Annotated in this window: 55 protein-coding genes (1 of these 55 only partly in view); 3 read left to right on the top strand and 52 right to left on the bottom strand. The window is 42.3% G+C overall.

Translation table 11 applies throughout. The features are described 5' to 3' along the window. The 51 genes from secA to H7968_RS00565 form a co-directional block, all read right to left on the bottom strand. Positions 1-740, bottom strand: partial view of a preprotein translocase subunit SecA gene (gene secA / locus H7968_RS00315; RefSeq protein WP_227394264.1) — the 5' portion only. The gene continues 1,774 nt to the left of window position 1, outside the view; 740 of the gene's 2,514 nt are visible here — the first part of the coding sequence; it begins with the start codon at positions 738-740; its stop codon lies off the left edge, out of view. Positions 741-1,622: 882 nt separating this feature from the next. After that, the gene (locus tag H7968_RS00320) at positions 1,623-2,600 is read right to left on the bottom strand and encodes a nuclease-related domain-containing protein (RefSeq protein ID WP_227394265.1); all 978 of its coding nucleotides are present in this window, start codon (positions 2,598-2,600) and stop codon (positions 1,623-1,625) included. Positions 2,601-2,648: 48 nt separating this feature from the next. Next, positions 2,649-2,861, bottom strand: coding sequence for a hypothetical protein (locus H7968_RS00325; protein WP_227394266.1), 213 nt, complete (start codon positions 2,859-2,861; stop codon positions 2,649-2,651). Positions 2,862-3,076: 215 nt separating this feature from the next. Next, complete coding sequence (locus H7968_RS00330) at positions 3,077-3,904, bottom strand: DUF1028 domain-containing protein (RefSeq protein ID WP_227394267.1); 828 nt, start codon at positions 3,902-3,904, stop codon at positions 3,077-3,079. Positions 3,905-3,937: 33 nt separating this feature from the next. Then, the gene (locus tag H7968_RS00335) at positions 3,938-4,468 is read right to left on the bottom strand and encodes a chromate transporter (RefSeq protein ID WP_134375809.1); all 531 of its coding nucleotides are present in this window, start codon (positions 4,466-4,468) and stop codon (positions 3,938-3,940) included. After that, on the bottom strand, positions 4,465-4,992 hold the full coding sequence (locus H7968_RS00340) for a chromate transporter (RefSeq protein ID WP_227395059.1): 528 nt from the start codon (positions 4,990-4,992) through the stop codon (positions 4,465-4,467). Before H7968_RS00340 ends, H7968_RS00335 begins: the two co-directional genes overlap by 4 nt. A gap of 30 nt (positions 4,993-5,022) precedes the next feature. Continuing rightward, positions 5,023-6,633, bottom strand: a complete 1,611-nt coding sequence (gene ggt / locus H7968_RS00345) for a gamma-glutamyltransferase (protein ID WP_227394268.1) — start codon at positions 6,631-6,633, stop codon at positions 5,023-5,025. 238 nt (positions 6,634-6,871) lie between these two features. After that, positions 6,872-7,903, bottom strand: a complete 1,032-nt coding sequence (locus H7968_RS00350; protein ID WP_227394269.1) for a YecA family protein — start codon at positions 7,901-7,903, stop codon at positions 6,872-6,874. 766 nt (positions 7,904-8,669) lie between these two features. After that, complete coding sequence (gene hpf, locus H7968_RS00355) at positions 8,670-9,263, bottom strand: ribosome hibernation-promoting factor, HPF/YfiA family (RefSeq protein ID WP_227394270.1); 594 nt, start codon at positions 9,261-9,263, stop codon at positions 8,670-8,672. Between the two features lie 244 nt (positions 9,264-9,507). Next, a complete protein-coding gene (locus H7968_RS00360) occupies positions 9,508-10,491 on the bottom strand; it encodes an aldo/keto reductase (RefSeq protein WP_227394271.1) in 984 nt (327 codons plus the stop codon). Positions 10,492-10,678: 187 nt separating this feature from the next. Next, positions 10,679-12,364, bottom strand: coding sequence for a methyl-accepting chemotaxis protein (locus tag H7968_RS00365; RefSeq protein ID WP_227394272.1), 1,686 nt, complete (start codon positions 12,362-12,364; stop codon positions 10,679-10,681). A 178-nt stretch (positions 12,365-12,542) separates the two neighbouring features. Continuing rightward, on the bottom strand, positions 12,543-13,616 hold the full coding sequence (locus H7968_RS00370) for a DUF2920 family protein (RefSeq protein WP_227394273.1): 1,074 nt from the start codon (positions 13,614-13,616) through the stop codon (positions 12,543-12,545). 107 nt (positions 13,617-13,723) lie between these two features. Next, on the bottom strand, positions 13,724-13,906 hold the full coding sequence (locus H7968_RS00375) for a YjfB family protein (protein WP_227394274.1): 183 nt from the start codon (positions 13,904-13,906) through the stop codon (positions 13,724-13,726). A gap of 18 nt (positions 13,907-13,924) precedes the next feature. Continuing rightward, entirely contained in the window at positions 13,925-14,272 is a 348-nt protein-coding gene (locus tag H7968_RS00380) for a hypothetical protein (protein WP_227394275.1), read from the bottom strand. Continuing rightward, a complete protein-coding gene (gene fliS, locus H7968_RS00385) occupies positions 14,273-14,677 on the bottom strand; it encodes a flagellar export chaperone FliS (RefSeq protein WP_227394276.1) in 405 nt (134 codons plus the stop codon). Positions 14,678-14,694: 17 nt separating this feature from the next. Next, positions 14,695-16,755: a flagellar filament capping protein FliD gene (gene fliD / locus H7968_RS00390; protein WP_227394277.1), complete on the bottom strand. Its 2,061-nt coding sequence runs from the start codon at positions 16,753-16,755 to the stop codon at positions 14,695-14,697. A gap of 13 nt (positions 16,756-16,768) precedes the next feature. After that, positions 16,769-17,116, bottom strand: a complete 348-nt coding sequence (gene flaG, locus H7968_RS00395; RefSeq protein ID WP_227394278.1) for a flagellar protein FlaG — start codon at positions 17,114-17,116, stop codon at positions 16,769-16,771. Between the two features lie 115 nt (positions 17,117-17,231). Beyond that, a complete protein-coding gene (locus H7968_RS00400) occupies positions 17,232-17,912 on the bottom strand; it encodes an acylneuraminate cytidylyltransferase family protein (protein ID WP_227394279.1) in 681 nt (226 codons plus the stop codon). Further along, positions 17,909-19,078 (bottom strand): UDP-N-acetylglucosamine 2-epimerase, encoded by a 1,170-nt coding sequence (gene neuC, locus H7968_RS00405; protein WP_227394280.1) that lies wholly within the window; start codon positions 19,076-19,078, stop codon positions 17,909-17,911. Before neuC ends, H7968_RS00400 begins: the two co-directional genes overlap by 4 nt. Beyond that, on the bottom strand, positions 19,072-20,067 hold the full coding sequence (neuB, locus tag H7968_RS00410; protein WP_227394281.1) for an N-acetylneuraminate synthase: 996 nt from the start codon (positions 20,065-20,067) through the stop codon (positions 19,072-19,074). Before neuB ends, neuC begins: the two co-directional genes overlap by 7 nt. Then, the gene (locus tag H7968_RS00415) at positions 20,064-20,696 is read right to left on the bottom strand and encodes an acetyltransferase (RefSeq protein WP_227394282.1); all 633 of its coding nucleotides are present in this window, start codon (positions 20,694-20,696) and stop codon (positions 20,064-20,066) included. Before H7968_RS00415 ends, neuB begins: the two co-directional genes overlap by 4 nt. Further along, positions 20,689-21,738: a sugar phosphate nucleotidyltransferase gene (locus H7968_RS00420; RefSeq protein WP_227394283.1), complete on the bottom strand. Its 1,050-nt coding sequence runs from the start codon at positions 21,736-21,738 to the stop codon at positions 20,689-20,691. The genes H7968_RS00415 and H7968_RS00420 overlap by 8 nt, the downstream gene beginning before the upstream one ends. A 4-nt stretch (positions 21,739-21,742) precedes the next feature. Next, a complete protein-coding gene (locus H7968_RS00425; RefSeq protein WP_227394284.1) occupies positions 21,743-22,936 on the bottom strand; it encodes a LegC family aminotransferase in 1,194 nt (397 codons plus the stop codon). A gap of 13 nt (positions 22,937-22,949) precedes the next feature. Then, positions 22,950-23,939: an NAD-dependent 4,6-dehydratase LegB gene (locus H7968_RS00430; protein WP_227395060.1), complete on the bottom strand. Its 990-nt coding sequence runs from the start codon at positions 23,937-23,939 to the stop codon at positions 22,950-22,952. Between the two features lie 3 nt (positions 23,940-23,942). Further along, positions 23,943-24,293 (bottom strand): hypothetical protein, encoded by a 351-nt coding sequence (locus H7968_RS00435; RefSeq protein WP_227394285.1) that lies wholly within the window; start codon positions 24,291-24,293, stop codon positions 23,943-23,945. Positions 24,294-24,339: 46 nt separating this feature from the next. Continuing rightward, the gene (locus H7968_RS00440; RefSeq protein ID WP_227394286.1) at positions 24,340-26,067 is read right to left on the bottom strand and encodes a motility associated factor glycosyltransferase family protein; all 1,728 of its coding nucleotides are present in this window, start codon (positions 26,065-26,067) and stop codon (positions 24,340-24,342) included. A 58-nt stretch (positions 26,068-26,125) separates the two neighbouring features. Further along, entirely contained in the window at positions 26,126-26,947 is an 822-nt protein-coding gene (locus H7968_RS00445; protein ID WP_227394287.1) for a flagellin N-terminal helical domain-containing protein, read from the bottom strand. 114 nt (positions 26,948-27,061) lie between these two features. Continuing rightward, the gene (locus H7968_RS18085) at positions 27,062-28,327 is read right to left on the bottom strand and encodes a motility associated factor glycosyltransferase family protein (RefSeq protein ID WP_227394288.1); all 1,266 of its coding nucleotides are present in this window, start codon (positions 28,325-28,327) and stop codon (positions 27,062-27,064) included. 42 nt (positions 28,328-28,369) lie between these two features. Further along, on the bottom strand, positions 28,370-28,585 hold the full coding sequence (gene csrA / locus H7968_RS00455) for a carbon storage regulator CsrA (RefSeq protein ID WP_227394289.1): 216 nt from the start codon (positions 28,583-28,585) through the stop codon (positions 28,370-28,372). A 4-nt stretch (positions 28,586-28,589) separates the two neighbouring features. Next, on the bottom strand, positions 28,590-29,021 hold the full coding sequence (gene fliW, locus H7968_RS00460) for a flagellar assembly protein FliW (RefSeq protein WP_227394290.1): 432 nt from the start codon (positions 29,019-29,021) through the stop codon (positions 28,590-28,592). An 18-nt stretch (positions 29,022-29,039) separates the two neighbouring features. Further along, positions 29,040-29,603: a DUF6470 family protein gene (locus H7968_RS00465; RefSeq protein ID WP_227394291.1), complete on the bottom strand. Its 564-nt coding sequence runs from the start codon at positions 29,601-29,603 to the stop codon at positions 29,040-29,042. Between the two features lie 20 nt (positions 29,604-29,623). Further along, a complete protein-coding gene (gene flgL, locus H7968_RS00470; RefSeq protein WP_227394292.1) occupies positions 29,624-30,502 on the bottom strand; it encodes a flagellar hook-associated protein FlgL in 879 nt (292 codons plus the stop codon). Between the two features lie 14 nt (positions 30,503-30,516). Beyond that, the gene (flgK, locus tag H7968_RS00475) at positions 30,517-32,163 is read right to left on the bottom strand and encodes a flagellar hook-associated protein FlgK (protein WP_227394293.1); all 1,647 of its coding nucleotides are present in this window, start codon (positions 32,161-32,163) and stop codon (positions 30,517-30,519) included. Positions 32,164-32,180: 17 nt separating this feature from the next. Continuing rightward, positions 32,181-32,591, bottom strand: coding sequence for a flagellar protein FlgN (locus H7968_RS00480; protein WP_227394294.1), 411 nt, complete (start codon positions 32,589-32,591; stop codon positions 32,181-32,183). A 67-nt stretch (positions 32,592-32,658) separates the two neighbouring features. Next, positions 32,659-33,099 (bottom strand): YaaR family protein, encoded by a 441-nt coding sequence (locus H7968_RS00485; RefSeq protein ID WP_227394295.1) that lies wholly within the window; start codon positions 33,097-33,099, stop codon positions 32,659-32,661. An 87-nt stretch (positions 33,100-33,186) separates the two neighbouring features. Next, on the bottom strand, positions 33,187-34,002 hold the full coding sequence (locus H7968_RS00490) for a flagellin N-terminal helical domain-containing protein (protein WP_227394296.1): 816 nt from the start codon (positions 34,000-34,002) through the stop codon (positions 33,187-33,189). 3 nt (positions 34,003-34,005) lie between these two features. Continuing rightward, positions 34,006-34,458 carry a flagellar export chaperone FliS gene (fliS, locus tag H7968_RS00495; protein ID WP_227394297.1) on the bottom strand — a complete coding sequence of 151 codons (453 nt, stop codon included), beginning with the start codon at positions 34,456-34,458 and terminating at the stop codon, positions 34,006-34,008. Positions 34,459-34,591: 133 nt separating this feature from the next. Beyond that, positions 34,592-34,885 carry an EscU/YscU/HrcU family type III secretion system export apparatus switch protein gene (locus H7968_RS00500; protein ID WP_227394298.1) on the bottom strand — a complete coding sequence of 98 codons (294 nt, stop codon included), beginning with the start codon at positions 34,883-34,885 and terminating at the stop codon, positions 34,592-34,594. Next, complete coding sequence (locus H7968_RS00505) at positions 34,882-37,152, bottom strand: hypothetical protein (protein WP_227394299.1); 2,271 nt, start codon at positions 37,150-37,152, stop codon at positions 34,882-34,884. Before H7968_RS00505 ends, H7968_RS00500 begins: the two co-directional genes overlap by 4 nt. Positions 37,153-37,204: 52 nt before the next feature. Further along, positions 37,205-37,471, bottom strand: a complete 267-nt coding sequence (gene flgM / locus H7968_RS00510) for a flagellar biosynthesis anti-sigma factor FlgM (protein ID WP_227394300.1) — start codon at positions 37,469-37,471, stop codon at positions 37,205-37,207. Between the two features lie 118 nt (positions 37,472-37,589). Beyond that, positions 37,590-38,003 (bottom strand): TIGR03826 family flagellar region protein, encoded by a 414-nt coding sequence (locus tag H7968_RS00515; RefSeq protein ID WP_227394301.1) that lies wholly within the window; start codon positions 38,001-38,003, stop codon positions 37,590-37,592. A gap of 94 nt (positions 38,004-38,097) precedes the next feature. After that, complete coding sequence (locus H7968_RS00520; protein ID WP_227394302.1) at positions 38,098-38,784, bottom strand: ComF family protein; 687 nt, start codon at positions 38,782-38,784, stop codon at positions 38,098-38,100. Then, complete coding sequence (locus tag H7968_RS00525; RefSeq protein WP_227394303.1) at positions 38,781-40,097, bottom strand: DEAD/DEAH box helicase; 1,317 nt, start codon at positions 40,095-40,097, stop codon at positions 38,781-38,783. The genes H7968_RS00520 and H7968_RS00525 overlap by 4 nt, the downstream gene beginning before the upstream one ends. Positions 40,098-40,268: 171 nt before the next feature. Continuing rightward, positions 40,269-41,111, bottom strand: coding sequence for a DegV family protein (locus H7968_RS00530; protein WP_227394304.1), 843 nt, complete (start codon positions 41,109-41,111; stop codon positions 40,269-40,271). 171 nt (positions 41,112-41,282) lie between these two features. Further along, the gene (locus H7968_RS00535) at positions 41,283-43,235 is read right to left on the bottom strand and encodes a sensor domain-containing protein (RefSeq protein ID WP_227394305.1); all 1,953 of its coding nucleotides are present in this window, start codon (positions 43,233-43,235) and stop codon (positions 41,283-41,285) included. Positions 43,236-43,376: 141 nt separating this feature from the next. Continuing rightward, positions 43,377-45,344, bottom strand: coding sequence for a FapA family protein (locus H7968_RS00540; protein ID WP_227394306.1), 1,968 nt, complete (start codon positions 45,342-45,344; stop codon positions 43,377-43,379). 381 nt (positions 45,345-45,725) lie between these two features. Further along, positions 45,726-46,799 (bottom strand): SpoIIE family protein phosphatase, encoded by a 1,074-nt coding sequence (locus H7968_RS00545; protein WP_227394307.1) that lies wholly within the window; start codon positions 46,797-46,799, stop codon positions 45,726-45,728. Positions 46,800-46,867: 68 nt separating this feature from the next. Beyond that, positions 46,868-47,182, bottom strand: coding sequence for an STAS domain-containing protein (locus tag H7968_RS00550; RefSeq protein WP_227394308.1), 315 nt, complete (start codon positions 47,180-47,182; stop codon positions 46,868-46,870). A 19-nt stretch (positions 47,183-47,201) separates the two neighbouring features. Beyond that, entirely contained in the window at positions 47,202-49,328 is a 2,127-nt protein-coding gene (locus H7968_RS00555; RefSeq protein WP_227394309.1) for a FapA family protein, read from the bottom strand. A 40-nt stretch (positions 49,329-49,368) separates the two neighbouring features. Beyond that, entirely contained in the window at positions 49,369-50,745 is a 1,377-nt protein-coding gene (locus tag H7968_RS00560; RefSeq protein ID WP_227394310.1) for a methyl-accepting chemotaxis protein, read from the bottom strand. Between the two features lie 18 nt (positions 50,746-50,763). Further along, entirely contained in the window at positions 50,764-51,717 is a 954-nt protein-coding gene (locus H7968_RS00565) for an ATP-binding protein (protein WP_227394311.1), read from the bottom strand. 444 nt (positions 51,718-52,161) lie between these two features. Here H7968_RS00565 and treP point away from each other — a divergent pair, with 444 nt between their 5' ends. After that, complete coding sequence (gene treP, locus H7968_RS00570; protein WP_227394312.1) at positions 52,162-53,598, top strand: PTS system trehalose-specific EIIBC component; 1,437 nt, start codon at positions 52,162-52,164, stop codon at positions 53,596-53,598. Positions 53,599-53,814: 216 nt separating this feature from the next. Next, complete coding sequence (treC, locus tag H7968_RS00575) at positions 53,815-55,500, top strand: alpha,alpha-phosphotrehalase (protein WP_227394313.1); 1,686 nt, start codon at positions 53,815-53,817, stop codon at positions 55,498-55,500. Positions 55,501-55,629: 129 nt separating this feature from the next. On the opposite strand, the gene H7968_RS00580 is transcribed toward treC, so the two are convergent. Continuing rightward, positions 55,630-56,214, bottom strand: coding sequence for a nuclear transport factor 2 family protein (locus tag H7968_RS00580; protein WP_227394314.1), 585 nt, complete (start codon positions 56,212-56,214; stop codon positions 55,630-55,632). 102 nt (positions 56,215-56,316) lie between these two features. Here H7968_RS00580 and treR point away from each other — a divergent pair, with 102 nt between their 5' ends. Then, a complete protein-coding gene (gene treR, locus H7968_RS00585) occupies positions 56,317-57,036 on the top strand; it encodes a trehalose operon repressor (protein WP_134375767.1) in 720 nt (239 codons plus the stop codon). Positions 57,037-57,671 lie beyond the last annotated feature (635 nt).

Genomic DNA, 57,671 nt, shown 5'->3' on the forward strand with positions numbered 1-57,671 from the left:
TCGATTCGAAGATTACGAACAAATGCGTTTGTCTGAATATACAATTGCGTATTTTTCTGTGCCTGACCCGAAATGATTAATGGTGTACGCGCTTCATCAATTAAAATCGAGTCAACCTCATCGATCACGGCAAAATGAAGCGGACGCTGAACGCGCTGCTCTTTATAAAGCACCATGTTATCACGAAGATAGTCAAACCCAAGCTCATTATTCGTACTATATGTGATATCAGCCAGATACGCCTCGCGCTTCTGGTCCTTATCCATACTGTTCAGGTTTAACCCAACTGTCAGTCCAAGAAACTGATACAGCTGACCCATTTCCTCAGCATCACGGCTGGCAAGATATTCGTTGACTGTGACAACATGAACACCTTTCCCAGTCAGTGCATTTAAATAAACCGGCATGGTAGAAGTCAGTGTTTTACCTTCCCCGGTTTTCATCTCAGAAATATTCCCTTCATGAAGGGCAGCCGCACCCATGATCTGCACGCGGTAAGGATCCAGTCCGAGCACACGTTTTGCTCCAACCTTCACGACCGCAAATGCTTCAACCATCAAATCATCAGTCGATTCACCTTTTTCATAACGCGCTTTAAACTCTTCCGTTTTTGCACGAAGCTGATCATCCGTCAGCTTATCCATCTCAACCGCTGCAGTCTCAACCTGCTCAGCCGTCTTCTCAAACCGTTTCACATCACGCTTATTCCCATCAAACACCTTGTTTAAAATTCCAAGCATGTTAACGCTCCTTTATTTAACGGACAGCCAGCGCCATCCTTCCTTATCAAAATCAGCGGAACATTTTATTCCCCTGCTTTGCAATCATTAAACATATGGATACACGTACTTATCTTACCATTACATAAGAAGGGATACAAGAAAAGGGGGGATGGGTGTGGGTAAAGAAGGAAGAAGATTGCGTGAAATTTGCCTTACGACAGAAAATCACCCGCGATCGACAGAAACCAGTTAAACATCAACATTCCGCCGACTCCTTCCAACAAAAAAACTCAACCTAGCGACAGTTTGAACCTGTTTGTGGAAGCCGATCAACAGAAACAACCGACTTTACAACAGAAACTTGCAAGCTAACGACAGATTGCTTTTTTGGTGTGTCGCAGGCTTATTCGAGGGACCCCTGGTTAGTCTAACGACAGAAAATCACCCGCGATCGACAGAAACCAGTTAGCTATCAACATTCCGCCGACTCCTTCCAACAAAAAAACTCACCCTAGCGACAGTTTGAACCAGCTTGAGGAAGCCGATCAACAGAAACAACCGGCTTTACAACAGAAACTTGCAAGCTAGCGACAGATTGATTTGTTGGTGTGACGCAGGCATATTCGAAGGGCCCCTGGTTAGTCTTACGACAAAAAAACACCTGCGATCGACAGAAACCAGTTAAACATCAACATTCCGCCGACTCCTTCCAACAAAAAAACTCACCCTAGCGACAGTTTGAGCCTGTTTGTGGAAGCCGATCAACAGAAACAACCGACTTTACAACAGAAACTTGCAAGCTAGCGACAGATTGCTTTGTTGGTGTGACACAGGAATAAACTTGGGAACCTGGTTTGCGGCTCCATCCAAATTAGTGCGATCAACATTAAAATATCCTGTTTAACCTTTCTTCACAAAGTGAAGTGGGCTCTGAAATATAGACGGCCGTTGATTGCCCACCTTCGTAAGCTTCAATGGCTTAATCCTCTCCCCTGTATCCCGAATCGATTTCATATCCAAAAACAGCTGAAGTTCACGCGTATTTGCATAATCTTTTAACAAAATAAAGTAGTCCATAACCGATTGTTGAAAAGCATCACCATTCCCCTCAAAACATGTCATACATTTCCAACCACCATGAACCATCAAAAGCCGCTGATGACACGATAGGCACAAAACGCCTGTTTTTATATCTTTTTCACTAATGGATAGCGATTCCAGTAGTGGTGTTCTCGTCGGTTTCACTGCTTTCCTCAACAAAAGACCTTTCAGATGATTCAATTCATTCATGTTCAACTTTTTATTTGGATAGATCTCATATAATTGCCGGATTTTTCGATTCAGCTTTTCAATACGAATGATTTTTTGATAAAGAAACAGTTCATTTTCTTTTACCGTAAACTTGACCTTACTATTCGTATAAACAACCAGTTCAATGACTGGTATGCGAACACCGATCTCTGACAACAGCTGTTCGAGTCCGTCTTTATGTCTCTCCACCTGGGTAACCGGACATGCAAAAAACTCCTCAACACCGCTGATAGAACGACTCATACCGCCTCCCTTATAGTCAAAGAACAGGGATCCTACCATATTTTTAATTTCACAGATTAATATAAAATTGGGCGTAATAAATAGAGAGTCAATTTGGATGGGTTCTGAAAAAGCAAATAGGGTGATATTTCGTAGATTTACACAATGAGGATTTAGCAGCGGCTGTGTGATTTTGTCAAAATATTGTTCACCATGCAGGCCTGCTTCATGAGGGATAATTCTTTTAACAATCTCATGTTGGGAGGGGTGGTGCTCCGGCAATCGCCTTCGCAGCGCGAGTAATTCCTGATATTTTAACGATTCATTTCGCTCTGTAAAATGCATACAACATCTCCTTTCTGAACTGATTCAATTTTATTATTAATTCCATATTTATTCAATTATTTTAACGGAAAATTCTCCAAAATATCCATCAACAAAAATTCCATACAAATCAACAGAGATCTCTAACCTATCAACAAAAACTCCCCACCTAGCGACAGCCTTTCCTCCTCTAACAACAAACTCCGCATCCGATTCACCTCTTACGACAGATCCTCGCTCTCTTACAACAGAAAAACGCCCCTTTACAACAATACCGCGCACCCACTGTTACCCAAGACTTGCTTCACTGGACGCTGCGCTTGGATTAAGAACGGTGATATCCCGCTGTAGTATAGGTAGCTTGAGGAGATGTGCTCTAATCAGACAGAATTTCCCAATCATTTTGCGGACCTCAAGCTTTATTGTGTGGACCTCACCTAATATCTTTCCACACAACAAAAAGAAAACCGAACCCCATTAAGGATTCGGCCACACTTTTAACTTCTCTCCATATACTCCACAACTTCCATATCCACGTAGCCTTCTGCCTGCTCGCGCATTTCGAAGTTTTCCGTGTGGAGGTAGTTGCGCAGCGCCTGATGGATGGACATGCCATCTTTTAAGTAGCCGTGGCGTGCTAGCTGCAGCTCAAGTTTTCGCTCGACTTCACCCTCAACTTTCGCCACGAATTCTTTCTTCGCTTTCGCAAAATAAAGCTGGTGCATGCGGTAAATGCGGATCAGTTCATCAACCGGTGTGGCGTGATCATCAACACGGAGATCAATGTAACGGTCATTATAGCCGCCATAGCCGCCTTTATCCTTCACAACTAAAAGCGCGGCGGATTGCTGACCGCGTGAATCTCCTCCAGCTGCCTGACCCGCTGCAAGAGAGGCAAGCATCCGCTCAGCCAGGCTTCCTTCCGCGTTTTCAAACGCTCTTGCCATCGCTTCCACAGTGCCTTCCACGAGAATATTCCCCTGTACCGCATAATGCTTACCCGTAACGCCGCCTGCCCAGTCGTAACATCTTGAGCCTGTAAATGTTGCTGGATTCCCCTGATTATCAATGATCCCGACCTGCCGGAAATCACGGTCTTCATCTTCATCCGTCAGCAGCTTGATCGTTTCCTCAGCCGTTTTACCAGCCATTATGTACGTCATCGCCTCTGGTCCATACGACGTATTGGCATACGACTGGGTCGCGACCGCTCCAACACCTGCCACCGCATGCGGAACGACTGCACCAACCGCCAGAAACTTTGACTGCGTCGCCACGCCCCATTCTTTTTCAACCGGATCATACGCAACAATGGAATACGTCATCATCAACACTCCCTCAACATAAACTATTTTTGTTTACCCTAAGAAAACCGCTCCATAAACCAGCGCCCCGGCAATGACAAAAGCCGGATGAACTTTAAAACGCTCCAGCAGCACAAAGCTGATCACAGCCAGCACGACCGTCTGAACCGTGCCACTCGCCTCAATCGCATCTGCGAAAAACCCCCACGTCATCACGCCCAGCAGCACCGCAATGGTCGGGCGCACAAGCGTAGACATTTTTTTCACGCGTGGCGAGTCTTTATATTTCATAATAAGTCCTAAAAGTACGACCATTAAAATGAGTGACGGCGCAACGGTTGCAAACAGCGCAACACCTGCACCCAAAATGCCGCCTTCCGCATAACCGATATATCCTGCCATCTTCGTTGCGATCGGACCCGGCAGTGAATTTCCGAGTGCCAGCACCTCTGAAAATTCCTGCGTCGTCATCCAGCCGTAACGGTCCACCACTTCATTTTCAACGAGCGGAATCGAAGCCGGACCACCGCCGTAACCTAATATTCCCGGAATAAAAAATGCTAAAAAGATTTCCCAGTAAATCATGCCTTCGCACCTCTCTTCCCACCGAAAAGAAGGGCATACAGTAAAATCGCCAGAATCACAATCGCCGGATGCACGCCAAGCACCTCAAGCAGCACAAGGCTTCCCGCGATCATCACAATCGCGAGGCCCCAGCCGAGCGCACCTTTGGATTTCTTCACAAAATCCCACGTCAAAACGGCCAGCATCACCCCGACAACCGGTACAACCGCAGCAGCCATCCCGTTTACCCAGGCAACGTCCCGGTACGCATTTAACACGGTCAGCAATAGAATCATCGCCACGACCGAAGGCATCGTTGTGGCCAGCACTGCATTGATCATCCCGACCACGCCGCCTACACGATACCCGATATAGCCTGCCATTTTCGTTGCAATCGGCCCCGGCATTGCGTTACCGAGCGCGAGTACATCTGAAAACTCTTCATCACTCATCCATTTATACTGCTCCACAACTTCCTTATGAACGAGCGGAATCGAGGAAGGGCCTCCTCCGAAACCAAAGATCCCTACCCTGAAAAACGCCATAAATAATCCACTTTGTTTACTCACTTTTCATCACCACGCTGCAATATGTCCATCTGTACGGGATTCCGTTCCCCCGCGAAGCACACCTGTTTTTGGGTCACGCCAGATAATCTGACCGCGGCCAAACGATCCGCCGTCTGTCGTTACCTGAATCGTATGTCCCTTGCGCACAAGTGCCTGCGCTAAATGATTTGGAAAATGCGGCTCAACGTGAACCGTTTTTCCATTGATCCACTGCCATCTCGGCGCATCAAGTGCCGCCTGTGGATTTAAATGAAAATCAATCGTATTGACCGCCACCTGAAAATGTCCCTGAGGCTGCATATATCCACCCATCACGCCAAACGGTCCAACCGGCTCTCCATCCTTCGTTAAAAAGCCCGGAATAATCGTATGATACGTCCGCTTACCAGGCTTCAAGGCATTCGGATGCTCAGGGTCCAGGCTGAAATCATGCCCGCGGTTCTGCAGCGCAATTCCCGTACCCGGAATCACCACACCCGATCCAAAGCCCATATAATTACTCTGAATATAGGAAATCATATTCCCCTCATCATCAGCCGCCGCTAAATAAACCGTGCCACCTTTAGGAAGCGCCATCGGCTCAGGATTCAAAGCCTCTTCACCAATCTGCGCGCGGCGTTTCTCAGCGTACCCGTCAGACAGCAGCTCCTCTGTTGAAATCGGCATATCCTCAGGCTCAGTAATAAACGCTTTTCCATCTGTAAACGCAAGCTTCATCGCTTCAATCTGCTTATGATAGCTGTCCGCGCTCTGAAATTCATTAAACTCAAAGCCCTTCGCAATATTGAGCGCCATCAGAGCAATCATTCCCTGACCGTTCGGCGGAATTTCCCACACATCATAACCGCGGTAATTTGCAGAAACCGGCTCCACCCATTCAGGTGCAAAATCCGCCAGATCCTCTTTCGCTAAATAGCCGCCATGCTCCTTCATATATGTATCAATTTTTTCAGCAAGTGCCCCGCGGTAAAAGCTCTCAGCCTTCGTTGCAGCAATTTCCTTTAACGTATCCGCATGACCTTTTGACGTGAACATCTCACCGATTTCAGGAATCTTACCATCCGGTGTAAACGTATCAAACCAAGGCTTATACACATCACCCTTAAAAATCTCCTGAAACTTCTTCGCTGCAAGCTTCCAGTACTTCCCGAGGATCGGTGAAACCGGATACCCCTCTTCAGCTAAACGAATCGCCGGCTGTAACAGCTCCTCAAATGGAAGCTTTCCATGCTTGTCAGAAAGCTCAGCCCAAGCGGCCGGAACGCCCGGAACCGTTACAGGCTCCACACCAAACACCGGCATTTTATCATGCCCTTTTTCCTTCAGTTTTTCAATGGAAATCGACTGCGGCGCCGGTCCACTGGCATTTAAACCATGCAGCTTCCCTTTCGTCCAGACCAGGGCAAACGCATCCCCGCCAATCCCATTAGACGTCGGCTCCACAACCGTCAACGCAGCAGCCGTCGCAATCGCCGCATCAATCGCATTGCCACCCTTCTGCAAAATCTCAAGCCCCGCCTGAGCAGCAAGCGGCTGAGACGTCGCCACCATCCCACGCTTCGCAAACACCGTATTCCGCTGAGACGCAAACGGATGATACAAATAATCCTGATTCATATACTCAACACTCCTTTATTTCGAATTCCGAAAAACATCACCCGTTCATTATAGTTGAAATGTTGAGAAAATTCCAGACAGTGATTGCCAGGGGGCGGGGCACTGCGCTCCGCCTGGGAGGATCATGGGGTCGGAGCGCCTGGTCCTTTTTCATAAATGAGGGACAGAGCTCAGAAAAAAGAACACCCGCTCCGTCCCCCATTAGAAAAAGCACACAGCCTCAGCCATGTGCTCTCACTTATTTCTTAAACTCACTCAATTCTTCCATAAACCAGTCTTCAATCTTTCTTACAGCTGACGACACACTTGAAGCGGTGACGTCAAAGGCTTCACCGGCTTCTTTTTGGGTCAGTGGTGTATCGGTTGCGTGCTGTGACATGAGGTAGGAAATCGCAGCCAGATAGGTTTGCGGTTTGCGGATTTTCTCTCCGTGTTCGGCAAAATAATCTGCAGCTAAGTGACACGCGAATAACGGAAGCGAGTCATCTCCCTGTCCATCCCAGTACGCCTTCATTTCATGAAGCGCGTTCTGCTGATCTTCATTGCCTTCAAGCTCTGAAAGCATTCCTGCAAGCCAGTCATCACCCTCCGCTTCGTCACGTCCAACGAGAGCCGTGATCACGGAAACTATACCTTCATCAGTAAGTAATTCATCGCGATTCGGCATTGCTTGTAAACGGTTGACGAGTGTTGATTTTTCATCCTTCGTATAAACAGACGGGAACATGAAGCCATACGGCACCCATTTATCCTCAAGCGGGAGCAGATACGTGAATAAAAAGTCGATCGATGCCCATGAATGGAATTCCGGAATGATCACATCATATACCGTTCCATCAAGCAGATCCGTCATCTGGACCTCACGTGTTGCTTCATCCATTTCACCAACGTCAGCCACAACTGAAACCGGCTGTCTCCACTCAGAAGCGAGCTCCTTCATGCGAGGTCTTTCCATTTGAGGAATACGCTCATCCAGGAAAGTTTCCCAATGAGAAGGTGTTTCTCTTAAGCCAAATAAGTAGGTTAAATAAACGGTTAAAAATTGAGGCTCGCCAAACACATCCTGCGTTTCTTCGAGAATGTACTGGTAAGAATCCTTGTTGTTCTGTGGATTTGGTGCTTTACCTTCATTTAAAAAAGCCAGCTGCAGATCCATTTGTTCGTTGACAAGGAGGGTTTGCAGATTCACGACTTTTTTTGATGCACAGCATTTTTTATATTTTTTACCGCTGCCGCACGGGCACGGTTCATTACGTCCAACTACTTGCATATCGGCACTTCCTTTATAAAATAATCACCCTTTATTGTACCATGCGGAGCAGAAAAGGCAAAAATCATGCTGATGATTTATACAAAGCCGCTCCAACAGCTGCACATCCATCTACAGAAATTATCACCCTATCAACAGAAACCACCACTACTTTAACAACAATCCAGCGGCTATCAACAAAAATCACTACACTATCAACAATTCGCTTCTGAATCACGAGCCTTACAACAGAATCACGCTCTCTTACAACAGAAACTCTGCTTCTAACAACAACTTACTCACCTTTAGTAACACAAAACCAAGCCGCTCCAACAGCAGTACATCCATCGACAGAAATTGTCACCCTATCAACAGAAACCACCACTACTTTAACAACAATCCAGCGGCTATCAACAAAAATCACTACACTATCAACAATTCGCTTCTGAATCACGAGCCTTACAACAGAATCACGCTCTCTTACAACAGAAACTCTGCTTCTAACAACAACTTACTCACCTTTAGTAACACAAAACCAAGCCGCTCCAACAGCAGTACATCCATCGACAGAAATTGTCACCCTATCAACAGAAACCACCACTACTTTAACAACAATCCAGCGGCTATCAACAGAAATCACTACCCTATCAACAATTCGCTTCTGAATCCCGAGCCTTATAACAGAATCACGCTCTCTTACAACAGAAACTATCCTCCTTTCAACATTTCCACCAGAATCAAAAAAACGCCCCCATTAAGGGACGTTTCTTTTTGTTATGTTTCAGGCTCAGGCTTCTGTTTCGATCAGCCCGTATTTGCCGTCTTTACGTTTGTAGACGATGTTTGTGCCGTTTGATTCTGCATCAGTGAAGACGTAGAAGCTGTGGCCCAGCATGTTCATTTGAAGGACGGCTTCTTCGCTGTCCATTGGTTTCAGGTTGAATGTTTTTGTACGCACGATGTCGAATTCGCTGTCGTCTCCGTCATCATCTGCGCCGACTGCTACCGGCTCAAGTTCTTCAATTCCGTTTTCCGCATCTACGCTTGTTGCGAAGAATTCAGGCTCATTGCCTTTTTCGCGGAATTTACGGTTTACTTTAGTTTTATGTTTGCGGATCTGGCGCTCTAATTTATCTAAGATCAGATCAATCGCAGCATACATTTCTTCATGACGCTCTTCAGCACGAAGGGTAAGTCGTGGCATTGGAATCGTGACTTCCACTTTCGTTTGTTTATCGTTATACACCTTTAGGTTAACATGCACGTTGGCATCAGGTGTATCGTTGAAATAGCGCTCTAGCTTGTCGATTTTCTTCTCCACGTATTCGCGGATTGCTGGAGTTACCTCGATATTTTCTCCTCTGACATTATAATTCAACATGTGAACTCCTCCTTTAAATCATAAAAGCTATACTATCTATTTCTCCTCTACCCTTGCAATCTCCTGCTTAACCGTAAATATTTTATTAATTTTTTGTCGAATTTATAGACATTTATTTGGTTTGATGTCAAGTTATTATCTGTCTTTTTGAAACGTTGGCTTCCGCTGCAGATGGCGCTTTCCGCGGCCGGGCGGTGAACCTCTTTGACGCAGGAGTCGCCATCTTCCACTTCAGCCAACTTCATTAGTAAGCACCCCTGATATGATCATGTACTTCGTTATGGTAAAAATCACGTAATTTATTCAGTTCTGCTCCGCTAAATGACGGGGTATGAAGGGCATTTAAGTTTTCTTCGATCTGGGCCTGGTTTTTAAACCCAGGGATGACGCAGCTGACTTCAGGCTGGTCGAGAATGTAACGCAGGGCAGCGCGTGCCATGTTGCCGCGGCCTTCTTCCATCCATTCCAGCTTTTTCGTCAGCTCGACACCTTTTTGAAAGCCGAGGCCTGCAAATGTTTCCCCAACGTTAAACTGTTCACCGTTTTCATTGAAACGGCGATGATCGTCTTCTTCAAACTGATGGTCACTTGTGAATTTGTTGGTCAGCAGCCCGCTCGCAAGCGGCACCCTTGAAATAATGCCGACGCCTTTTTTATGGGCTTCACCGAAAAGCTCCTCAAGCGGCTTTTGTCTGAAAACATTAAAGATCACCTGTAGACTTCTAACGTTTGGATGCTGAAGACAGATCAATCCTTCCTCTACTGTTTCGACACTAACACCGTAATACCGTATTTTCCCTTTACGCGTCAGGTCATCGAGGACGTCAAACACACTGCCATCCTCCAAAATCGCTTTTGGCGGGCAGTGAATTTGATACAAATCAACGCGTTCCCGCTCCAGCCTTTTTAAGCTTGCATCTAAATATGCCTCAACCTGCGGCATTTCATACGTTTTCGGATCATAAATATCACCTGCACGGCAAAATTTCGTCGCGACATGAATATGTTCTTCCTGACCCTTCGTTGCTTTTGCCAGCAGCTCTTCGCTGTGGCCGTCGCCATATACATCAGCCGTATCAAAAAAGTTTACGCCACGATCAATCGCGTAATGCAGGGCCCGCAGTGATTCACGGTCATCTTTTTTACCCCACGCACCACCGATCGCCCATGTTCCGAAGCTGACTTCACTCACTCTGAAATCGGTATTTCCCAGCTGCCGGTATTTCATCGATGTCACTCTCCTTCAAACACGACTTCTCCATCTAATTGTACAACGGATCACCAAAGAAGAACAAACATTTACAAAATTCAGTTTTATTAATTGTTTCCATAAATGAAAAACGGACACACCATTAAATTGACGTGTCCGTTCCTCATTTCTTAACTGTTCAAATAACATCTAAACAGAGTAGAAATTAATTCAATTTAAACTTCCCAACCTCATCCGACAGCCCTTCAGCAAGCTTCGCGAGTTCATCTGCACTTGCAGAGATCGTTTCCATTGTGCTGAGAGACTGCTGACTGGAGGCAGCTGTTTCTTCAATTCCGGCAGCCGCTTCTTCTGAAACGGAGGCAATCTCCTGGATAGAGGCATTCATCATTTGGCTGTCTTCGTTTATAGAAGTGAGGCTCACCGACACATCAGCAATCTTACCGATCATTCCTTCAATAGCACGGTGAATTTCATGAAACTTTTCACCCGTTCCGGAGATTTTTTGTGTTCCCTCATTGACTTCTTTGTAGCCCTTTTCCAAAGATTCCACAACCAATCCAGATTCATGCTGAATCCCACCAACAAATCCTGTAATTTCACTTACTGATTTGGATACCTGTTCAGCCAGCTTTCGAACCTCATCTGCCACAACAGCAAATCCTTTACCATTCTCTCCGGCACGTGCCGCCTCTATCGCCGCATTAAGTGCCAGCAGGTTTGTCTGCTCTGCCACATCACGAATCACATTCACAAGCCTCGAAATTTCATTGGTCTGCTGATCCAGGCCCTTAACCTTATCAACCGTCTCAGCCATCACCTGATCAATAATCATCATCTGATGAACCGAAGCCTCCATCATCTCTGAACCTTCTTCAGCACTTTTAATGACATATTCAGAACGCTTGGTAATATCTTGATTCTGCTGACTCATTTTCTGCACCTTCACTGCAAAACCATCCATCTTTTCAGACAGATCACCTGAATGATTTGCCTGCGCCTCAGACCCTGAAGCCAATTCCTGCATCGTCACGGCAATCTGTTCACTGCCTTCACGCACCTCATTAGCTGACTGTGTCAGTTCCTCACTCTGCATCGCCACATGAGTGGTCGCCGCATTGATTTTCTGTAACACTTCAGCCAGCTGATGCTGCATCTTATTTTCAGCTCGAATCAGACTGCCGATCTCATCCCTGCGTTTCGTCACCAGCGGTTCACCGGTCAAATCACCTTCCGCAATCTGTTCCATTCTTAAGGAAGCCAGTTTTACCGCCCGGCCAATCCGCTGCCCCATAAATGTACCCAGACCAATAGCCAAAATAAGTGCAGCGATACCCATTCCAATCACAAGATTACGATTCGCCACATAAATCTCACCATTTGTCGCATCCAGCTCTGCAGCTTTCTCCTCATTCCGGATCTTCAGCTGGAGGAGATTTCCCTGGGCCACTGCAAAGAGCGTGCCGGAACTCTGAAGTCCCTTCTCAGCCTCTTCGAATTTGCGCTCTTCAATCAACGCAATATCACTCTTTACAGCATCCGTAAACTTTGCCCACGAAGCCTCAAAATTAGCGACCATGTCCACTTCACTACCGTGCACACCCGCTGCCTTATAAGCAGCCACTAACTCCTCAATCCGTCCCATATTATTCTCTGCAGATTGCGTCAGTTCAGGATTCTCATAAAGAGCCGCACTCACCATCTGCACCCGCGTATTCTCAGCAAGACGCGTAATATCCATTAAAATCGCATTGGGCAGAACCCGCTGCTCATACATTTCATTACCATTCTGATCCACCAGCTGCAACGCATATATACTCACAGCCCCCAACATTAACATAACTAGCGCCATCACACTAAATGCCGCCACAAGTCTCGTCCTGATGTCCATCTTCCATCCTCCAGTAATTTCAATCTGTCCTTAAGTATTATCGGAAGATGTTTGATGTTTTGTAGTTCCAATTAACCAAATCACAAAAAATACACATTTTCTTTCATGAAAATGAAATTCCTCCTGATTATTTATAATGAAAAGTTTTTTATATAGAATAATCAAATGAATGAAAAACCTATTGGTCATGATTAAATTTATATTTAGGTAAACCATCTGTTTTCAAGTATATCAATGAACTGTTCCTGTACTTTTTTTGATGATCTAATGCAGGTATAACAGGCGGAGTAGCATCAGATATATGCATTGCTTTTTCAAATAATAGAATGAAATCTGCATCCAGACCATGTCCATTCGAGAAGAATATCTTGTTATCTATCTCACCTTTACCTATTTGAAAATATGTCGTGTGATCAATTGAGGCTAACCATTCCTGCTTTTTAAGATGATTAACCAGTGGATCTGAGTCTCCCTGAAAAGCGATAATCTTACAATTATTGATATGATTTAAGTACATTTTTGATAAATCATGGATTTCTTTATACCTAAAAAAATCTTGTGCCAGATATTTATATTTTATATGTATAACTGCTTGACCAAGTTGTTTATAAAGATCTCGCTCTGCTGTCAGATACCCTGGAACTAACCAAGAAGAGTTATCTACTAGTAATGAGAGTAAATCCGGTTCAATTGTATTAACTAAATGGAGTAAATACGCACCATGAGAATGTCCGTATCCAATCACTTTAGATTTGTCATAGGTAACCTTGTTATCCTCGAGAATTAACTTCACTGCTTCTATAGCGGTGATAATATCTATCGCCTGCATATAACCCATATCATTAAAATCACTTAGAGATTCATCTAATTTTGCATTTGTTCTTATTTTTATTGATTTCGTTGCAACCAATTCAAATAATTTTACCTGTCCGGTGTTAATTTGAACCAGTTCATCTTCAGTAAGAAAATCAAGTTTAATACCTTCGATCTCATGCGAGTTTTGCATGAAAGAACTTCCAAAATACTCAACTTGGAGGACGACGAGGTTATATGTGTCCGCGAATAAGTCCCTCATTTTTTTATAGACATTTGAATCTATATGAGCTCCAAATCCCGGCACTAAAATCATTATTCCTGTATTTTTATTTACAACATCAGGCGTTGAAAACTCAATTTTCAACTGTCTTTCTGATGGCCTTTCTTCATAAATACTCGGATGGCCTGCGATACTAAAATTGTAATTTTTCGTCATAACAGACTCCTATATAATTTTTTTCTCTTGTAAATCCTCTACATTCATATTTTCAATCTAAATAATAACTAAAGTCCCCCTGCAACTTTATACAGAGGGACTTTTCATCAGCCCTTTAAATCAATGCGATTTCCCAGGTCCGGATGAGGTACTTTTATTGAATTTAACATTTCAGCAAGTGCGGCCCCCTGCTGCTCTGAATGATCCATGGCTTTTTTTACAAGTTCAATACTGGCACCCTGTTTAAGTTGAGAATGGTTTAAAACCACTGACATTGCTGCAATATCCATATACTCACTCCTTATGTCTTAATTACGTTTATCGTAAAACATGCCGTCTTTAGATTCCATTTCTCCATAAGGATTTGTATATTTATTTGAGGACTTTTTCTTTTCAGCAGTTAATAATATTTTTTTCCGGACATCATTTTTTATATCTGTAAGTTTTTTCTCAATAACCTGATTCCATTTAATAATTTCGTCAGCTAACTCTCTCTCATAATCAGTTTCAGGTGCGCAAACATTTGGCAACAATTTTTCCCGTTCATCCAACAAATGATTAATCTGTGTGATCAACTTATCCCGGTCAACGGCCTCGTCAGACTGGAGTAGGATAAATAATCGATTTGTAATTTGATGGCACTCCTGAATGACCATTTATACTATTCCACCTGCACCAACCTGCTGAAGTTTTCTATTCTCTTGAATAACCTGCTTCCAAACATCCCTGAATTCAGTTACGAAACTGGATACTTCGTTTAATATATCTACACTGCTTTGTATATTTGCTTCAATCAACCGGCTAATCAGGAATTCATACAAAGAAAGCATGTTTTTAGCAATTTCATGCTCTTGTTTCAATGTAATCATTAATTCTCTTAAAATCGCCTGTGCTTTTTGAATGTTGATATTTTTTTGTTCTGCATTTCCTTTTTCAATAGCAATCTCTGCCTGTTTTATAAACTTTAAACATCCATTGTATAGCATTAATGTAAGCTCACCGGGGGAAGCTGTATTTACAGAGTTATTTGCATATGCCTGTTGAGGATTTTTCAACATCATTTCACTTCCTTATCTGTTTACTGACCCATTCCAAATTGTTGCATTAAGTACATTCCCTGAGAATTAGCTCTATTCACAGCCTGTTCCATGGCTGTAAATTGCGCCCAATATCTATTTTCAACTTGAATCAACCGGTCTTCAAAACGTTGAATTCTTTCATCAACATTAAAAATACTTTTTCCAATCGCATAATTTTGGAGTGTGGAAAATTGATTGCCGGCTTTATCTCTAAGTCGATCTAATGTTTCAGTCACAGTATCTGAAAGTCTGTGAATAATACCTTGTTCAGATTCATTTGTACTAGAAGCAGCTCCAATAAACAACGCTTCAACAGCCTCTGGATTATTATTAATTGCCTCTTTTAATTTCGCTTCATTGATTTCTAGTTTACCACCTTCTCTAAAATTCGATGTAGTTCTAATACCAATCATGGCTAGTTGATTCAACAAAGGGTCTGTTCCTTCATTTGCGACTGGATTGTAGAAATCTATTCGCATGGAAGAAAGAGCATTTGTTAAAGTAGGATCACGTCGAATTAATCCACTTTTTGCTTTATCATCCCATTGTTCTTGTTGTTTATCAGAAAGCTCTGATCGCTGTTCATCTGTAAGCGGCTTATATGAACGGTACTTCTCTTCGTTTAATTTTAAATCAATTCCACCAATTAGTGTGTTGTAATTCTCTACAAAAGATTTAATAGATTCAAACACTTGATTTCCATCATTATTAATTGAGAGTGTGGCAGGAGGACCAGAAGTAAATTCTTCTTTTAATGTGAAAGTTACACCACTCATTGTAAAAGTATTCGAATTTCTGGAAGTCTCTAGACCATTAATTGTAAAAACAGCATTTTGTCCAGAGGTTTTTGTTATGTCACCTGCTGTTAATTTTAATGAAGTAGCGAAAGACCCACCAACAATGATATCATCAGCAACCGGGGGATCTTGAGGAACAGAAGGATAAAAGTCTCCTGTTTCTTTACGCATCATTGAGACTTGGCCAGTAACATTATCCAAAAACATTGAAACTCCTGCGTTACTTGAATTTACTTTTGAAAACACCTGATTAAGGGACTGTGATGATTCAATCAAAAAGTTCTCCTCATTAGGCTGGCCACCAGACGTTGATGTATAAGAGCCAACAGATAAATGAGTATACTCCTGCTTATAGCTGACACTGATGGCCGTTTCAGCAGCCCTTGGCTCGTTAAATGTTATTTTTCCAGTTTCGACGTTAATTTTACCAATAGACCCCAGCAGTGCTTCATTCGTATCCGGATCTACTGCTCCCATTGTTACCGGTGGACCACCATCCAAAGAAAGAGAAAAACCATCTGTGATAATTCCTTTTTTGACCAATTGATAGCTGTCTGCACCTACCGCCAACGTGCCTTCCTGCACCTTTTTATCCGTAATATAATCAACTTTTACGGTAGCTCCTGCTGTCACATTTTCACTGAATGTGACCTCGCCATTCGCAGCTACTTTAACTTGATTCGTTCCTGTAAACGCTGCTCCCTGATCGATCACTTCGTATCCTTTGCCATTTACTTTCACTGACATTTGAAGTGGCTTGTTTAGAACCTGTTCATCCCCTGTCAACTGCACTTGAAGAACTGCAGTTCCATCACCCGTCACAGTTTGTGAACCAATTGCTCCTGTCTCCCAGGTCAAGCCACTGACAAAATCTCCACTTTGACTTTTCAGGGATTTTGTAGGATCAACCTTAGACACTCCATCATCGATACTAGAAGTTACCCAGGTTTCTGCTGCAGCGAGTTGTTTAACTTCTGTAATAGAATATGTTCCCTGATTCGCAGCACTGGATGCCGTTGCTGTTACCCGGGAGTCATCTGAGCTTGTAACCGTTCTTGCTCTATAATTCGTTGTAAATTTCATGTTGTTGAGCTTTGTTCTAAAATCCAACAACAAAGCATTCATTGAACGATAATCATCCCTTTGCCATTCCAGTGTCTGTTTGTTTTGTTTTAAACGATCCAGAGGCATTTTTTCAACTCTCATTAAATCTCTGACAATTGAATCTATATCCATTCCACTAGCTAATCCGCCTATTCGCATTACTCTTCACTCCTTACACTTTTTGGTCCATTAACATTCCAAGAAAATCAGTCATTGCGGCATAAGAATCAAGCAGCTTTTTTGAAGGAATTTCTTTGATGACTTCTTTCGATACTTCATCGACAATTGTGACGTAATATTCTTCCAAGTCTTCATGGAATTCAAACTTTAAATGGGCAGATGTGGGCCGAAGGAAATCATTTATTCCCTTCACAGCTTTTTCCATTTGCTCTTTTGTAGGTTTTACAGTTTGTTCCGCTACTCCTATTGATACCTGTGCTGTATGATCCGTAATTTTTTTTGATTGTAATGGCTGTCCCACATTTGCAACTTTGTTTACTGACTCTCCTATCCTGTTCATATTTCCATCCCCTTGAGTTTTATATTATTGATATCGGCATTTCAACAAAATTTTTAACCTTTTATCTAAATAACAAAAAGCCACAAAAACATTTTGTGGCTTTGAATCATTGTCATTAATTCAATAACATTTCAGCTATCTTAAAATCCATCTCATCATCTATATCAATAGAATGTCGTTTGTCCATGACATACGCGTAGCTGCGATCGTGATAGAGGTCTACCCTGTCAGAAAGATGACTCGTTTTCACAAGATAAATCGCACCGTTCAGCCGATAATAGACAGGCAGCTGCTGTCTCGGTGTGCTCAATATGTCATCAGAAATGAACCCTGATAAGGAAAGATCCAAAGGAAGCGTATTCGACCACAACGGAGAGTGATCGGTCTCACAAACAGAGACCACCGAATCCGCCTCCTTTTCTTTCATTAGGTTATACGCACCGACGATATCCTCTCTCGTCCTAAGTGGAGAAGTCGGCTGAAGCAGGCACACCGTTTCAAACGTTTTTCCTCTTTGCTCATAATACCCCAGCACGTCTTCCACCACGTCCCAGGAAGAAGCCTGATCAGATGAAAGCGACGCATCACGAAGGTAAGGAACCTGTGCGCCATACTGTTCGGCAATCCTGGCATATTCTAGGGAATCTGTTGACACGATCACATGACCAAAACAGCCACTATTAAGCGCTGCCTCAATCGTATAGGCCATCATCGGCTTTCTATTTAAAGGTTTAACATTTTTATCCTTCAGCCCTTTAGATCCACTTCGTGCCGGAATAATCGCGAGATGACTCATCCCTTCACCTCCAGATCATAAAACGTCTTTTTCAAGTCCATCTCCCCATCAAAAACCTGTTGAAGAATCGTCCGGATCTTGTCTGATGTCTTTCCGTCTCCATAGGGATTAACCGCTTTTTTAGCCTGTTCCTGAAACGCCGGAGACTGCGCCTGACGGATCGCGTCCCTAATGGCGTGCTCTTTTGGTTCACAATTAATCACACTCTCTGCCTGCATCCGTCCCTTTTGACGATCCCCGATATTAATCGTCGGCACACCGAAGCTTGGCGCTTCGATTAATCCGCTTGAAGAGTTCCCGATGACCATCTGACAGCCTTTCATAGCACTTAAATAGCGTGTAAGACCCAGAGAAGTAAAGGCTACGGCGTGTTCATGTTGAACACAATACGCATCAATTTTCCGGTTGATTACACGGCCTTCTGCATCGGCATTGGCTTTCGTAAAGAGAAAGGTCATATCTGGAAAACTTGCACATGCCGCAAGCAGTTCCTCAATTTGGGCTTCTGCCTGATACTGTTCCAGGGTCACGGGATGGAACGTGACGAGGGCATAAGGTTTTTCCAACGAGAAATCAAGCGATTTTTCCAGTTCTTCCTTTGTCAGTAAGGGTTCTTGTAATACATTCTCAATCCCGAGTGCCCCAACGGTATGAACACGATCAGGGTGTTCTCCCAACTGGATCACCCGTTTGCGGTACGCTTCCGTACTCGTCAAATGGAGGTAGCTGATTTTCGTGATCGCATGACGGACCGATTCATCCACGGCCCCTTCTGTGGTTTCGCCTCCGTAAAGGTGGGCAATCGGGATCCGCTGATTCATCGCAACGAGACTGACCGCGAGCGTTTCATAGCGGTCCCCAAGGACAAGAAGCAAATCCGGTTGTATGCGGGCAAAATAATCCGCAAAGCTGATCATCGCAAGGCCCATGGATTTCGAAATGGCAGCCGGCGTATCCGCACTGATCAACATTTCGATTTTCTCATCAATCTCGATCCCGTCGTGTTCAATGTCCCGATAGGTTAAGCCAAACTCCGGTGAGAGGTGTGCCCCCGTGACCACCACTTTCACATCCAAAGTCTCCACTTCCCGAAGCGCCTGAATGACCGGCTTTAACAAGCCATACTCCGCCCGGGTTGCCGTTAAAATACTCATCGTTTTTACCATTCGATCAACTCATCCTCTTGAAAATCACGGGAGGCTTTTTCCCCGATCACCTCAAACCATTTCATCGGGCTGATACCGGATCCGGGTCTTTTCACGGTCAGGTTCTCTTCGGTAAACACAGTCCCTTTTGAAATGGGACGAGCCGCCACAATGCTTTTTCGCGCGATGACTTTATTTTTTTCTTCCGATGCCGCCGGTTTCTTTTCGCCCTGTCCGATCGCAACCTCGACATGGCGGATTGCGGTGATCATCGCTTTTAATTCATCCGGTTCCAGACTCGCCTGATGATCCGGACCTTCCATCGTCTGATCTAGTGTAAAATGCTTTTCAATCACAGTTGCGCCGAGTGCGACGGCCGCAATCGGCACTTCGATGCCTTTCGTATGATCGGAATAGCCAACTGGCAACTGAAAGTGTGTTTCCATCGTTTTCATCGCAGAAAGATGGACGTCCTCAAAAGGCGCAGGGTATTCCGTGGTACAATGAAGCACCGTAATCGGACCGGCTCCGTATTTTTTTAGGACGTCAATGGCTTCCTGTACTTCCTGCATGGTGCCCATACCCGTTGAGACAATGACTGGCTCCTGAAGGCGGGCAATTTTGATTAGATACGGAAGATTGGTTAGATCCCCGGAGGGGATTTTCCACGTTTTCATCCCCAGCCCAGCTAAGAAATCGATACTGTCTGCGTCAAAACCGGTGGAGAGAAACTCAATCTCCTGTTCCTGACAATAATCATACAGCTCCTGAAAGTCCTCAAACGATAACTCCAGCTTTTTTAACATCTCATACTGGCTTTCTTTTCGCCCTGTATTTTTTTCCTGATAAGCAGCCTGTACAGCGGTTTTCGTCGTCAGATGTTTGGCAACAAACGTCTGAAATTTAATACAATCTGCGCCTGCTTTTTTCGCTTCATCTACCAGTTGTTTAGCCAAATCAAGCCGGCCGTTATGATTGACACCGGCTTCAGCGATAATATATGTACTCATTCTTTTTTACGCTCCTTACATGGATGTCCATAAGCAAAGGAATGGGAAGGAAAAGAAGTCGTGACCACACTGCCCATCCCAATCATCACCTTGTCTCCGATTTCCAGTTGTTCACGAATTACGCTGCCCGCCCCAATATGGGAAAGGGAGCCGATCTTCACACCGCCGCATAATACCGTACCCGGCGCAACATGACTATACGCACCAACTTGGCAATCGTGTTCAAGAACAGAAGACGTATTGATGATCGCGCCTTCTTCAATCCGCACATTGGCGTTGACCACCGCCCGTTTCCCAATATAAACACCTTCTCCCACCTCAGCGTATGGGCTGACAATGGCTGACGGATCCACAATGTTTGGAAGCTGAAAGTTCATCCTTATCAGCTTCTCTGAGATTTGTGCACGTAACTTATGATCCCCTAATGCGACAAATGCCTTTGAATACCCTTGTTCAAAAAGTCCAGGGAGGTCTTCATCTGTTCCTACAATCGGACAGGATAGAAGGGTTTGTCCTACTTTTTCCTGACGATCCACCACAACGATGTGTTCATACGCTTTGGTGGCTAAAAGAGAATCCAATACTGATCGGCTGTGGCCTCCGCCACCCACCATCACGAGTTTATTCATGGGATCCTTCCAGACGCTTTCTCATGTTTTCCATTTCATCGAGCTGTCCCATATCCATCCATGCCTGTTCACTGATGGGATACACGCCGATTCGCTCGCCTTTGGCTTTATAGCGCTCAATAATATCCGGAAATCCGATCGCCTGATGATCTTCCATCTCTTCAATCACGGATGGTTCGACGATATACATGCCGGTATTCGTAAAAAAGCGGAGCTCCGGTTTTTCCTTCATGGCTTCAATTTCTCCAGATTCATTGATTTCAATGACACCATACGGAATTTTCACATTTTTTAATGAACAAACCATTGTAATAAGATTTCGTTCTGAATGATGATAATTCACCATCTTTTCATAATCCTCTTCAATCAGAATGTCACAATTCGTCAGTATAAAAGTCGAATCAATTTTCCCTTTTAATAAACTGATGCCACCTCCTGTGCCCAATGGTTGATCTTCATCCGCATAAGACACCTCGTACGGCTTATCAATTTCATTAAAATACGCTTTAATCATGTTTTTCTTATGATTCACAATCAAATGAAACTGTGTGCTCCCAAACTGGTGAAAACGATTGACGATATGTTCAATAATCGGGATTTCTCCAATGGGAATGAGCGGTTTCGGTAAAATCTTTGTATACGGATACAACCGGGTCCCCAATCCGCCAGCCATCACGACAACAGGGACTTGTAAATTCTTTTTCACCTTGACTTTCTCTTCATTCCATAATGACACGGCGATAATTTCATGATCCTCATTCACAATCGGCAGGGCCTCAATGGCATATTGCTTCATGAACGCTCGCGCATTTTTTTCTTCATGGTCAGGGAGAAACTTCGGCTCATAATTGGCAATATCCTCGACTTTTGCTTCCAGATTTCCTTTTTTTAAGATCCACCTTCTGATGTCTCCATCGGTGATCGCCCCAACAAACCGGTCGTCTCTTGTGACAAACAACACTTTTTTGGCAACGGCATCAAGCTGCGCCATCGCGTCTAACATGGTCGCTTTTTCATCAATTAAAAACGCCTGTACATCCATTTTTTCACCCTCCCCTTACTGAAGACTTCACATTGATACACCCAGCCAGGGCTTGAATGACCCGGTCTACATCTTCCCTAGTTAAATTGGAACTGCACGGAATATTGATGATCCGATTTAAATAGTAAGGGGCTTTTTCAATGTCATAGCTTTGACTCCCCTTGTACGGAGGCTGTTCATGAATCAGATCCCAAATGGGACGCGCCTGAATCCTTTCCTGATGGAGGAACTGAATCAATTCATGCCGACTGATACCCGCTTGATCATCGATCATCAACGCGTAAAACCAATAATTCGACCGGATGGACGGATCAAATTCAAGCAAAGAGAACGCATCACTCGTGTTCAAGGCTTGTTGATAACGCTTAAAGTTTTCTGTCTTTGTTTTAATAAAGGTTTCCAGCTGTTCCAGCTGGGCAAGACCCAAGGCAGCCTGGAGATTGGTCATCCGGTAATTGTAGCCGATTTCATCATGCGTATAATATAACTCATCACTTTTCGCCTGAGTGGTGAGATGCTTGGTCCGTTTCAATCGCGCTTCATTCTGGGAGACGATCATTCCTCCGCCACCCGTTGTCATGATTTTATTCCCGTTAAAGGAATACACGCCCATCGACCCGATGGTACCGGCATATTGACCTTGAAAACGTCCCTTTATGTAATAGGATCCAATCGCCTCTGTCGCATCTTCAATGACAGGAAGATTATAATCTTCTGAAAGCGCCATGATCTTGTCCATATCGGCCATATTGCCAAATACATGGACCACGACAATGGCTTTAATTTGTCGCCCTGTCTCGTTATTGATCAGTTTACCATTGGTAAACGTACATTCATCTTCAAAGAAGCGTTTCATTTTCACCGGGTCGAGGCAAAGCGAATCATCACAATCCATAAAGATTGGGTCCGCGCCCAGGTACTTCACTGGATTGACCGCGGCAATAAACGTCAACGTCGGCACGATCACCTCATCCTGAGCCGTCACACCACATACCTGAAGGGCAATATGTAAGCCCGCAGTCCCGCTCTGACAGGACACCGCACCGGTTGACTTCACATAGTCAGCGATTTTCTGTTCAAATTCATCAATATAGGGTCCACCTGTAGAAACCCACTCCGTCTGGACGGCGTGGGTCACATAAGCTAATTCATTTCCTTTTAAATTCGGGACAGATAATGGAATAAATGGTTTGGTCATAATCTGAGCCCCCTTAGATGTTGTAGATATCCGCTTTATATTTAGACAGATTGTCTTTAAAAAACGCAATCGTTTCCGCAAGTCCTTCTTCAAAAGTGTACCGCGGAGTCCAGTTCGTTAACCGCTTGATCTTTTCGTTCGATCCAAGCAGACGGTTCACTTCACTATTCTCAGGTCGTAAACGCTGCTCATCACAGATGATGCTGGCAGCCGGATTAATCTGGCGAATCAGCTCCTCTGCCAGTTCTCCGATCGAGATTTCCTGTTGGGTAGCGATATTGATTTCTTCCCCAATGGTGTTGGAAGATTTGGCAATCTCAATAAAGCCATTGGCTGTATCTTTCACAAAGTTGAAATCACGGGTAGGCGTTAAAGAACCGAGTTCAATGTCTGTTTTACCCGCTAATAGCTGGGTAATGATCGTCGGGATCACTGCGCGGGCAGATTGCCTTGGACCATATGTATTAAAGGGGCGTACAATGGTAATTGGCATATTGAAACTGCGATAGAAAGATTCCGCCAATCGGTCCGCACCGATTTTGGTCGCTGAATAAGGAGACTGCCCCTGATATGGATGGGCCTCATCAATCGGGACATATTGGGCCGTGCCATATACTTCTGATGTAGACGTAATCAAGAGCCTGGAAGTATCAAGCTCACGTGCAGCCTGAAGCACATTTAACGTCCCTTTAATATTCGTATCAACGTAGGTATCCGGTGAATGATAGCTGAATGGAATCGCAATCAGCGCAGCCAGATGATACACCTCATCCATGCCCTTCATCGCTTCTTTAACACCATTCGGATCTCTCACGTCTCCTGTAAAAACCTCGATCTCATTCAGGACGTCTTTTGGCAAATCATCCAGCCACCCCCAGTTATTAAAGGAGTTATAATAGGCAAATGCTTTCACCTGATGCCCTTCTTTGACTAACTGTTCAACTACATGGCTGCCGATAAAACCGTCGGCGCCTGTGATTAAAATTTTTTTATTCAAATTTATTACCTACTTTTGTTTGACTTTTATTTGACTTAACCAGTTTTCTAAAATGGGCTTGATTTCATATGTCAGAATATCAGATATCAATATCGTGTCTGCATTCTTTAATCCATTTTCAATTTCTATAAGGAAAGGATCAAGCACAGAAATATCTATTTTTACCACTAAATTCAAATTATTTAAGTTGTGGATGACATCAGTAGTCCACTCCACACCTTTCAAAAAATCAGCCAATAATAATGCAGCTTCCTCTGTTTTGTTTTGATAATAAAAGTTGGAAATATCATCAGAAGCAATAATCAGCTTACCCAGGTAATCATGTAGCGTAGCGTATATATCTTGAATATCATAACTCATTTTCTCACACCTCAATCACTAAAATAAATTACTGTTTATAGATATATTACGAGATTTCATCAATCCACGTAAGGGCTTTTTCAGAAGAATGAGCAATTCTCTCATATAGCTCTACGGACAATTTTTTTAAATCTTCCTCACGATTTTTATTGTCATCAAAATTTTGAATAGTACGTAAAACCCTTTCAACTACTGGCTGAAACAAATAATACATCAAATCATTTTTTAAAAGTTCTTTCAGCTTTTCATCGATTTCCTCTAACTTCTTCAATTCACTCTTAGTCCAGTCTTCCTGATTAGTTATCGTTTGTTTTAAATGAGTTAATGCTTCCTCTGCCAGTTCTTTTATTCTATTAACATTATATTTTTCTCTTTTAACTAGCTTATTAAATGTGTCTTCCTGATATCCAATTTTATCAATCTGGTCTAAATAAGCCTTTAAATTCGGTTTTTTAAATTGCTCGGGATAATTATTCAAAAAATCTTCGAAGGAGATATTTTTTGCACCCTCTATATATACTCCACCTTCTGTTGCATTAAAAACCCTACTGTTGGGATTGAAAATAGAAAGGTAGTGTTCAAACTGATTTTTCATTGATAAAAAAGGATAGTCTGTTTTTACTTCTCCCCCATAATAACCTTTTACAGGGATTAATTTTTTCTGTTGCGGCTCAATTTTTTTGCTAAGTCTGTTGCCATCCGCATGGCTTTTTTCAGCAGTATAAGCTAAATCCTGACCAATCAGGCAAACTGGTCCACTTGTTAATTTCATTGCGATGTCAAGGCTGAAGTTGGCTACGGAACCGCCGCCCATTATTTTAGTAACCTCGCATTCAAATAATTCATTAATAATTTCAGATGTATTTCCATATAGATCAAAGATCACTTTCATGCCTTTATGATGTTCAAGAACTTTGTGATTTAAAATTAGCGGATAAAATAATGGAATGTCATCAAAATTAACATCTTTATAATGTTCATAATTTATTGGTGCTCCATCTATATTTACCAGAATATCAGGCTTTATACCATTCGTTAGAAGAGAGTTAAGTGTTGATCCTGCACAAATAATAAAAACCGTATGCTGAATTTCTTTTAGTCTTGATAAATGTTTATTTAGCGATGGTCCCCCCGAAACAATAATAATTGGAAATTCAAAACAATTTAAAAGGTTGTTTATGGGGATGGAATGTTTGGAAGAGGCTAGATTAAGAAAAAAGTTTTTTTGCCAGTATTCAGAAAAAAAATTAGTTGTATTTTTATTGACGAGAGCGCTATAAAGCTGCTCTTTTATAACATCTATGATTTGAGTATAATATTCCTTAAAAACCTCACAGTATGCCTGGTGCTCCATAAAATTCAGTTGATGAAGAAATTTGGAAGCATGCTGCTGAATCAATTTTTTAACTTCTTTAATATCCTGACCGACAAATAGTATACATTTATCAGGATTATCGATAATCAGTTTTAAATTTATATGTTCCTTAAGTTTATTAAATACTGTTTCGTCCGGTTCAATAATTAATAGAAAGGTATCATCTGTCATAGAATTAAGAATTTCCTCTACTTTATAACCAAGTCCCACTCCGAATAGAATGTTAAAATGCTTTCTTTTAAAGTGATTCTTCACATATAACTGAGCTTCGCGTAGAGGGTCATACTTGCTATGTACGTAGAAATCATTTAATTTTACCGTTAACTGCTCTGCCCGTCTGCAATTCTCAAATCTAACCTCTACATCCGTTTCAGGATTAAGAAATATATTGTGCATCATCTGTAAAACCCCTTATTTAAAAAGACAACCTGAAAGGTTGTCTTTTTAATCTATAATATTATCGAAGTAACTGAAGAACTGCCTGAGGCTGCTGGTTAGCTTGAGCTAACATAGCCTGAGAAGCCTGGTTAAGAATGTTAGACTTAGTAAAGTTCATCATTTCTTTGGCCATATCAACGTCACGAATACGTGATTCAGCAGCTTGTAGATTCTCAGCACCAGTCTGAAGGTTTTTGATCGTGTGCTCAAGACGATTCTGAACAGATCCAAGGTTTGAACGCTCTTCAGATACCTTTTCCAAAGCATCGTTAATTGTTGTAATTGCAGCAGTAGCAGCTCCAAATGAACCTACACTATTTGCAATACTAGCCACATCAAGCCCGTTTGCACCAGCCGTCATGATGTTAATGCTTAATTTAATATTCTGACCGGAGTTAGCTCCAACCTGGAAATTGTAACTACCCGCACTCTGAATCAGCTTCTGCGTATTGAATTCAGTTTCTGTACCAATACGAGTAATTTCTTCTGTTAACTGAGTTAGCTCAGCCTTAATTGCATCACGGTCAGCAGTTACGTTAGTATCATTTGATGCCTGAACAGCTAGTTCTCTCATACGCTGTAGAATTGCATGAGTTTCGTTAAGAGCTCCTTCAGCAGTCTGGATTAAAGAAATACCATCCTGTGAGTTACGGGAAGCCTGTTCAAGTCCGCGAATCTGACCTCTCATTTTTTCAGAAATTGAAAGACCAGCTGCGTCATCTCCAGCACGGTTAATGCGAAGACCAGAAGATAGTTTCTCCATTGATTTTCCAGCTGCGTTAGTGTTCATACCCAGCTGACGGTGAGAGTTCATTGCATTTAAATTGTGATTAATAATCATGTATAGTTCCTCCTTGAGTGTGTCCATTCACTTCCTTGTGAATGGTTGTATTTTTAGCTGTCCGTGCAGGTCGGCCGCCCTGCATTTCCCGCTTACATAGTTAATATCGTCTGCTTATGATAAACCTTTAATACTTTTTTTCAATTCGGCAAATTTTTTTAACGGTGTATTTTCCCACCCATTGATATATGCTCCACCCTCAGTGCAGTTAAATAAGTATAAGTTTTTATATGTGTCGGCATATTTCTCAAACCATGCCCTGTAGATCGATAAGTTTCGTGAAGTTGGAACCATTCCGTTTTGATCATAATTTTTCACCATCATCGACCAGCTTTGTGTAACATACTCAATTACAGCAGGGCTTTCACTCGCATGAGTTTTGTTGTTTGTATAGGCAAGATCCTGTCCGACAAGCGCTATTTTTTCCCCACCCATAAATACCATTAAATCAAGAAGAGCGGTTGCAACTGACCCACCCGTCTGTATCAAAGGCTCTTTTTCAGCACTGGCGGCAGCTTCGGCTAAGCGAAAATCCTTCTGAAATACAACATATTTTGGACCCTTATGTAATAATACTGTCCCGTGATAGCTTGTACACAAATAAAAAAGTGGGGTCGTGGGAAGCTTAACATCCTTCAACTGTTGTAATGTTTCAGGATTCGCATCGGTAATCATAAAGAAATCAGGAACAATTTTTTGTTTTATTAAAGGTCGAAGAGCGGTTCCAACAGCTCCAATTACAATATCTGAACGATGTCTAATCTCTTTTAAAAGTGGAAGCTGTTTATCAAGTGAAGGCCCGGCTGAAACTAATATCATTTTTTTATTATGATAAATGTCTTTAAATTCTGAGATACTTTTATCATTTAGTTTCATATTTTCAGTGAAATTATCAATCATACGAGTCAATTGTTTTCCAATCGAATCTTTTTGTATTTGAATATTTTTGATTTGTTCAACGAGGCTTTTGTATTTAGAATCAACAATTTGAAGAGAAGGATGATAAATGAGCAGGTTCGTATAATCTAAGGTGAAAAGTTTATTTTTAAATGCATTCAGATCTAATATTTTCACCTCACTTAAGGATGTTAAATATCTGCCAACTTCAGTATCAGCAAACCACTCTTTATAATTTTCATTAAGCTCAATGATATTAACCTCAGACATGCTTGCTTTTCTCAATAAACTGATAATATGGTACCCTGCTCCGATTCCAATAATATATACTGGTTTTTCATCATTGATTTCATGAATAGCTTTTTCAGACCAATTGTCAGATTCTTTAAGAGGGTCATATTTACTATGAAAATGAATTACCCGATCTTTTATTGTGATTTTTACTGTGGGTTTTGTCCGTGTGTTAACTAATTCAAATCTCACTCTATCACCTCTAAAAAAACAAACCTATCCTCAACGGACAGGTCAGCCTTTTAATAATTTTGATAAATCGCTATGCCCTTTTGCTGCAGCTTCATTCTCCTCCTGAATCGCCAAAAACACTTCTTTACGATGAATATCCACATGTTTTGGAGCATGAATCCCCAGCTTTACCTGATCACCTGATACAGATAGAACAGTCAACTCTATATCATTTCCTATACGAATGGCTTCACCTGTTTTTCTAGTCAATACCAGCATGCGCTCACTCCTTTACTGCTGCCGCTGCAACCGGCTGCCTTCTGGAGTAGTCGTTCAAAATAATCTGTTTTGCTTTACGATTAGTCGTGTTTAAGACAAGTGGTGCCTGCAGATTAGCTGTCGTTTCTTTAAACGGATCTCTCACCGTTAAGATGACATAAACCATAGACTGTTCTGGTTTTTCAAGCTGAAGCGCATGAGTGACTGCATCATCCAGCTTAATCTCGTATTCTTTATAAAATGAAAAAGGATCTGTCACAATAAAAGCGAGGGCTTCGTTATTCACTGACTGAAGAACATAAAACACTGAATTTTCCTCAAAAGATAGAATAACAAACTGTTTTTCACCCTCAAATCCCGGGATGCCCTGTTCAAAATGCCAGATCTCATTTTCTTCAATATCTATTGTTCCATGATACTTGGTTGAGAGTTTCATTGAAACAGCTCCTATATCTTATATTTCGATGTTAACTGTACTGAATCTGATCGAATTTAGCTGACGCATATGAATTTCCACTTCGCGTGGTGTATAGTTAATAATTGGTTTTCTTGCCCTGGAGTTATTGATAAAATCACCTTGTGTAAATTGAATATCTGTTGTGCCAGGCTGATAGTTCATTTTTACGCTGAAAGGTGGCGGCACAAATCCAATGTTAAAAGAAGGAGGTGGACCTTCATAGTTCCTTTTTGCAATGGATTTAATCGCATCCCCACCGTTTTCAATTCTCATCAATTCATCACCTTCGGAAGCCGCACGCGCCATTCCTTTAAGTACGTCCTGATTTCCTTCGGCAGCCCACTCCCGAATCCGTCTCGAGATCGGTTTAATATCCATTGAGGCCCATGCTTCTGTCTGGTCAATCGTTAACCATCCTTTTGTGGTCTCAATAGACAGTTTTGCTGGCTTTTGCTGAAGGTCCAGTTCAGCATGAGGTTGTTGAATGGACTGTTCGCCTTTTGGTGACCGCATACCGATTTTCGCTTGTGTTGTTTCAATTTGAATTTGAGGAATCTGCATGTGTTATTCCCCTTTCTGTATTACCTCAGGAAATCCATTAAGGACGGTTGAATAATTCTGGACCCAACTGACAGTGCAGCACGATGTACACTCTCCGATACTTTCATATCTGTAATTACCTTTTCAAAATCAATATCTTCGTTATCAGACATCACACGTGTCGCGATGACTTCCTGTTCATTGACACGCGAATCCATTAATTCGATACGGTTATAACGTGCACCGAGTGAAGAACGTTCATTTGAAAGATTTGTCATATGAGTATCCATACTGGTGATAAAGTTATTAATGTCATCACCTGAAGAAGTATCGTCTTCTAAAGTGTTAATGATGCTGTCAATATCTGCAAACAACTGTGAAGAGAATACCGTTGTAGGGTCAATGTTTACTTTAATATGAACACCTTTTGAGAGCTCGAGTTCTACAGCTTCACTATTTGTCGGGTACTTTGCTGTTGCAGGGTCCAACGGTGCGGATAACGTATTGGTGCCGTTAAACAAATACTTGTCACCAAACTTGGTATTCCCGATCTCAACAAGATGCTGTTTTAACTGTTCAATCTCCTGCTTTGATGCTTCTCTTTGTTCTGCATCATACGTATCATTTGATACCTGTACAAGGAGTTCTCTCAGCCGTTGCAATGCCTGGTTTGCTTTATCCAGAGAAGAATCCGCATTTTCCACCCAGTTATAAGCTTCAGAGAAATTACGTTTATATTGTTCAACTTCTGTCAGGTTTCTCCGGTAAAGAACACCTTTCATCGCCACAACCGGATCATCAGATGGACGGGCAATCTTTTTCTGGGTGGCAATCTGTTCCTGATATTTTCCCATCTTGTCAAAGCTTTGAGTCAGATTACGAAGCATCTGACTCGAAAGCATGGATTGAGTTACACGCATTTATCTTTCACTCCTTATCTTCCGACTAATCCCATGCCATTAATAATTCGATCCAGCATTTCATCGACCATCGTAATGTTTCGGGCTGCTGCATTATAAGCATGTTGGAACTGAATCATATTTGTCATTTCCTCATCTAATGATACTGAACTCACTGACATTCTTTTTTCATCAACGGAAGCTTTTAATACTTCACTGTTTCCTGCGAGACGGTTTGCCTGCAAAGCCGTTACACCGAGCTTCCCGATGACACCTTCGTAAAAGGAGTTCATCGTAGCATTTCCAAGGACATTAAATGCAGTAAGATCGATTGATGTAGGTGTAGCAAAACCTTCTAAAGCTTGATTTGTTTGGTTCATGAGAAAGCTTTGAATGTTTGACAGGTTTATCGCATTTTTACCATCACCAGCATTAACGGTAGTACCATCAAGCGTGGTTGAAGCTGCAATTTCTGTTGAAATCAGATTTCCCATTTCAAGTAACTTTGAGGCTCCTTTATGATCGCCTGCAGTAAAATCTGACGTATCAAAGAAATCTTTACCCAAGTCTCCGTTTAGATCATATCCAAGCTTGTGAACTTCGTTAAACGTATGAGCAAATGTATACGCCAGCTTATCCAGATCGTCCAGCATATTAGGATAAATCCCCTCAACGACTGTATCACCGGATGAATTCACATACTCATATCCATAGGCTTCTGTAAGTCCTCTCAACTGCCCTTGAGAAAACAAAATCTGACCATTTTCATCAGCAATATTCATAGCCTTACCAGTTAACTCTTTCCCTTCAGCATCAAAGATTGAAAGGCTGCTGATCGTATCCGGTGTAAAAGTTGTGAGCTTACCAGCTCCATTTGAAAACCCAATCTGGTAATAATCATCTTTTGCTACTAAAATTTCTTCTTTTCCATCTGCACCAACAATACTGATATTGTAGAGCCCTTCTGCAACATCTGATGGTTTCCCATCGGATTTAACAGTACTGACTTTAATATGAATGTATCCTGATAGCTCATCTACAAGACTATCTCTCCGATCATACAGATCATTTGGAACATTTCCGTGCGGCTCCACATCAGCGATTTGCGAGTTCACGTCAGCAATCTGTTTTAACAATGAATTCACACTATCTAATGAGACGCTGATTTCATTTCCTATATTTTTATTAATTTGTGTTAATGAGTCATTTAAATAGTGAAATGTATCGACAACCGACTGTCCCCGCTCCAAAACAACGTTTCTGGCACCATCATTTTCTGGGTAAACAGATAAATCCTGCAGTGACTGCCAGAACTCCCCCATAACAGCGCCAAGCCCATTTGAGGTCGGTTCATTAATAATATTTTCCATTTCACTTAAAACTGCTGCTCTTGAATCCCAATACCCAAGCTTATTGCTTTCCTGTCTGTACTGGATGTCCAGGAAATTATCACGCACTCGCTGAATAGATTTTGCCTCGACACCGGTACCCATTTGTCCTGGAAGCTTTGGCATATTCATGGCAGCCGGTGCGAATGGAAGAGTGGATCCCATATTGACTCGCTGACGGGTATAACCCGGTGTATTGGCATTGGCAATATTGTGCCCGGTTGTATGTAACGCACTCTGCTGAGTGAACAAGGCACGTTTAGCCGTTTCAAGCCCCATAAATGTTGAACGCATATAATCCCTCCATTAAATCACGCCTGCGAATCAAAAATTGATTGGACCGGCTGATGTTCATCATCTTCTTTTTTGTAATTAAATGAATCAGGCTGTGGCATCAGTAAATCAAGATTTAACGTCACAAATTGCATAGACTGTTCCAGCAGCTCCTGGTTCAATTCATTAACCGCTTTTAAATCTAGGATGACTGATAAAAGCTTTGACTTCGTTTCCTCTATGTCAGCAGGCATGGTTAAAATCTGCTGTCGCTTCTTTTCTATTGTTTGAATCGAATAGATGTATTTTTGTTCTTCTTTTATGATTCGCTGGAGCTCCTGAAGATCTCCTGACTTGATGATGACTGTCTTTTCGAGTGCAAGATCAAGCAGGCTCTGATGAAGTTCAATTAATTGCTCCAGTAAAGACTTCAATGTCAGTTCACTCATCGTAAACCCCTTTTCCCGTTCTTATTCAACATTTTTTATATCGACATGCTAGTGTCAATTATTAAGATTACGTATAAACATTTATTAGTAACCCCTGAATTTCACCGATCTGGCTCAGGATATCCAATCCTTTTTTCTCTTTATCTAGAACGTTATTCGTCAGCTCTATGAGTTTTGAGTCTACTTCTTTTACAATTTTATAAACTTTTGTTCTTCCTCTGCGGTTAAAACCTCTCTGATCTTCTAATTGCAGAGCGTTATTGACTGCTTCATCAAGAAACTTTTTGACAAGCCCTTTATATTTTCTGAGATCCTCAACCGTTCTGGAGTCTGCGAGCTTCTTTCCTTGTTCTTCCACTTCAACAGACATCGCTGTCAGTTTATCCAAAAGAGTCGTAGTCCGTTTCTTACCCATTACATCTTGAAAACTGACCGATTCCTTAGCGATTTGCTCTTTCTTTTGAGCCTTGGCAGGTCCCTCAGTTCTCCCGACACGTTGTACATCCATTTTTTTCACCTCAACAATATTGTTACTTATTATCCTACCCTTAATTACGAAAAAAGGAAGAGCCGTGAATGGCCCCTCCATTTAAATTTACTGAAGCAGCTGCAGAATTCCCTGCGGCAGCTGGTTTGCCTGTGCAAGCATCGCCTGCCCTGCCTGATTAAGAATATTATTACGAGTGAACTGTGACATTTCCTTTGCCATATCAAGGTCACGAATACGTGACTCAGCTGCTGTGAGGTTTTCGTTGGCAGAAGAAAGATTCGAAACGGTATGTTCCAAGCGGTTTTGGAATGCCCCAAGATTACTTCGTTCTGCGGACACCGTGCTAATTGCATCATTAATGATCGTGATCTGTGCTGAAGGATCTGTTAAAATAGCCGCCTCAACACCGTTAATACCGAGTGTAGTGCTGTCCATCTGTCCAATGACGAGATTCATATCTTCATTATCATTAGCACCCACCTGGAATGTAAATCCAGTCGCCTCACTACCATCAAGCAGTTTTTTGTTGTTAAACTGAGTTGTTTCTGCAATTCGGTCAATTTCTTCTGTCAATGCACCAATTTCATCCTGAATCGCTTCAAGGTCTTGGGTTTCCAGCGTTCCATTGGAAGCCTGTACTGCCAGCTCTCTCATTCGCTGTAAAATTTCGTGAGTGGATGAAAGTGCACCTTCGGCCGTCTGAATAAGAGAAATAGCATCAAGAGAATTTCGTTCTGCCATACCAAGTCCTCTGACCTGTGACCTCATTTTCTCCGAAATCGCAAGACCCGCTGCATCATCTGCTGCCCGGTTAATACGAAGACCTGAAGATAGTTTCTCAAGGCTTTTTGAAGTCTGATTCATAGTCTGGTTCAAATTACGGTAAGCATTTAACGCCTGAATATTGTGGTTAATTCTCATGATTTATTTCCCCGTTTCTATTTTATTGGATAAATGGTCTTTTTCTTCTACCATGACATGCTGATCGTATAAATTCGCCTTGGATACTCTAGGTTTAAGAGGTTGGTTTTCTTTTAAAGCCTGATTCCATGATTCACTGATGTCCTTTAAAAGTGTTAAAACGTTTGTAGCCGTGATGACATCTTTTTTCAGGTTTGCTGCAATGATTTCATCTGCCATATAGTTGTAAACTGCGTCAAGCTGATCTGCCAGAATCCCGCTTTCATAATTCAATCCCGCACCAAGGCGCTGAAGAATATCATTCACTCGCTGAAATAGCTGATTGGCTTCTATGTAGTTTTGATTTTCTATTTCCTGAATGGCTTTTTCCAGTTTCGTAATGGCTGCCTCATACAATAAAGAAGTCAGCTCCTGAGGTGATTTTTGATAAATAAGTTCTTTTGATAAAAAGTCCATCGTTTCCCCTCCTGCTACTTTTTTTATCGGGAGAAATAAAAAATGATTAATAGGTAAATGCTCATTTATGCAAAAAAGGTCCGAAAGTGCATGGCTACACATTCGAACCTTTTTAAATATTGATTCTTTACTTTTAATACTGTTTCTCCATTTCTTCTATTAATATAAGAATTTCAGCGATGACAGAATACAGCTGTGGCGGAATCGTATCCCCAAGGTCAATATCAAGTAAATCAGACAAAAGGCTATTATCCTCTTCCAGATGAATATTGTGTTCTTTAGCTAACGCAAGAATCCGCTCGGCAAGCGCTCCACTTCCCTGCGCTACAACTTGAGGGGATCCTTCCTTTTCATCGTAGCGGATCACCGCAGCCGAAGGTCCGTTTATCTTTCTTTTTGCAGCAGGATTAAAATAATGAGGTCTCATACTGAAAAATCATATCCCTTCTCTGTCATAAACGGTACTGATTTTTGCGCAGCACTTTCAATTGAATCCGGCAAAACTTCAGGTGTCAGTTTTCCAAACTGTAATTGCTGGACATGGTAGCCGATTTCTCCAAGTCGTTCCTTGGCGAGTTCAGTGATGGGCTGCATTTTCTTTTCAAAATCAGGCTGGTCGTTTTTCATTTTCACATTCAAATTCCGGTCAGAGACGTTGAGTGAAACACCGATTTCGCCCATTTTCTTCGTATCGAACAGGAAGTACAGACTACAGTTTTCCCAGTCAATTTTCTGACTGCCGTTTTTCGACTGCATATAGACTTTAAAGCTTTCAACTTTTTCTTGAAGAATAAATGGCAGCGTCATGACCATACTCTGAAGTCCGGTTGAATCCGTCTTACTCAAAAGCTGTTGCCCTGTCAGCTGGTTATTCATTGCATCCATTTTACCGCCTTCACCCTGAGCCATTTTCATCAGCATGGCTTTTAATGAGTGCGCAAGCTGTTCCTGTCCCTGTCCGCGGGTAAGTAAGGAGTGAGCCTGCTCATTTTCAAAAGTCATCCCCATATTCCTCACATGCTCATAAGCACTGCGGGCACTAGGCTCTGAATAAAGCTGCTGCAAAGAATGCTGTAAATTCAAAGCTGTCTGCTGCTGAAGAGAAGGTGGATTTAATTGCATGATCTCTTTCGATACGAAATGCTGGACTTTCACATCTGATGGCTTAAATTCAATTTTCTCCATCATCGCTTTAATTTCTGATGTAATCCTCGAAGCTGCAGCAATCTCACCTTTTGCCAAAAGCTTTGAAGCTTCAGCCAGCTGCCCGCTCGCTTTCATCAGCTTTTTCTCAGTTTCCATATTCGTATAAAGCATAAAGTCGCCTTTTAAAATGGCGTTATCAAGCATTTTAATGGTTGCTTCAAGCATCGGTTTTGCCTGTTGGAGAACCTGCTGCTTCGACTGATTCGCATTTAATTGAATATAACTGAGATTTCTCGTGATATCCTTTTGAATATTTTTAAAATCAATGGCTGCCTGCGACATTTTCTCGCTAATTCTTGTGACAATGACATCTCTTGATTGAAACGGGATGGAGTTAATCAGATCCTCTGATAAAGAATAGCTCTCTGCATTAAAAGATGCGATAGGATGAACGGCGGCCAAGCCCTGTAAAACCTGCATCAACTCCTGACGTGCCTGTAGTTCAAGTCCTTTTAATGCAGCCTGATCTGCTTTGCCAAAAGCCGTCTGAAGCATTTCTTTTTCAGCCGTCTTCCATTCAGGCATTTCCGATAAAGATTTTATGCTGTTAATGACTGTTGAAATATCTGGTATTTTTTTAACAGACTGAATTGCTTCCAACAGCTTTTCCCCCGCGCTTGAAGCTGATGAATCCGAGGGTTTAATCATCACCAAAAGTTTAATCGCATCATTTAAGAATTTCTGAGCTTCGGGTGAATTCAACAGCGCATCTCTAAAAGTATTTTGAATCATCTGGGCATCCTGCTTTAAATCTCCTGATGATTGAACTTGCTGTATCAATTGCTTTACTGACGCTGAATTTTCAGGATTCATTAATTGTGTAAGCGCCTGAATCAACCTTTGTCTTGCTGCATCCTTAAGCTGGTTTGCCGTAATATTTGGACTGACACTACCCGAACCTGTAGGATTTACAGATAAAGTAATTCCAGCCTGTTTTAGAAGATCTGCAACCCCCGATTGAAGAGCAGATTCCCGAAGAGCAGCATGAACGGCATTTAAACGATCTGCAGTAATCGGCAGATTTTTTGCGATAAGAGCTTCGAGCGTACCAAGTTTTTGCGCAACAGAACCATCTGCTTTAGACATAAAATTTTTCAAATCAGCAAATGTCTTTTTATCAATAGGTATGCCTTTTTCAGAAATTAACGCAAGAGCTGACTTTAAATCTCCGGAAACAGGCTTTCCATTATTGAACTGTGCGGAAAGATGATCGGGTCCATTTCCTGAACTTTTCTGAGGAGCTTCATGAATCTGTTTCACCACAGGTTGACCGTCTTTAAAACCAGTAACCTCAAAAGATCCTCGTCCTTTATCAGAAATGACACCATCTACTTTAACTGAAAAATCCTGTCCTTTTGCCTGTAATACAGCCTCCCCTTTTTGGGATGTACTTTTTATATTGGCTGTAAACAGATCCCCTTGTTTTAATGTGGTGTCTTTGGCAGTCTGACCTTGTTTGTTCACTAACAGATCAACATTAATTTTCATTCATGAAGCCCCCTTTCAGGCATAAAAAATTGCCCATAAATGAGCAATTTTTTCAGGATTTCCGATAATATTTAAGAAGATCTAAAGCAGTTTGAGAAGGGTCTGACTTATAAGTGCCATTCTCCACCTGAACCTTTAATTTATCCACCCGGGACTGTCGTTCTTCCTGAATGCGATTATTTGATTGAAGTTCTTTTGCTGTATTCGAAATTTCAACTTTATCCGATACCTTCTGCCTGTTCTGCTCAGTCTGATCTAACTTAGCCTGCTGACGTTTATACGGGTTAACCGGATTTTGGTGAAAAGGATTGATTTTCATATATCTCACCTGCTTTCATAAAATGATCTGTTTGTCATGTTACTGATTATATCGGTATGTAAAGACAAAGTTAAAGGCACATAGGACAAATTAGAAAAATAGTCCCATGCGCCTTCTATTAACGATCCCTGTTTGATAGATACGTACTCTTGCCTGATTTTTCAACAGCTTCTCTAAAAGCCATATTCGAATCATGCTGTTTTAAATCATCTTTAATTGAATCAGTACACGTCCGGCAAAGTTTCCCCTGCGTGATAAGCGTTCCGCAGTTATCACACGGATAACCGAGCCCCGGAAACTGTGCAGGATGCAGACGACGCTTGCGTACCCACTTATGAAGCAGGGATGAATCCGCTCCTGTAGCTTCTTCAATCCGATCAATCGTGGCAGCACGGTTCTCACGCTGCCTCAGAAAGCGGTAAACAACCTCAAACAGCTCCTCCTCCTGTTTATGACAGGCAGGACACACATCACGCAATCCGTTATAGTTAAATATAGCATCACATTTCGGGCAATTACGCAGTTCAGCCATTGAAAAGCCCTCCTTCGATTCTTTTCTTCAGTATATATCAAAAGAGGGATAAGTGGAAGGAGGGTTATAGGTCTTTATTAGTAACATAACACTATCAACGTCCAATCGTCAGTGAATAAATTGAGCCTGACCCTCCCTGTTTTAATGTCCATGCTGCATGACGAATGGTTGACCCTGTCGTGTACAGATCATCAACGATTAAAATGGACTGGCCTGTAAGATGCTGATCCGTTTTAAATGGATTTTGCCCGGTATGTCTGTCTCTTTTATTCTTTTTTGCCTGTGACCTGCCCTGATCATTCATCCGCTGAAGAAACGGCCGAAAAGGAATTCCAGCTTCAGCCAAAAAAGCTTCTGTCTGATTGAATCCCCGTTCTTTAAGCTTTTGTTCACTAAGAGGAACAGGTACAATCAAATCTATTCCTTTTAATTTTTTCACAGTCTGTCTGATTTCTTTCTGGAAGCATCCAGCTAGAGCATAGTCACCGCTGTACTTCAGCGTCTTTATTAATTCCTTCAGTTCATCATTGTATTCATAGAGCCCAAGGTTTTTAACGAGCACATTTCCGTAAATCGGATGCCTCGTCCACCTCTCACAATCTTCACAAGCGTCTATCAATGATTCCATTTTCCGTGAGCAACGGCTGCATTTTTGATCATCATCAATTCTGACCAGCTTTCGTCTGCACCTTCCACAAAACGGATCGGGATCAGGCGGTGAAAACAGGTCTGACCAGCCAATATCTATAACCAATCTCTCGTGACATACGAGACACCTCATCGTCGGAACCCTTCCTTCAAAAAGCCAAGCTTTCCCGCTTCTTCATTCATGCTATTAATCTGCCTGATCGCTCTCATCATATGATTCGTGAGCCCACAGTGAAAAAATGTCACATTGCCTGCCGGAAAATTCCGATCCCGTCCCACCCTTCCAGCAATTTGCACGAGCGCACTGTCTGTAAAAACCGCTTCATCAGCCCCCACAACTGCCACATGCACATCAGAAAAAGTTACGCCTCTCTCTAAAATCGTCGTCGTCAACAGTACCTTCACCTCTCCGTTTCTAAACTGCATCACCTTTTCACTGCGTAACGGATCCTCTGCGTGAACAGACGGAATCCCAAGAATACGTGCGTAATGCTCCATCGATTCAACGTCCGGCATAAAAACAAGTGCTTTTGGATGTGCAGAAAGCCATTTGATTAAAGCAGGATCGACCCTGTCTTTTTTGATTGACTTCTTCCAGTTGCCGAGCCATTTTGTTTGTGGAACCGGCAGCGGATGACCGTGATAACGTGACGGAATGCGAACAATCCGGTCTGATTTTATACTTCTGGAGGGAGTAGCGCTCAGGTAAATGAGAGTAGAATCCGGTTTACGTGCATTTTCCACGGCTTTTTGAAGCGATTGATCAGCAGAATAAGGGTAGGCATCCACTTCATCAATGATCATCACATCAAACGCATCGCGAAAACGATACAGCTGGTGAGTCGTGGCAATGGTCAGGTGGGCAAACGACTGCCGGTCCTCGCTGCCTCCATACAGGGATTCAATATCAGCTGTCAGGAAAGCCTGCTTTAACCGCGGGGCCAGCTCCTGTACAACATCACGCCTTGGTGTAGCAAGACAAATACGGAGTCCGAGCCGCATCGACTGCTCGATCGCTGGAAACAAAATCTCTGTTTTCCCCGCTCCGCATACAGCGTGGACAAGTATGGATTTTTTGGATTCGATAGATTCTTTTAAAAGATGAGTTGCTTTTAACTGAGGAGGTGAAAAGGTGCCTGACCAATGAAGGATCGGTTCTTGAGGAGGCTTTTTTTCGTAGGGCTGATCATTCCACAATAGAATGAACGAGCACACTGAGGATTTACCAACGCTGATACAATTGCGGCAATACGTACAGTTTTTCCCGCATTTAGCGCATGGATGACTGCCAAATAAATATGATTTTGTGTTTCCGCATCGCATACATGTTTTCTTTTGTATAGAGGGTTCTTTTTGGAGTGTGGAAAAGTCTTCATCGGGGAATGCTGCTTTGACTTCGCTTTCTAAAAGCTGTCTTCCCGTGAGGTGGGCCTGGAGAGTGAACATGGGGACCTCCTTGTTTGTTTTTGAACTTAATAGAAAAAGGGGGAGAAATATCTAGTTGATTGCAGCGCAAGGCGGCGACTCCAGCGGGAGGAAGCCGGAAAGGTGAGACCTGGGCTCACCTCCGGCCCCGCGGAAAGCGTCCGCCTGCAGCGGAAATCAGCGGTTCAGAAATTACTTCTTCATCCACCCGAGCCCCATCGATCCTTCCCCTAAATGGGTGCCGATCACCGGACCGAAGTGGCTGATGCGGAATGATACGTTTGGAAGCTCAGCGCTGATCTCATCTTTCCACTCAACCGCTTCCTGTTCGCGATTTGCATGGATGATGACTGCCTGAAGCGCCTCATACTTTTGCGCATCCTCTTTTAAAAGATCTACAATCCGCTTCATCGCTTTTTTACGCGTACGGATTTTTTCAAACGGTTCTATTTTTGTATCAACAAAGTGTAGCAGTGGCTTGACCTGTAACAGACTACCAATAATGGCCTGTGCATTGGACAGTCGTCCTCCACGCTGTAAATGACTAAGATTATCCACCATAAAGTAAGCACGTGTTGTCTCTTTCAATTCATTTAATCGATCAAGAATCTCTTTTGCTTTTGCTCCATTCTGCGCCATTTCTGCTGCTTCAATGACAAACATCCCCTGCACCATACAGGAAATTTCCGAATCAAATGGGTAAACAGCGATCTGATCCACCATTTCTCCTGCCTGAACTGCGCCGCTGTAAGTACCGCTAATTCCGCTGGACAAATGGATGGAAATCACCTCATCGTGATCTTTAGAAAGCTCTTCAAAGAGTGCCGCAAATCTCCCTACAGGCGGTTGCGAGGTCGTTGGTAAATCGCCGTCCCCACGGACTGCATCATAAAATTCATCGGTTGTCAGGTCAACCTCTTCTTCATAAGTTTCTCCATTAATAATGACACACAAAGGAACCATGTGGATGGATAGCCTCTCACGCAGTTCTTTCGGTATGTATGCCGTACTGTCTGTCACAATCGCTGTCTTCATCCAACCATCCTTCTCTATCTCTCAATTCTTCATCTGATATGAAGTTTCGTATATGACACTTGTCATATCCTATTCTATCTTAAGAAGGTGGAGCGTGCATTAATTTTGTGAATCAGAATAGATCGGTTTGTCAGAGAATGAATGGATCATGATGATTTAATCTGACCGGATTTACACCCTGTGTTTTAAAATCTTTTCACGGTAAAACGTTTCACATTCCTTTAAGGACATCGGTTTGAAATAGTAGTATCCCTGCATATGACGGCAGCCGTTTTCCTGCAGAAAGTCCCGCTGTTCAGCCGTTTCAACCCCTTCTGCTAAAACATCAAGATGCAGGCTGTCAGCAAGTTTGATAATGGAAACGAGGATTGCTTCCCCTTTTTGATCAACGTGAATCTGATCCGTAAAATGCTTATCAATTTTTATTTTATCCAGTGGAAATCGATTAAGATAAGATAATGTTGAATAACCGGTGCCAAAATCATCAATCGCCACCCGGATCCCCAGTTCTCTCAAACGCTCAAGCGACTGAATGCTTTCAAGATGGGAAAACAGCTGAATGTTTTCTGTGATTTCAATTTCGACCTGGTTATAGGAGATCTCATGTTTTTGTATCACTCCCTCTAAAAACCGCATAAATGAGCGGTTTCTAATGAGCATGGAAGAAATATTAAAAGCGATCGTTCCATCAAAATGATAACTCTTCTTCCATTGTGCAAACTGTGAAAGACAGGTATCAAGCTGATGCCTGGTCAGTTTATCCATCATGCCTGACGACTCTGCAATCGGGATAAATTCGGCAGGAGAAACAGTTCCAAGAACAGGGTGTTCCCACCTGGCCAGCACTTCAACACCTGTAATCCAATTATTCAGTGAATCCACCTGAGGCTGAAAGACAAACGCCAGCTCGCCACGCTCCACAATTTTTTTCAATTCCTGCTGAATAATTAAATCCCTCGATATACTTTGATGCATCGCAGGATCATATCGTACTGCCCGAAGCTGCTGCTTCTTTTTTGCTTCATACATGGCAATATCCGCCTTATCAATGAGCGTGTCCGTTAACCTTCCATCCTTCGGAAAAGAACTGACCCCTACACTTGGATCCACATGAATGTCAGGACAGTTTTCAAAAATGAAGGCTCGATTAAATGTCCCTATGATCTGATTCCCGATCGCATCAATATCTTCATCATTCAGTTCTTTTGGAACAATGATTAAATACTCATCTCCGCCAAGACGAGTTACCTCCGCTTCTGCTCCCATACATTTCTGAAGCCGCATACCCACCTTCACAATTAGCTGATCACCAATATCATGACCGTAGAGATCATTGATAATTTTAAACTGGTTAAGATCAATAAAGAAAATAGAAAATGGTTGATCAGATGCTGCGTATTGCTTCATGCATTCGTATGCATACCGTCTGTTTGGCAGCGCTGACAAATAATCTGTGTGAGCAGAATGCCATAAAGACTGCTCCATTTTCTTCATTTCATTGATATTCCGAAAGTAAACAGAAATGCCACCCTGCCTGTTTGGATAGACATGTACCTGATACCATTGATCCCTCGGTTCAAAATAAGCTTCGAACTGAATGGACACCTGATCATTAAATGCCTTCAAATAATTTTCTTCGAATTCACTGCCTAATAAACGCGGAAACTCCTTCCAGATATTTTTCCCGATCAATTCATTACGATGACAGCTTAAAAATTTTTCCGCTTCGCGATTTATGTAGATCATTCGCCATTTGTGATCTACCGAAAAAAAAGCGTCATTCATTCTTTCCAGCACATCCATTGCAGATTCATTCACTGTCAGAGGCTGATTGGACACAGTCAAAAATGACAGAACAGATTGATCGTTCAACAGCATAAATGTCATTTCTCCACTCCTGCCTTCTGTGAAGGATACAGGAATTTTAAATTCATGATGCTGATTATCTTTAATGTCTGATAATAAAGAGGAATGAAGGTGATCATCATCTTGAGGGGCTCTCATATCCTGATCACAAAGACAAGGAAAAAGCAGATCCCACCCATTATTGCTTGCAAGTTTTTTGCCTCTATCGCTGTAAATACAAACAGGTATCTTTATTAGATCAACCATGTCCTGGTACATAAGGTATCACTCCAATGATCTGAAATAAGTAAATAGAACTACTTACTATATCGGTCAGCAAATAAATATTTAAACATTTTTTACAATAAGAGGCTGAATCAACTGTATACTCGAGTTGATTCAGCCTTTTTTCATAAATTGTTAACTTTGTGCCTGATATTCGCTTTTTTCTCTCATTGAAATGTAACCGTGTTCATTTTGAGCAGCCTCAAATGATTGATAATTTTTTTCAAGTACTTTTTTGTTTTTTCCAATTTCAAGAACAGTACCTTCAAAAGCATGGTTCCCACGGATAAAGCCACCTGCTGATACACACAGATGAGTAGGGGTACCACTGACTGCTCCCGCTTCATTGAAGACGATCCCACGTTTCGCATGGGCTTTCCCACCTCTGAAACTGCCGTTTATTACGATCGTACCTTCAGCTTCAAGCTGAGCATTCACACAGCTGTCACCTTTAATGGTAATATCTCCGGCTGAAGTCAGCTCACTGTTAATCACGCTGAGACATTCAATATCACTCGGCTTACTTTCATGGAAATGCTGCATCAATTTATTCAGATCAAACATCAATTCTTCAAGGTCCCTGAAATCAACAGACGATTTGCTTGTCTGGAGAAAAAACTGATACAGGTTCTCCATTACTTTTTGAAACGGTTCCGGAAATTCCTCGCGGTCATGATTAGAGATCTGGTGAAGCGACTGTACTGATCCTTTTAATCCCTTGAAATTTGCATCAATCAAAAGCTCCAGAATCGGGGCAACGCCTCTGTTTAATTGCTGAATTTCAAAATACTTTGCAGATCCCTTCACCTGTTGCAATGTTAAATCCAATCGGTTCAGTTCATTATTAATGATCACAATCAGTTCACCGGCCTTTTTAAACCGGTTTTCATGACCAGTTGTCACCTGAGAAGTAATAATGTGTCCTTTAATGATGACTGAATCTCCCGCCAGACATGTTGCCTGATTAATACTTTTATTAACGGTAATATCCCCACTGGCCTCTACTTTCATGCCGGTCTGCACGCTGCCTTTAACTTCAACATTTCCTTTATAGACAATGTTACCGGACTCAAGACCAACATCCCCATCTACAAAGAACGTATTTTCCACACCAATTTCATAAGAATGTTTTTTCTTATTAATTGAAGGACGTCCAGCTATCTCAGCAACGATCAGGGAACCGTCCACTCTCACTCCTGATTTAAGAATATAGCTGACAGGATCAGGGTCTTTCGGCTGCAGAGGCTGTTTGAAAATATCATACCCTGCGGTTCCAGCGACGGGCTCCTTCACTTCTCCAATAATATCTCCGGCTTCCACAGCAGGAAGTGTATTGCGCTCGCGAAAATTGATTTTTCCTTTTTCATCTGAAGTGAATATTTCTTTAATTTCAGTCTGAATTTGAAAATCAATGAAGCCGTCAACGCCTGCTACAGGGTGTAACCCTCCCGCAATTTTATGTCTTCCTGATACAGGGTTAGACAGAATTTCATTAACCAGGTTTTCATCGATATCAACCTTAATATCTCTTTGACGCAGTTCTGATGTCAATTCTTCCAACGATAAATCAGCCTGATTCATGGTACGCTCAGTAATCCGGACATTTAAATGACCTGACGGCGGAGCATCTTCGAGTATCCTTTCGATCACAACTTTTGGAGATAAGGAAAGGTAAACTGTCATATTCAATTCATCTGTCTCAATGGACCATTTTTGCGGCATGACTTCAGATTGAAGTTTAATACGATAGCTGTGTCCTTCCTTCAATGTTACGTTTTTCTCAGGCAATTCTATTTCGTCCTGAATAATGACTTCATCGTGCGGAATGGTTAAAGAAGGGGAATTTTGACTTGAAGCATTAAAATGAAGCTGTCCGTTTTGTATCCAGACTAATCCATCCTGTGAGGATAAATGAGAAGTATTATTCATGTTGTCTCTCACTTTGACTTCGATTTTTACAATCGCCTTTTTTGTTAAAAAGAAACTCTTTTGAGGCTGCTGAATAATCGTAATTTCCACATTTTCCTTTGAAGCATTTAATTTCTTTAATCCTGACTCAATCGCCTCTTCGACCGTTCTCCCATTCGAGAGTATCGAATCCATTTCCTGTCACATCCTTTTCATTTATTATGACTTTATACCTTTTATACACACTCCTTTCTGTAATAAAACATGACTTTTTTCACCATAATTATAATTCTAAATATTCAAAAAATCAACTGAATTACAGAAAATATAAATATTGATTTATATTAAATACTATGAATTATACATGTCATTTTTTATGAAACAGAATTGACGATTATGGAGAAAACTCATTCTCGTCATCCCCTTTTTACTGCACTTGTATTTTTAATAGGTAACAGTTCTTTGGAGAATGTGTAAAACACCCGTTAACTCTTCGTTTTTAAGCATAAAAAAGAAGCTGTTTTTATCGATTCACAGCCTCTTACGGATCGATTCATACGATCGATCCTATACACATTATTCTAGGGAAATACTGACAATCGCAATATCATCTTTCCGATTGAGTTCAGAAATCATTGCTGCAAAATGGGTGTAGATATCATCAGCTTTTCTCATTTCTGAAATAAGGAAATTTTCTCCTTCTGACAGCCTCATGGATAATGAGTCTGTTAACCCATCAGTATAAAGCAAAACACTGGTTTTGTCTGTCCATTGCACCGTTGCACTCTGTACATTCGGGTCAGTCAACAATCCTATCGGTACGAGCGAACTTTTCAGCAAGGTTACCTGATTGCCATCTATCAGCAGGCCACTCGGATGTCCCGCATTAAAATAGGATAATGTCTTCTGTTTCGTATCAATTAAAAGATAAATACCCGTACAGAAGAAATTCCGGTATCCCTGACCTGATTTGAAAAACAAATGAAATTGCTTATTCAGCTCCCAATATACTTTTTCAGGGTCCTTACATTCCGTCACAATCCTTTCGAGCATAGAACGGATTGCCATACTGATCATCCCCGATGAAAGACCGTGACCCATAATATCCAGCAAAATAATCCCTGTCCGGTGCTCATCAATCTTATACCATGCATATAAATCTCCAGACAGCTGATCCGATGCCAGATAAAACCCTTTTACGGTTATGAGATTCTTCATAATCGGATCAAGCAGCACTCTTCTCTGAATTGTTTTTGCCATCTCTAGTTCTTTTTGCTGCCGCAGTTCCATTATTTTTCTTTCCGTGACATCAAAATGTGTAATAATGGCTCCAAAAATGTTACTGCTATCCGTTTCTGAAAGTGCCGTTACATTCATGGAAAACCATTTTTTATCACGAATTGAATGACATGGGTATTCGATTTGAATGTTTTCCATTTCGCCATTCAGTACCTGCCTGATCGATTCCACGGTTTGGTTGTCACAAACGGCGAAGTAGTCAGCTCCCGCTGAAAGCTTTTCCGGATCACCGCCATTTTCCTTAGCGTACTTTTTCCACGCTCTATTCACTTTTATAATCAGACCTGATCGATCAATGATGGCTACGTGGTGCGTTAAAGATTCCACGATAGTCTCACTGATTTTCTCCATTGAAGACATTGCTCCATTGTTAAAAACGGGATCGCCGCGACGCATATTTTTACTGCCCGCCGCCCCGCTCATCGGATAAATGTATTCCTTCCAAGTATTTCAGGGATCTGCAACAGCTCAAACACTTCCATTACATCTTCTCTTACCCGTTTGATATAGACACCTTTCCCATCAGCTTTAAGAGACTGAACGAGCGTTAATAACAGCCCCATTCCTGAAGAATCAACAAATCGCACATCCTGAAATTCAATCGCAATCCGTTCATAATTCTGTAAAAGATCTGTCAGCTCTATTTCAATTAATTCTGTTGTATCAATATCAAGGTCCCCCTCAAAATAAACCGTTGCAGATGGGCCGGTATTGTCAATCTTATAATTCAGCATGGTTTTCCTCCTCTCATGATCAGCGAAGTTCAATCATTCCACCAGCATTCAGCCGTGCTTTCAAACCGGAATAATCCTGTGTCAGAACGACTTTACGATTCCCAATGCGAAGAATGGTTCCTTCCAGTGCATTGCCGATTTTAATGACCGCACCCGATGGCACAGCCAGATTGGTCGGTGTTCCGCTCTCAGCACCTGTTTCGCCTATGTATATTCCTTTTTCAGCATAGGCTTCTCCTCCACGCAATGAGCCATTAATCGTCATAAAGCCTCCCGAATGAATACGTGAATGAATACAACTCTGTCCACTGATATAGAGATCCCCTCCTGCATGAATACGGCTGTTCAGTACGTTCATACATTCAATTGATGATTTCGATTCATCAAACATCTCCGACTCTTCATGCAATGCACCAAGATGGTGTGATAAATGAGTGAAAACATCAATGGAAACGGCTTTCGTTGATAAAGTTAAAAACAGGGAAGAAATCTGTTCAGCTGTTTCCTTCCATCTCTCGTCATCAAGCTGAGCTTTCCCTTCACGTACGAGCTGAACGTACAGCTTGGCGCGAGGTATAAAGTCGTTAAATTTCTTTTCAAGTAAAATACGGACAAGAGGCTGGAGGCCCCCCTTCGGAAAGTCGGTTGTTTTAAAGCTTGGAGAATTGATCAGCTGAATAATGACCGCTATAATCCGGTCTACGTCCTGCTTCAATACCCCTGTCAGCATTGAGAGCTTTGACGTAATCATATTATTTTTTCCGGCTGATACGTCGGAGGCTGTGATATTGCCAGCAACGATAATCGAACCGGTGGCTGTACAAACCGATCCCTGAATGTTTTTCCCAATTACTAAATTCCCCTGCGCCTCCACTTTCATTCCGGTATCAATCTCACCTGTAATTTCAATATCCCCTAAAAAAGAAATATTGCCCGAAGAGAGATTGACATCTCCGTTGTGCAGTAACTTAGGCATAATTGAAATCTTCACCAGCTGACCTTTTGATTCAATATGAGGCCGGCCAAACTCTTTTGCAACAATATGATCTCCGATTAGCTTAACACCTTTTCCAAGCCGTAAAACGATTGGAAACACAGGTTTTGGAGAGAGAGATTCACTGTACACGGAATAGCCGGTTGATCCTTCTTCCGGCGGGTGAACGACTGCAATAATTTCACCCGTATCAATCATCGGGAACACCTTTGTTTCCCTGAAGTTCACTTTGCCGTGCTCTCCCTCTTTTAACCCTTCCTTTACATCTGTATCTACCTTCAGTTCCAGCCAGCCGTCTTTTCCTTCTGAAGGAGCTACCCCTCTGGCAATTGTGTAATCAGATGGTTCACCATTTCTCATTGCCCTGAGTAACTCAATGTGATCAATGTTTTGGAGGATTGACCGTTCCTGCATCGCTTCTTTAACCATCGCTTCTGTTAATGTCTGTTTGATTGTCCGATCTTCTGAGTAAGTGAGCGTGATCTGTGGAAGCGGGTCTAAATCATCTACTGTCCGCTTAATGATATATCCCGGATTCACATGTAAAAATGCTTTCAGCTTATCCGGGCTTACTTCCAGAGACCATTCCGTGTCTTTTTCCTCATCAATTGCTGCAATTCTGTATTCATCTTTTGGCGAGAGAATATATAAAGGTTCTTCAATCAATTTCTGATTCCGGTAAAGCCGGATCCCTTTTGGTATAGATACCACCGGGAGCTTTTCTGTACCGGGATTCATCATCAGCTTTCCATCCTTCACCCAGACAGAACCATTCTTAAGCAGCAGCTCTTCACTCGAATGATCGGCTGTTTTTTTGACTTCAGGCTGCCGGATTTCAATTTTGTCTATATCCAGCCCGCTGACAAATGATTCTGCTTTGCTGAACCAGTCATCTGACTCTTCCACCACATGATCTGCAGGTTCTTTCAGATCATGACTTTCCCGTTGAGCAGGTATCGGCGTGTCCACTGTTACAGCTGTTTCAAGCTTTGTCAGACGAACAACCGCCTCTTTTGAACCTATTTTCATAAACCCCTTCGATGGAGCCTGAAGTATTTCAATATTGACCTCTTTTTTCGTGACCTCCATCAGATCAATGCCAACCTGAACCGCTTCCTGAATACTTTTACCCTTGGCTACAACACTTTGCATAATTGTCACCTGCCTGTATCAATTTAAGTAGCGTCTGCGATTAATCCACCCTGAATGAATCGATCAGTTCAAGCATCTCCTGTGAAGTATCTGCAAGCTCTTCAGCCTGATGATGAAGAGACTTCAGCGTATTATTGACAGTGATTGCTGCCTCCGCAGAAGCTGTGGATTTTGATTCTACTATCTGTTTAATCGCCTCAACTTTCGCAAGATAATGCAGTTGATTTTCAGAAGGAGCATACATTCTGATGAAATGATCTGCATCATTTAATAATAAAAGTGCCTCCTCTTTTTCATGGCGGTTGATCAGTGCGGTTTCAACGGTGATTTCTGCCAGCCGGTCAGTGGAGTAAACTGCTTCTTTCTCAAGCATGACAGACATTCGTTGAGTCTGAATTGTATAATTGCCCGCTGCCGAGATAATGTTATTCCAGTGACTCGACATACGGTTCAGACTGAGGGACAGTCTGCCAAGCTCCCCCCTGTCCTTTAAAGTACTCCTGGCAGTCAAATCCCCACCTTCCAATCTGGAAACCTGATTAATTAACTCCTGAATCATGCTGGAGATTTTATTAAAAAATTTAATAATCAAAATGATAAATAACACGATTGCAAATAAACGCAGTGACAGAAAAACTAGTGCATTTTGATAGATCGGCAAATAAATAACGGATCGGTCGAGTGAAAAATAGATGGCTGTTGACTCGTCTTTCGAGAGGTAAACCCGGTGATAAGTATCTCCTGTTTCTTCAGACAATGTACCAAGATGTGAGAGCCCGCTTTGTTTAAGTGTGGCGACTGATCCCGCTGTCAATAGCCAGTCACCACCTTGCCCTTTTGAAAAAACGGCTGCCTCTTTTAATACCGGAATAGTTGATTTCATTTCTTCTATCACCTTATTAAATCCTACTGTTTCCTCAATCAGCATGTTTGCATTATCAGCAGAAGATATGATGATATGAAGATCACCTGAACGGTAATCAACTGTATCGTCAGCGTCATATCCGCCTTCAGACAACAGCCCCGGCTCACCCTGACCATCTTCGAAAACAAAAGTCGCCCCGCTTCCACTTTCCACTACCTCAAGCCGATCAAGATTGAATTCACTAAACCATCTTTCTGCTACATCCTCTGTCAGATTGTTTAGTCCGATCCTGTTGATTTCCGCATAAACAAGCCGTGCCGTTAAACTGAGTTCCTGATCCAGCTGCTGATCCATAACACCCTTTACTTTTTCCGTCTGATCAAGCCTGGATAAAAACTCGCTGGAAACAAAATCCGCATATAGTTCCGTATTCTTTTCCACCTGCCGCTGAATCATGAACAGCTGAATACAAATTGTAATGACCGCCACAATCAAAACGGCAGCAAATATCCAATAGAGGAATTGTTTTCGCAATGGTGTGAATGTATTCATCCCCTATCCCTCCTGAATCTAGTAGTGGGGCAAGGCAGAATATTGATCGTTCTGCCGGTCCGTATCCTTTTCTTTATCCATCGGCTGATCAAAGGAAATAATTAAGGTTGTTCCCTGACCCCCGGTATAAAGTCGTAACTTCGAAGCAATTTTCATCATAACGTTAAAACCCTGACCAAGAGATTCCCTGGTGGAAAACCCATTCAGAAGCGTCGCTTTCGGAAGACTTTGAAGGTCAATACCCGGCCCTTCATCTTCAACAATAAAATGAAGTGACTGATGGTGATCTTCAACAATCTTTACGTGCCCGCACTTTGCGTGCTTAAACACATTTGTCAGAGATTCTGACAGCACGAGAAGGCAGCTCATCATGAAGGATTTTGAATAACCTTTTTCCTCAAAACACTGCCGTGCCATGTTTCTGATATCCGCAATATCCGACCTTTTGCGGATCATATATTCGAGCAGTAATTCCCCGTTTTTAAAAAACTCAATTTCTTCTTTTAAAATAAGAAGCAGCTTCTCCTGAGTAGCTGCATAAATAACGTCACGATATATTTCCCATGATTCGGGAACATTTGTCGTACTTACCCCCGGTTTTCCTGAAGGGAATAATTCCTGCTTCGTATCAAAATAAACATCAAGCATGGCTTTTTTTAGATCGTCAGCCACTTTTAACCCGCAAATTCTTTCCGGCAGATCAACCTCTGCGCTTTCCCATTCAATCATTTGAGCTGCTGCTGAAATAAGTGGATCCTCTGCGTATTTGAGCTCCTCCTGTGTACAGGCAAGTACCTGATAAAACAGCTCATCCTGCCGCTGTTTTGTATACCCCATTTTTTCTCCGCATTTCATTGCGATAAATCCGGTCTTTATCCTGTAAAGAAGATGATCAACAGACTGTTCGGATGGCGAGAAGGAAAAAATATTTTTCCTTAACTTCCGAATAACATTAATGGACTGCCAATTCATTTTGATTCACTCCCGAAGTTCAGAATTCCATTGGCAAAAAGCAACATGAACCCACCCGAATCCTGTCTTACTGGATGACCTTTTGATGAAAGCCTGTATGTTTCTTAAAAAAACGTTCACAATATACACAGATCCTGTGATACATGAATATTCCTTCCTGTAATATGTAACAAAAGAACTATTTAATATTACTATTTTAATTCTTTGGCATCACGAAAGCAAATATAAGCAAAAAATGATTTCAATAATTATCCAAACTTTTAGCCTTCCGAAACATTATCCTGAGATCTTTATAAGCCGAATGATTGACAACTTGTATATACACGTAATAGGATGAAGGAGCGAAATGAAAGCGCTGTTTCCCGGAGTAATTTCTTTTAGACGGGGAATATAGGATACAGGGAATTCGTCCTGAATTTGAAAACGTTTACGGGAGGTTAAATGATGAGCGATATTAATCGTGAACAGGTGCGCCAGATTGTTGAAGCAATCGGCGGACAGGAAAACATTGATACAGCTACACACTGCGTCACCAGATTACGCTTTGTTCTCCATGATGAAAGCAAAGTTGATAAGAAAAAACTTGAGTCCATTGACCTTGTAAAAGGATCTTTCTCAAACAGTGGGCAGTTCCAGGTCGTCATTGGACAGGGTCTAGTTGATAAAGTTTATAAAGTATTGGCTGAAGAAACAGGCATTCAGGAAGTCTCCAAGGATGATGTAAAAAATGCAGCCGCAAAGAAAATGAACCCGCTGCAGCGTCTCGTGAAACTGCTTGCTGATATTTTTATTCCGATTCTTCCTGCTATCGTAACGGCCGGTTTATTACTCGGATTAAACAACGTCTTAACCGCAGAGAATCTTTTCGGTCCGGATCCATTAATAGTGACTTATCCGCAATGGGCCGATATCGCAGAAGTCATCAACGTCATAGCCAGCGCGGCCTTTACCTTCCTGCCTGCATTAATAGGATGGTCAGCCGTTAAACGCTTTGGCGGAAATCCATTAATGGGGATTGTACTCGGCCTTGTCCTTGTACACCCTGCACTCTTAAGTGCTTACGATTACCCGTCAGCACTTGAAGAAGGCAACGTGCCAACATGGAATTTATTCGGATTAACTGTTGAATCTATCGGTTATCAGGGACAGGTTCTGCCTGTTTTAGTAGCAGCTTACTTCTATGCTTTAATTGAGAAATTCCTGGACAAAAGAGTTCCAGATTCCATCAAATTGCTCGTAGTAGCACCTGTATCAATTCTGATTACCGGTTTTGCCGCATTCATCGTCATTGGACCATTAACATTTGCAGCTGGTACAGCCGTAACTGGAGCCGTTATCTGGATGTTTGAAAACCTTGGATGGCTTGGCGGATTCATTTATGGTGGATTCTATGCAGTCCTTGTTATCACAGGTATGCACCATACATTCCTTCCGGTTGATCTTCAGCTGATTTCAGACCAGGGAGGAACATTCCTGTGGCCGATCCTCGCACTGTCAAATATCGCACAGGGTTCTGCAGCATTTGCCATTTTCGCTGCTACCTTCTTAATGAAGCGCAAAGACGAAAAGCTTCGCGGACTGGCCAGCTCATCCGGTATCTCAGCATGGCTCGGTGTTACAGAGCCCGCGCTGTTCGGGGTAAACTTACGATACAAGTTCCCATTCATTTGCGCACTGATCGGCTCCGCTATTGCCGGTACACTGCTTGGTGCTAACTTTGTTCTTGCTAACTCAATCGGTGTCGGTGGGGTCCCTGGAATCATCTCTATTCAGGCAGAATTCTGGGCGATCTTCGGAATCGGAATGGCAATCGTTATTGTCGTCCCATTCGTTCTGACACTGCTATACACTATGTTAATTAAAAAAGGTGAAATCGAGTAAAAAAGTCCATAAGCGTTCGCATCTGATGCGGGCGCTTTATTTTTAGGAGATCTGTTAATAAGCCATTAAAAGTGACGGGAAATGGTGAGACTCCTTCGGCAGAGAAGCGACAAGTGAGACAGCGTAATTCGAAGCATTAGCTGCTCACCGCGCGGCCGCGGAAAGCGAACCTTTTCCCGGCACGATTTAAAAAAACCAACTAAGGAGTGACCCAACATGACACAACCATGGTGGAAAAAAGCAGTCGTTTATCAAATCTACCCGAAAAGCTTTAATGACACGACCGGTAACGGCGTCGGTGACCTGAACGGCATCACAGAAAAGCTTGATTACTTAAAAGAACTCGGAGTCGATGTTTTGTGGCTGACTCCTCCATACAAATCCCCGCAGCGTGATAATGGGTATGACATCAGCGACTACTTCTCGATCCATGATGAATACGGATCCATGGAAGATTTCGATCGTATGCTTTCGGAGGCACACAGCCGGGGCATTAAAATCATCATGGATATTGTTGTGAACCATACGTCAACCGAGCACGAATGGTTCGTGGAATCACGCAAATCAAAAGACAGCGAGTACCGTGATTTTTATATTTGGAAAGACGGCAAACCTGATGGCAGTGAGCCGACTAATTGGATCTCTAAATTCGGAGGAAACGCGTGGCAATATGATGAAGCATCCGGCCAATATTACCTTCACCTGTTTGATGTCACGCAGGCAGATCTCAATTGGGAGAACGAGCGCGTACGCCGTGAAATCTACGACATGATGAACTTCTGGGCAGAAAAAGGCGTGGACGGTTTCAGACTGGATGTCATCAACCTTATTTCAAAAAATCAGGACTTTCCTGATGAAACAGGTGATGGTGACGGCAGACGCTTCTACACAGATGGTCCGAAAGTTCATGAATACATGCATGAAATGAACCGTGAAGTGTTTTCAAAGCATGATCTTTTAACAGTTGGTGAAATGTCCTCAACCTCTATTGATCACTGTATCAAATATTCAAATCCTGACCGTCAGGAGCTCAGCATGACATTTAACTTTCATCATTTAAAAGTGGATTACCCGAATGGTGAAAAGTGGACGGTTGCAGATGCAGATTTTCTTCAGCTAAAGGATATTCTCTCAACCTGGCAGACAGGAATGAATGAAGGTGGCGGATGGAACGCATTATTCTGGTGCAACCACGACCAGCCACGCGTTGTCTCGCGTTACGGAAATGACGGAGAGTATCACAACGAATCAGCCAAAATGCTTGCAACCGTGATCCATATGATGCAGGGTACACCATATATTTATCAGGGTGAAGAATTTGGTATGACAAACCCTAAATTTACAACGATTAATGAGTATCGTGATGTCGAGTCTCTTAATATCTATAACATTTTAAAAGAAGAAGGCAAAAACGAGTCTGAGATCCTTGAAATTCTGAAACACAAATCACGTGACAACTCCCGTACACCTGTTCAATGGAACGCTTCTGATAATGCAGGTTTCACAGATGGAACACCGTGGATTCCTGTTGCTAAGAACTATACAGAGATTAACGCGGAAGCTGCAGTGAACGATCCGAATTCCGTATATTATCACTATCAGAAATTGATCCGTCTTAGAAAAGAGATTGATATTCTAACGAACGGTAACTATGAATTATTACTGGCTGATGATCCTTCTATCTTCGCTTATACACGTAACACAGAAAACGAAGCACTTTTAGTGATCAATAACTTCTATGCTCATTCTGTCGATTTTACACTACCTGAAGAAGTGGCTGAACGCTTTAGTGCCTTTGGTAAACCCGACGTATTGATTCATAACTATGATGACGTTAAAGGTGACGCCAATCACTACCCGCTTCGTGCTTATGAGTCGATTGTTTTTCATTTTAAGAAATAATTTTACAATGTAAAAAGCAGTGCAACTCAAGAATGAGTTGCACTGCTTTTATTGTTGGTCACTATTTCAGACCAAATAAATTCCCGCAAAACAAGTCATCATTTCCCAGGAAATATGTCAAAAACCCGCTCATTCCGGAGAGGCAATAAATTGAATCGACGCGATTTTCCAGCCTTCGTCTGTTTCGCGCAAAATCGTCACCTGACGTCCGCCTCGCGTAACTTCAGTCCCTGATGCAGGATCGATCGTTGTCAGCTCAAGATTTGAAAACATTTCAGCTACGCCCTCTTCATAGCCGCTGATCGTTTTTTCCACCACGGTACGGTTCACATCAAACTGCTCAAACACATCTCCGACAGCAGTCCGTTCTTCCTCTTCGTTATAATAATCGTCACCATATAACAGTAGATCAAGATATCCTTCCAGATCCTCATTGTTAAAAGTTTCTATATATTGATCAAATACAGCATTAACTTCTTCCTCAACTTCGGCTGGTACATCTTCTGCTTCCTGAACATTCCCTTCAGAATCGAGCGTAATGCCTGTTTCAGACTCGATGTTCCCTGCAGCTGAATGCGTTTCCTGACCGGCACCCTGTCCTGCCTGTCCATCTGTCACGGAATTCGCATTTTGTTCTTCACGATCTTCACTGCACCCTGCCAGAGCCAATACAAGCAGACCGGCACCCAGCAGTGTTTTCCATGATGTTTTCATCAATCTAAACCGTCCTTTCTGCTATGAAAATTAAAGGTAATTTCCTTACATTTACCTAATAAAGCCCACTATCATATGATACAATAAATAAGGGTGATATAAATGGCAACAACAAATAAATATATGAACATTTTTCAAGAACTCTCAAACGAAATAGAAAACGGTGTATTTAAACCTAACTCACTTCTTCCATCAGAACATGAACTATGTGAGCGTTTTGATACTTCCCGCGAGACGATAAGGAAAGCGCTTACACTTTTATCTCAAAACGGATTCATACAAAAAATGCAGGGTAAAGGCTCTCTCGTTCTCGATATAAGTAAAATGACATTCCCGGTTACCGGCCTTGTCAGCTTTAAAGAAATCCAGGAGTCATTAGGGCGCGATATCCAGACAACTGTCCATCATCTTGCACTGAACGAAACATCAGAATGGCTTTCACAGCAGCTTGAGTCTCCAAGTCAGTCACTTGTATGGGAAGTCACACGAACGCGAACCGTTCAGGGAGAACGCGTGATTCTCGATAAAGACTGGATCCTGCAATCCCACGTCCCTTCTTTAACAGAAGAAATCTGCGCAGATTCTATCTACTCCTATCTTGAGGGTAAATTAGGGCTAAGCATCTCTTACGCAAAAAAAGAAATCACAGTAGAACCGGCTACAGACGAAGATCGGGCACTGCTTGATTTGAACGGCTACAGTCATATCGTGCTCGTAAGAAACTTCGTACACCTGGAGGACACAACCATCTTCCAATACACAGAATCACGGCACCGTCTGGATAAATTCAAATTCGTTGATTTTGCAAGGCGTAGGAAATAATTTAACGGCAATTATAAATCTAATTTACTTCTAAAAAACCGCTGAGATGGCGGTTTTTTGTTATTTGAATGACCATTTGGTTGACACGCGAGCACACAAGAGTCCTTACGACAAAACGGACCAGCATTACGACATATTTACTGCAGCTATCAACAGAAAACGGCTCGCGATTGACAGAAACATACGCCGTTACAACGATTTGGCCTTTACTGGAATCAGGATCGACATAAACAGTGGGGCTAGTGACAGAAAAAAGTGTGCGATCGACATAAATAATAGCGATTACGACAACTCTTTTCTTCTACGAAAATTGACCCCCTCTTTTGTTCCGCGAGCACACCAAGGCCCTTACGACAAAACGGACCAGCATTACGACATACTCACTGCCCCCTTCAACAGAAAACGGCTCGCGATGAACAGAAACACAAGCCGTTACAACGATTCTACCTTTACTGGAATCAGGATCGACATAAACAGTGGGGCTAGTGACAGAAAAAAGGGTGCGATCGACATAAATAGCAGCGATTACGACAACTCTTTTCTTCTACGGAAATAGACCCGCTCATTTGTCCCGCGAGCACACAAAGGCCCTTACGACAAACCGGACCAGCCTTACGACATATTTAATCCCGCTA

The sequence above is a fragment of the Jeotgalibacillus aurantiacus genome (assembly GCF_020595125.1).
Taxonomy (GTDB): domain Bacteria; phylum Bacillota; class Bacilli; order Bacillales; family Jeotgalibacillaceae; genus Jeotgalibacillus; species Jeotgalibacillus aurantiacus.

What these genes read in the sequence shown, in the direction of transcription:
- H7968_RS00320 (WP_227394265.1), bottom strand. Translation starts at nt 2,600, where the DNA reads ATGCATTTTACAGAGCGAAATGAATCGTTAAAATATCAGGAATTACTC.
- H7968_RS00330 (WP_227394267.1), bottom strand. Translation starts at nt 3,904, where the DNA reads ATGACGTATTCCATTGTTGCGTATGATCCGGTTGAAAAAGAATGGGGC.
- H7968_RS00335 (WP_134375809.1), bottom strand. Translation starts at nt 4,468, where the DNA reads ATGATTTACTGGGAAATCTTTTTAGCATTTTTTATTCCGGGAATATTA.
- H7968_RS00340 (WP_227395059.1), bottom strand. Translation starts at nt 4,992, where the DNA reads ATGGCGTTTTTCAGGGTAGGGATCTTTGGTTTCGGAGGAGGCCCTTCC.
- ggt (WP_227394268.1), bottom strand. Translation starts at nt 6,633, where the DNA reads ATGAATCAGGATTATTTGTATCATCCGTTTGCGTCTCAGCGGAATACG.
- H7968_RS00350 (WP_227394269.1), bottom strand. Translation starts at nt 7,903, where the DNA reads ATGCAAGTAGTTGGACGTAATGAACCGTGCCCGTGCGGCAGCGGTAAA.
- hpf (WP_227394270.1), bottom strand. Translation starts at nt 9,263, where the DNA reads ATGTTGAATTATAATGTCAGAGGAGAAAATATCGAGGTAACTCCAGCA.
- H7968_RS00360 (WP_227394271.1), bottom strand. Translation starts at nt 10,491, where the DNA reads ATGAAATACCGGCAGCTGGGAAATACCGATTTCAGAGTGAGTGAAGTC.
- H7968_RS00365 (WP_227394272.1), bottom strand. Translation starts at nt 12,364, where the DNA reads ATGGACATCAGGACGAGACTTGTGGCGGCATTTAGTGTGATGGCGCTA.
- H7968_RS00370 (WP_227394273.1), bottom strand. Translation starts at nt 13,616, where the DNA reads ATGACGAAAAATTACAATTTTAGTATCGCAGGCCATCCGAGTATTTAT.
- H7968_RS00375 (WP_227394274.1), bottom strand. Translation starts at nt 13,906, where the DNA reads ATGGATATTGCAGCAATGTCAGTGGTTTTAAACCATTCTCAACTTAAA.
- H7968_RS00380 (WP_227394275.1), bottom strand. Translation starts at nt 14,272, where the DNA reads ATGGTCATTCAGGAGTGCCATCAAATTACAAATCGATTATTTATCCTA.
- fliS (WP_227394276.1), bottom strand. Translation starts at nt 14,677, where the DNA reads ATGATGTTGAAAAATCCTCAACAGGCATATGCAAATAACTCTGTAAAT.
- fliD (WP_227394277.1), bottom strand. Translation starts at nt 16,755, where the DNA reads ATGCGAATAGGCGGATTAGCTAGTGGAATGGATATAGATTCAATTGTC.
- flaG (WP_227394278.1), bottom strand. Translation starts at nt 17,116, where the DNA reads ATGAACAGGATAGGAGAGTCAGTAAACAAAGTTGCAAATGTGGGACAG.
- H7968_RS00400 (WP_227394279.1), bottom strand. Translation starts at nt 17,912, where the DNA reads ATGAGTCATCTCGCGATTATTCCGGCACGAAGTGGATCTAAAGGGCTG.
- neuC (WP_227394280.1), bottom strand. Translation starts at nt 19,078, where the DNA reads ATGGTAAAAACGATGAGTATTTTAACGGCAACCCGGGCGGAGTATGGC.
- neuB (WP_227394281.1), bottom strand. Translation starts at nt 20,067, where the DNA reads ATGAGTACATATATTATCGCTGAAGCCGGTGTCAATCATAACGGCCGG.
- H7968_RS00415 (WP_227394282.1), bottom strand. Translation starts at nt 20,696, where the DNA reads ATGAATAAACTCGTGATGGTGGGTGGCGGAGGCCACAGCCGATCAGTA.
- H7968_RS00420 (WP_227394283.1), bottom strand. Translation starts at nt 21,738, where the DNA reads ATGGATGTACAGGCGTTTTTAATTGATGAAAAAGCGACCATGTTAGAC.
- H7968_RS00425 (WP_227394284.1), bottom strand. Translation starts at nt 22,936, where the DNA reads ATGACCAAACCATTTATTCCATTATCTGTCCCGAATTTAAAAGGAAAT.
- H7968_RS00435 (WP_227394285.1), bottom strand. Translation starts at nt 24,293, where the DNA reads ATGAGTTATGATATTCAAGATATATACGCTACGCTACATGATTACCTG.
- H7968_RS00440 (WP_227394286.1), bottom strand. Translation starts at nt 26,067, where the DNA reads ATGATGCACAATATATTTCTTAATCCTGAAACGGATGTAGAGGTTAGA.
- H7968_RS00445 (WP_227394287.1), bottom strand. Translation starts at nt 26,947, where the DNA reads ATGATTATTAATCACAATTTAAATGCAATGAACTCTCACCGTCAGCTG.
- csrA (WP_227394289.1), bottom strand. Translation starts at nt 28,585, where the DNA reads ATGCTGGTATTGACTAGAAAAACAGGTGAAGCCATTCGTATAGGAAAT.
- fliW (WP_227394290.1), bottom strand. Translation starts at nt 29,021, where the DNA reads ATGAAACTCTCAACCAAGTATCATGGAACAATAGATATTGAAGAAAAT.
- H7968_RS00465 (WP_227394291.1), bottom strand. Translation starts at nt 29,603, where the DNA reads ATGCAGATTCCTCAAATTCAAATTGAAACAACACAAGCGAAAATCGGT.
- flgL (WP_227394292.1), bottom strand. Translation starts at nt 30,502, where the DNA reads ATGCGTGTAACTCAATCCATGCTTTCGAGTCAGATGCTTCGTAATCTG.
- flgK (WP_227394293.1), bottom strand. Translation starts at nt 32,163, where the DNA reads ATGCGTTCAACATTTATGGGGCTTGAAACGGCTAAACGTGCCTTGTTC.
- H7968_RS00480 (WP_227394294.1), bottom strand. Translation starts at nt 32,591, where the DNA reads ATGAGTGAACTGACATTGAAGTCTTTACTGGAGCAATTAATTGAACTT.
- H7968_RS00485 (WP_227394295.1), bottom strand. Translation starts at nt 33,099, where the DNA reads ATGGATGTACAACGTGTCGGGAGAACTGAGGGACCTGCCAAGGCTCAA.
- H7968_RS00490 (WP_227394296.1), bottom strand. Translation starts at nt 34,002, where the DNA reads ATGAGAATTAACCACAATATTCAGGCGTTAAATGCTTACCGTAATTTG.
- fliS (WP_227394297.1), bottom strand. Translation starts at nt 34,458, where the DNA reads ATGGACTTTTTATCAAAAGAACTTATTTATCAAAAATCACCTCAGGAG.
- H7968_RS00500 (WP_227394298.1), bottom strand. Translation starts at nt 34,885, where the DNA reads ATGAGACCTCATTATTTTAATCCTGCTGCAAAAAGAAAGATAAACGGA.
- H7968_RS00505 (WP_227394299.1), bottom strand. Translation starts at nt 37,152, where the DNA reads ATGAAAATTAATGTTGATCTGTTAGTGAACAAACAAGGTCAGACTGCC.
- flgM (WP_227394300.1), bottom strand. Translation starts at nt 37,471, where the DNA reads ATGAAAATCAATCCTTTTCACCAAAATCCGGTTAACCCGTATAAACGT.
- H7968_RS00515 (WP_227394301.1), bottom strand. Translation starts at nt 38,003, where the DNA reads ATGGCTGAACTGCGTAATTGCCCGAAATGTGATGCTATATTTAACTAT.
- H7968_RS00520 (WP_227394302.1), bottom strand. Translation starts at nt 38,784, where the DNA reads ATGAGGTGTCTCGTATGTCACGAGAGATTGGTTATAGATATTGGCTGG.
- H7968_RS00525 (WP_227394303.1), bottom strand. Translation starts at nt 40,097, where the DNA reads ATGTTCACTCTCCAGGCCCACCTCACGGGAAGACAGCTTTTAGAAAGC.
- H7968_RS00530 (WP_227394304.1), bottom strand. Translation starts at nt 41,111, where the DNA reads ATGAAGACAGCGATTGTGACAGACAGTACGGCATACATACCGAAAGAA.
- H7968_RS00535 (WP_227394305.1), bottom strand. Translation starts at nt 43,235, where the DNA reads ATGTACCAGGACATGGTTGATCTAATAAAGATACCTGTTTGTATTTAC.
- H7968_RS00540 (WP_227394306.1), bottom strand. Translation starts at nt 45,344, where the DNA reads ATGGATTCGATACTCTCGAATGGGAGAACGGTCGAAGAGGCGATTGAG.
- H7968_RS00545 (WP_227394307.1), bottom strand. Translation starts at nt 46,799, where the DNA reads ATGGAGAAAATCAGTGAGACTATCGTGGAATCTTTAACGCACCACGTA.
- H7968_RS00550 (WP_227394308.1), bottom strand. Translation starts at nt 47,182, where the DNA reads ATGCTGAATTATAAGATTGACAATACCGGCCCATCTGCAACGGTTTAT.
- H7968_RS00555 (WP_227394309.1), bottom strand. Translation starts at nt 49,328, where the DNA reads ATGCAAAGTGTTGTAGCCAAGGGTAAAAGTATTCAGGAAGCGGTTCAG.
- H7968_RS00560 (WP_227394310.1), bottom strand. Translation starts at nt 50,745, where the DNA reads ATGAATACATTCACACCATTGCGAAAACAATTCCTCTATTGGATATTT.
- H7968_RS00565 (WP_227394311.1), bottom strand. Translation starts at nt 51,717, where the DNA reads ATGAATTGGCAGTCCATTAATGTTATTCGGAAGTTAAGGAAAAATATT.
- treP (WP_227394312.1), top strand. Translation starts at nt 52,162, where the DNA reads ATGAGCGATATTAATCGTGAACAGGTGCGCCAGATTGTTGAAGCAATC.
- treC (WP_227394313.1), top strand. Translation starts at nt 53,815, where the DNA reads ATGACACAACCATGGTGGAAAAAAGCAGTCGTTTATCAAATCTACCCG.
- H7968_RS00580 (WP_227394314.1), bottom strand. Translation starts at nt 56,214, where the DNA reads ATGAAAACATCATGGAAAACACTGCTGGGTGCCGGTCTGCTTGTATTG.
- treR (WP_134375767.1), top strand. Translation starts at nt 56,317, where the DNA reads ATGGCAACAACAAATAAATATATGAACATTTTTCAAGAACTCTCAAAC.